The organism is Streptomyces sp. NPDC005866, from assembly GCF_040629895.1.
GTDB lineage: Bacteria > Actinomycetota > Actinomycetes > Streptomycetales > Streptomycetaceae > Streptomyces.
Map to the genome: position 1 here is coordinate 1 of NZ_JBEXWP010000006.1, position 57,671 is coordinate 57,671.

40 protein-coding genes, 1 other RNA gene and 5 pseudogenes (1 of these 46 running past the window's edge) are annotated in these 57,671 nt (G+C 71.0%); 16 read left to right on the forward strand and 30 right to left on the reverse strand.

Annotated elements, in window-relative coordinates:
* From ABZ396_RS10835 to ABZ396_RS10845, 3 genes and pseudogenes are all read left to right on the forward strand, one after another.
* Positions 1-898, forward strand: a pseudogene (locus ABZ396_RS10835) (GTP-binding protein); the annotation flags it as partial.
* 58 nt (positions 899-956) lie between these two features.
* On the forward strand, positions 957-1,193 hold the full coding sequence (rpsR, locus tag ABZ396_RS10840) for a 30S ribosomal protein S18 (protein ID WP_358916355.1): 237 nt from the start codon (positions 957-959) through the stop codon (positions 1,191-1,193).
* A 72-nt stretch (positions 1,194-1,265) separates the two neighbouring features.
* Positions 1,266-1,825 (forward strand): annotated as a pseudogene (locus ABZ396_RS10845) (GNAT family N-acetyltransferase).
* A gap of 64 nt (positions 1,826-1,889) precedes the next feature.
* Here ABZ396_RS10845 and ABZ396_RS10850 read toward each other — a convergent pair.
* The 14 genes from ABZ396_RS10850 to ABZ396_RS10915 all read right to left on the reverse strand — a co-directional run bounded on the left by ABZ396_RS10850 (position 1,890) and on the right by ABZ396_RS10915 (position 30,348).
* Positions 1,890-2,654 carry a class I SAM-dependent methyltransferase gene (locus ABZ396_RS10850; RefSeq protein WP_358916357.1) on the reverse strand — a complete coding sequence of 255 codons (765 nt, stop codon included), beginning with the start codon at positions 2,652-2,654 and terminating at the stop codon, positions 1,890-1,892.
* Positions 2,655-2,740: 86 nt separating this feature from the next.
* Positions 2,741-3,967: an aminotransferase class V-fold PLP-dependent enzyme gene (locus tag ABZ396_RS10855; protein ID WP_358916359.1), complete on the reverse strand. Its 1,227-nt coding sequence runs from the start codon at positions 3,965-3,967 to the stop codon at positions 2,741-2,743.
* Positions 3,964-5,301 (reverse strand): pyridoxal-phosphate dependent enzyme, encoded by a 1,338-nt coding sequence (locus tag ABZ396_RS10860; protein ID WP_358916361.1) that lies wholly within the window; start codon positions 5,299-5,301, stop codon positions 3,964-3,966. Before ABZ396_RS10860 ends, ABZ396_RS10855 begins: the two co-directional genes overlap by 4 nt.
* The gene (locus tag ABZ396_RS10865) at positions 5,298-6,797 is read right to left on the reverse strand and encodes a Y4yA family PLP-dependent enzyme (protein WP_358916362.1); all 1,500 of its coding nucleotides are present in this window, start codon (positions 6,795-6,797) and stop codon (positions 5,298-5,300) included. Before ABZ396_RS10865 ends, ABZ396_RS10860 begins: the two co-directional genes overlap by 4 nt.
* Before the next feature lie 173 nt (positions 6,798-6,970).
* Positions 6,971-8,365: a salicylate synthase gene (locus ABZ396_RS10870; RefSeq protein WP_358916364.1), complete on the reverse strand. Its 1,395-nt coding sequence runs from the start codon at positions 8,363-8,365 to the stop codon at positions 6,971-6,973.
* 61 nt (positions 8,366-8,426) lie between these two features.
* Entirely contained in the window at positions 8,427-10,193 is a 1,767-nt protein-coding gene (locus tag ABZ396_RS10875; protein WP_358916366.1) for an ABC transporter ATP-binding protein, read from the reverse strand.
* Positions 10,190-12,061 carry an ABC transporter ATP-binding protein gene (locus ABZ396_RS10880; protein ID WP_358916368.1) on the reverse strand — a complete coding sequence of 624 codons (1,872 nt, stop codon included), beginning with the start codon at positions 12,059-12,061 and terminating at the stop codon, positions 10,190-10,192. Before ABZ396_RS10880 ends, ABZ396_RS10875 begins: the two co-directional genes overlap by 4 nt.
* On the reverse strand, positions 12,058-12,786 hold the full coding sequence (locus ABZ396_RS10885) for a class I SAM-dependent methyltransferase (RefSeq protein ID WP_358916480.1): 729 nt from the start codon (positions 12,784-12,786) through the stop codon (positions 12,058-12,060). Before ABZ396_RS10885 ends, ABZ396_RS10880 begins: the two co-directional genes overlap by 4 nt.
* 79 nt (positions 12,787-12,865) lie before the next feature.
* A complete protein-coding gene (locus ABZ396_RS10890; RefSeq protein WP_358916370.1) occupies positions 12,866-13,717 on the reverse strand; it encodes an alpha/beta fold hydrolase in 852 nt (283 codons plus the stop codon).
* Positions 13,714-14,976 (reverse strand): cytochrome P450, encoded by a 1,263-nt coding sequence (locus ABZ396_RS10895; protein WP_358916372.1) that lies wholly within the window; start codon positions 14,974-14,976, stop codon positions 13,714-13,716. Before ABZ396_RS10895 ends, ABZ396_RS10890 begins: the two co-directional genes overlap by 4 nt.
* Before the next feature lie 9 nt (positions 14,977-14,985).
* Positions 14,986-16,944 (reverse strand): Gfo/Idh/MocA family oxidoreductase, encoded by a 1,959-nt coding sequence (locus tag ABZ396_RS10900; protein WP_358916374.1) that lies wholly within the window; start codon positions 16,942-16,944, stop codon positions 14,986-14,988.
* Positions 16,941-18,107, reverse strand: coding sequence for a saccharopine dehydrogenase NADP-binding domain-containing protein (locus tag ABZ396_RS10905; protein ID WP_358916376.1), 1,167 nt, complete (start codon positions 18,105-18,107; stop codon positions 16,941-16,943). Before ABZ396_RS10905 ends, ABZ396_RS10900 begins: the two co-directional genes overlap by 4 nt.
* Positions 18,104-23,629: an amino acid adenylation domain-containing protein gene (locus tag ABZ396_RS10910; protein ID WP_358916378.1), complete on the reverse strand. Its 5,526-nt coding sequence runs from the start codon at positions 23,627-23,629 to the stop codon at positions 18,104-18,106. Before ABZ396_RS10910 ends, ABZ396_RS10905 begins: the two co-directional genes overlap by 4 nt.
* Positions 23,626-30,348: an amino acid adenylation domain-containing protein gene (locus ABZ396_RS10915; protein ID WP_358916380.1), complete on the reverse strand. Its 6,723-nt coding sequence runs from the start codon at positions 30,346-30,348 to the stop codon at positions 23,626-23,628. The genes ABZ396_RS10910 and ABZ396_RS10915 overlap by 4 nt, the downstream gene beginning before the upstream one ends.
* A gap of 227 nt (positions 30,349-30,575) precedes the next feature.
* Between ABZ396_RS10915 and ABZ396_RS10920 the strand changes: the two genes are divergently transcribed.
* Positions 30,576-32,213 carry a (2,3-dihydroxybenzoyl)adenylate synthase gene (locus ABZ396_RS10920; RefSeq protein ID WP_358916381.1) on the forward strand — a complete coding sequence of 546 codons (1,638 nt, stop codon included), beginning with the start codon at positions 30,576-30,578 and terminating at the stop codon, positions 32,211-32,213.
* A gap of 84 nt (positions 32,214-32,297) precedes the next feature.
* Here ABZ396_RS10920 and ABZ396_RS10925 read toward each other — a convergent pair whose 3' ends face one another.
* The 5 genes from ABZ396_RS10925 to ABZ396_RS10945 form a co-directional block, all read right to left on the reverse strand.
* Positions 32,298-33,818, reverse strand: a complete 1,521-nt coding sequence (locus ABZ396_RS10925; protein WP_358916383.1) for an ATP-binding cassette domain-containing protein — start codon at positions 33,816-33,818, stop codon at positions 32,298-32,300.
* Between the two features lie 23 nt (positions 33,819-33,841).
* Entirely contained in the window at positions 33,842-34,696 is an 855-nt protein-coding gene (locus ABZ396_RS10930; protein ID WP_358916385.1) for an ABC transporter permease subunit, read from the reverse strand.
* Complete coding sequence (locus ABZ396_RS10935; protein ID WP_358916387.1) at positions 34,693-35,643, reverse strand: ABC transporter permease; 951 nt, start codon at positions 35,641-35,643, stop codon at positions 34,693-34,695. The genes ABZ396_RS10930 and ABZ396_RS10935 overlap by 4 nt, the downstream gene beginning before the upstream one ends.
* Positions 35,640-37,226, reverse strand: a complete 1,587-nt coding sequence (locus ABZ396_RS10940) for an ABC transporter substrate-binding protein (protein WP_358916389.1) — start codon at positions 37,224-37,226, stop codon at positions 35,640-35,642. The genes ABZ396_RS10935 and ABZ396_RS10940 overlap by 4 nt, the downstream gene beginning before the upstream one ends.
* 171 nt (positions 37,227-37,397) lie before the next feature.
* The gene (locus ABZ396_RS10945) at positions 37,398-37,625 is read right to left on the reverse strand and encodes a ferredoxin (RefSeq protein ID WP_358916481.1); all 228 of its coding nucleotides are present in this window, start codon (positions 37,623-37,625) and stop codon (positions 37,398-37,400) included.
* An 803-nt stretch (positions 37,626-38,428) separates the two neighbouring features.
* On the opposite strand from ABZ396_RS10945, the gene ABZ396_RS10950 reads away from it, so the two are divergent.
* The 8 genes from ABZ396_RS10950 to ABZ396_RS10985 all read left to right on the forward strand — a co-directional run bounded on the left by ABZ396_RS10950 (position 38,429) and on the right by ABZ396_RS10985 (position 44,965).
* On the forward strand, positions 38,429-38,731 hold the full coding sequence (locus ABZ396_RS10950) for a hypothetical protein (RefSeq protein WP_358916391.1): 303 nt from the start codon (positions 38,429-38,431) through the stop codon (positions 38,729-38,731).
* 63 nt (positions 38,732-38,794) lie between these two features.
* Complete coding sequence (locus ABZ396_RS10955; protein WP_358916392.1) at positions 38,795-39,109, forward strand: metalloregulator ArsR/SmtB family transcription factor; 315 nt, start codon at positions 38,795-38,797, stop codon at positions 39,107-39,109.
* Between the two features lie 921 nt (positions 39,110-40,030).
* A complete protein-coding gene (locus tag ABZ396_RS10960; RefSeq protein ID WP_358916394.1) occupies positions 40,031-40,990 on the forward strand; it encodes an adenylyl-sulfate kinase in 960 nt (319 codons plus the stop codon).
* Positions 40,991-41,073: 83 nt separating this feature from the next.
* The gene (locus ABZ396_RS10965) at positions 41,074-41,466 is read left to right on the forward strand and encodes an SCO5389 family protein (protein WP_358916396.1); all 393 of its coding nucleotides are present in this window, start codon (positions 41,074-41,076) and stop codon (positions 41,464-41,466) included.
* Between the two features lie 144 nt (positions 41,467-41,610).
* The gene (locus ABZ396_RS10970) at positions 41,611-42,075 is read left to right on the forward strand and encodes a transcriptional repressor (protein WP_358916398.1); all 465 of its coding nucleotides are present in this window, start codon (positions 41,611-41,613) and stop codon (positions 42,073-42,075) included.
* Positions 42,076-42,249: 174 nt separating this feature from the next.
* Complete coding sequence (locus ABZ396_RS10975; RefSeq protein ID WP_358916400.1) at positions 42,250-43,194, forward strand: zinc ABC transporter substrate-binding protein; 945 nt, start codon at positions 42,250-42,252, stop codon at positions 43,192-43,194.
* Positions 43,195-43,205: 11 nt separating this feature from the next.
* Complete coding sequence (locus ABZ396_RS10980) at positions 43,206-44,087, forward strand: ATP-binding cassette domain-containing protein (RefSeq protein WP_358916402.1); 882 nt, start codon at positions 43,206-43,208, stop codon at positions 44,085-44,087.
* Positions 44,084-44,965 (forward strand): metal ABC transporter permease, encoded by an 882-nt coding sequence (locus ABZ396_RS10985; protein WP_358916404.1) that lies wholly within the window; start codon positions 44,084-44,086, stop codon positions 44,963-44,965. Before ABZ396_RS10980 ends, ABZ396_RS10985 begins: the two co-directional genes overlap by 4 nt.
* 393 nt (positions 44,966-45,358) lie before the next feature.
* Here the strand turns inward: ABZ396_RS10985 and ABZ396_RS10990 are convergent.
* The 6 genes and pseudogenes from ABZ396_RS10990 to ABZ396_RS11015 form a co-directional block, all read right to left on the reverse strand.
* A pseudogene (locus ABZ396_RS10990) lies at positions 45,359-46,359 on the reverse strand (Dyp-type peroxidase); the annotation flags it as partial.
* Positions 46,360-46,849: 490 nt separating this feature from the next.
* Positions 46,850-47,252: RNase P RNA component class A (gene rnpB / locus ABZ396_RS10995), an RNA gene on the reverse strand.
* A gap of 115 nt (positions 47,253-47,367) precedes the next feature.
* Positions 47,368-48,150, reverse strand: a pseudogene (locus tag ABZ396_RS11000) (DMT family transporter); the annotation flags it as partial.
* Positions 48,151-48,169: 19 nt separating this feature from the next.
* The gene (locus ABZ396_RS11005; RefSeq protein ID WP_358916406.1) at positions 48,170-48,937 is read right to left on the reverse strand and encodes an AraC family transcriptional regulator; all 768 of its coding nucleotides are present in this window, start codon (positions 48,935-48,937) and stop codon (positions 48,170-48,172) included.
* A gap of 97 nt (positions 48,938-49,034) precedes the next feature.
* Complete coding sequence (locus ABZ396_RS11010) at positions 49,035-49,175, reverse strand: hypothetical protein (RefSeq protein ID WP_358916408.1); 141 nt, start codon at positions 49,173-49,175, stop codon at positions 49,035-49,037.
* A 57-nt stretch (positions 49,176-49,232) separates the two neighbouring features.
* Positions 49,233-50,669, reverse strand: coding sequence for an RNB domain-containing ribonuclease (locus ABZ396_RS11015; RefSeq protein WP_358916410.1), 1,437 nt, complete (start codon positions 50,667-50,669; stop codon positions 49,233-49,235).
* A gap of 89 nt (positions 50,670-50,758) precedes the next feature.
* Here ABZ396_RS11015 and yaaA point away from each other — a divergent pair, with 89 nt between their 5' ends.
* Both yaaA and ABZ396_RS11025 read left to right on the forward strand, forming a co-directional pair.
* On the forward strand, positions 50,759-51,547 hold the full coding sequence (gene yaaA, locus ABZ396_RS11020; RefSeq protein ID WP_358916412.1) for a peroxide stress protein YaaA: 789 nt from the start codon (positions 50,759-50,761) through the stop codon (positions 51,545-51,547).
* A 169-nt stretch (positions 51,548-51,716) separates the two neighbouring features.
* A complete protein-coding gene (locus ABZ396_RS11025; RefSeq protein WP_358916414.1) occupies positions 51,717-52,373 on the forward strand; it encodes a bifunctional 4-hydroxy-2-oxoglutarate aldolase/2-dehydro-3-deoxy-phosphogluconate aldolase in 657 nt (218 codons plus the stop codon).
* Here the strand turns inward: ABZ396_RS11025 and ABZ396_RS11030 are convergent.
* Genes ABZ396_RS11030 through ABZ396_RS11040 form a run of 3 tightly spaced genes read right to left on the reverse strand, consistent with a single transcriptional unit; the run spans position 52,345 to position 55,235 of the window.
* Positions 52,345-53,634 carry a bifunctional RNase H/acid phosphatase gene (locus ABZ396_RS11030; RefSeq protein WP_358916416.1) on the reverse strand — a complete coding sequence of 430 codons (1,290 nt, stop codon included), beginning with the start codon at positions 53,632-53,634 and terminating at the stop codon, positions 52,345-52,347. The two genes, ABZ396_RS11025 and ABZ396_RS11030, sit on opposite strands and share 29 nt — an antisense overlap.
* A gap of 12 nt (positions 53,635-53,646) precedes the next feature.
* Entirely contained in the window at positions 53,647-54,390 is a 744-nt protein-coding gene (locus ABZ396_RS11035; RefSeq protein ID WP_358916483.1) for a C4-type zinc ribbon domain-containing protein, read from the reverse strand.
* The gene (locus ABZ396_RS11040; RefSeq protein ID WP_358916418.1) at positions 54,387-55,235 is read right to left on the reverse strand and encodes a Nif3-like dinuclear metal center hexameric protein; all 849 of its coding nucleotides are present in this window, start codon (positions 55,233-55,235) and stop codon (positions 54,387-54,389) included. The genes ABZ396_RS11035 and ABZ396_RS11040 overlap by 4 nt, the downstream gene beginning before the upstream one ends.
* 187 nt (positions 55,236-55,422) lie before the next feature.
* On the opposite strand from ABZ396_RS11040, the gene ABZ396_RS11045 reads away from it, so the two are divergent.
* Both ABZ396_RS11045 and ABZ396_RS11050 read left to right on the forward strand, forming a co-directional pair.
* A complete protein-coding gene (locus ABZ396_RS11045) occupies positions 55,423-56,628 on the forward strand; it encodes a hypothetical protein (protein WP_358916420.1) in 1,206 nt (401 codons plus the stop codon).
* Positions 56,629-56,745: 117 nt separating this feature from the next.
* A complete protein-coding gene (locus tag ABZ396_RS11050; protein WP_358916422.1) occupies positions 56,746-56,898 on the forward strand; it encodes a hypothetical protein in 153 nt (50 codons plus the stop codon).
* A 58-nt stretch (positions 56,899-56,956) separates the two neighbouring features.
* Here the strand turns inward: ABZ396_RS11050 and ABZ396_RS11055 are convergent.
* Together ABZ396_RS11055 and ABZ396_RS11060 are read right to left on the reverse strand one after the other, a co-directional pair.
* Positions 56,957-57,157: pseudogene (locus ABZ396_RS11055) on the reverse strand (short chain dehydrogenase); the annotation flags it as partial.
* A gap of 144 nt (positions 57,158-57,301) precedes the next feature.
* Positions 57,302-57,671, reverse strand: partial view of a MaoC/PaaZ C-terminal domain-containing protein gene (locus ABZ396_RS11060; RefSeq protein WP_358916424.1) — the end only. 488 nt of this gene lie beyond the right edge of the window; only the last 370 of its 858 coding nucleotides appear in the window; its start codon lies beyond the right edge, outside the window — the gene reads right to left on this strand; it ends in the stop codon at positions 57,302-57,304.

Consider the following 57,671-nt stretch of genomic DNA (forward strand, 5'->3'; position numbering starts at 1 on the left):
GCGTGGGGCCGGCCTGGGTCTGACGGGGGTGGCGTTTGTGGTGGTGTGGGTCTCGGTCTAACCCATGCCCTTGGGGGTGGTCGTCGCCCCCCCCCGCGGCGACGACCTGATGCTCACCAACGTGATCACGGCGGTGGACCCGGCCCTGGTCCTGGCGTACCTCTCCCACGGAGACGACCTGGCCGAGGCGGGACTCGCGGCGGCAGCGACAGACCAGCGCACCGTCGGTGACACCTGGGCCCGGCAACTGGAGTACGCGCCCGTCCTCGCCCTCGTGGACAGCCAGGACGCGGACGAACAGGACCACGCCCTGCTGGCCCAGCTCAACCCCACCGCCCGCCACGTCGACGCGGCCTCGGGTGAACTCGCGCAACTGGCCTTCGCCGGATTCGATGTCGAAGCGGCGGCCACGGCCCAGCACCCGGCCTGTGCACTCCTGCCCCAGGACGCCGACGAAGCAGGCGTCGCGACATTGGTCTGGCACCGCACCCGGCCCTTCCACCCCGAACGCCTCTACCAGGCGCTGGAAGACCTCTGCTGTGCGGCGGCGCGCAGCAGGGGCCGGTTCTGGCTCGCCGACCGGTCCGACACCCTGCTCGCCTGGGACGCGGCCGGCGGCGCCCTGTGCGTCGAGAGCGCGGGCCCCTGGCTCGCCTCCCTGCCCGACGCGGCCTGGGAGTTGGTCCCCCCGGTACGGCGGGCGGCCGCCGCCCTGGACTGGCATCCGGAGCACGGCGACCGCTGCCAGCACCTCGTCTTCACCTCACCCGGCCTCGACCGCTCCGGCATCGAGCAGCTTCTCGACTCCTGCTTGCTCACCGACGCCGAGTACGCGGCCGGACCCAAAGGCTGGCAGCACCTGCCCGCGGCCTTCGACTCCCTGCTCGACGCCGCGTGACCCGCCGAGCCGACCCGCACGACAGCCACGCCACGCCCACTGAAACGGAGAAAGCCACATGGCCCGACGCATCGTCACGCGCAAGCCGGTGAAGTCCCGCTCCAACCCGCTCATCGCGGCCGGGATCACCTACATCGACTACAAGGACACCAACCTGCTGCGCAAGTTCATCTCCGACCGGGGCAAGATCCGCAGCCGTCGCGTCACCCACGTCACCGCTCAGCAGCAGCGCCAACTCGCCGCGGCCATCAAGAACGCCCGCGAGATGGCCCTCCTCCCCTACTCCAGCAAGTGACATGGCGCTGACGACGGCGATCGCCCGATGGACCAACCCGCCGACGCAGGACCGTCTGGCAGGCTGATCGCCATGACAGCGCACACGGCAGTGACGTCACTTGAGTTCGCACAGCTCACCCGGCCCCATGAACTGACCTCCGACCTGCGGCGGGAGCTGGTCGACTGTTGGGTGGCGGTGAGCAATGCCGGCGGAGCGGTCATCCCGCACGGGTTCTCATTGCCGCCGGTGAGTGAGCAGGAGGTCGGGCCGGTGCTCGACGAGATCGTCCAGGCACTCGATCGCAACGGAGCAGGCTGCTCGTGGCCACCGTGGCAGGCGTGCTGGCGGGATGGCTGCTCCTTCGCCGCGATCCGCACCCGCTCGTCGCGCACTGCGGCGTGGTCAACCACGTGCAGACGCACACCGGGTTCCGTGGCCTGGGGATCGGTGCCGCGTTGATGCGCCGCGTCCCAGGCGTCGCCCGTGACGAGATGGGCATGGAACGGCTGGGGCTCGCCGCGCGGTCCGGCCTGGGGCTGGAGGATTTCTACCGCAAGCTGGGCTGGGTGGAGGTCGGCCGATGGCCGGGGGCACTGCGGGTGGCCCCCGGTGACGACCGCGACGAGATCCTGATGGGTCTCGTCCTCTGACAGGCGTCCGCGACCGCCCGGGAGCCGTCCCGGTGGACTCGCAGGCGGTCGCAGCCGGTGCGGATCAGTCCTTGACCGCCACGAGGACTTGGCTGTCGCCGAACTGCCAGACGGACGTGACATGGCGAAAGCCCGCCGTCCGCAGCAGTTCGGCATGGCGGGCGGCGGTCAGGTGGCCCCCGCCGCTGCCGATTGCCGAAGCCCGTCGCTGCTCTCGCTCGGTGAACAGGTCGGCGAGTTCCGGGTCCTGGGCCGCCTCGGCCCACCAGGAGTGCCAGTCCTCGTTCGCGTGGGCGCGTGATCGCTCGGCCCTGCGGCGACCCACCTGCGTGGTGAGTTCCGAGAGGGGCGAGCCGTTCTGGGGGAAGTGGTCGCCGTTGATGAGGACGCCGCCGGGCCACAGGAGTCCCGCGAGACGGCGGTAGGTGTGCAGGAGGGCCGGCTCGGCCAGGTAGTGCAGGGCTGTTGTCGAGACGGCCGCGTCCAGAGGCCGGTCCAGACCGAGTGCGTCGGTCCAGTCGTCGTCGCCGATGACGGCGTCGACGTAGCGGGCGGCGTCCGGGTGGTGGGTGCGGCCGAGTTCCAGGAGGACGGGGTCCATGTCGACGGCGACGATCTCCGCGTTCGGCATGCGCCTGGCGAGCCGCGCCGCCAGCGAGCCCGGCCCGCAGCCCAGGTCGAGGAGGAGTGGCCGCCCGCGGTCGGCGGTCACGTGCTCGACCACGTCCGCGATCACGGTGAACCGCTCCTCACGGTCGACGGCGTAGTGCTGCTGCTGCCGTTCCCAGCGCTCCACCCACATCTTGGCCGTCGCCATGCTCACGCCCATCTGGTCGCGCCACCTCTTCCGTCTCTCACCTGTCGCGGTCACTGCCGAATCTACAGGTGGAAACGGTTTTCGGTTCCATTATCTCCTCAATCGAGTGACGCCAGCACGGCCAGCAGACGGTCGACCTCGTCCGCGGTGTTGTAGACGTGCAGGCTGACCCGTACCGAGCCGTCCTTCTTCTCGTCGGCGCCTGCCTGGCAGAGGCTGTCGGCCCGCACCATGAAGCCATGGCTGAAGAGGATGAAGCCGAGGTCGTCGGATGGAATGCCGCGATGGCGGAAGGTGACGATGCCATGGCGGCGCTGCTGGAGGGGCAGCGCGGAGTCGGCGGCCAGGCTGGACCGGCAGCCCAGGATCTCGTAGGAGGCGAGGTGCCGGAGTCCGTCGGTCAGCCGCATCGCCAGAGCGACCGTCCATCGCGCGATCCGCTCGACGCCCGCCGCCTCCAGCCAGTCGAGCGCCGCCTCCAGCGAGGCGATGCCCACCGTGTTGGGGGTGCCCTGCCAGCCGCCGGGCTCGAAGACCGGGCCGCGCGCGTTCTTTGCCCAGACCGCACCGGTGCCGGGCAGGGCCAGCGCCTTGTGGCCCGAGAAGACGACGAAGTCGACGTCGAGCGCGGGATCGGCCACGGAGACCGGGAGATGGCCGATGCTCTGGGCGGCGTCCAGGCAGATCGGCACGTCCGGACCGACGGCCGCGCGGATGCGGTGCACGTTCATGTCACCGCCGTAGACGTGATGGAGGTGCGTGGCGGCGACGAAACGGGTGCGCGGTCCGACGATTTGGTCCAGCGCCCGGTGGTCGTAGTCGCCCGACTCGGCCTGGTACGGCAGCGCCCGCACGCCGACCTTGATTCCCCGGTCGGCCAGCAGCCGTTGGGCCTCCAGCCAGGGGTCCAGATTGGCCCGGTGGTCGGCGAAGGGGACGAGGATCTCGTCGCCGTCGGAGAGAAACGAGGTGAGCCAGTCGCGTGCGATGGCGCGCAGTCCCTCGGTGGTGCCGCTGGTGAAGTGGACGGCGGACCGCTGTGGGGCCGGGTCGCCGAGGAACTCCTTGACCCGCCGTCGGGTGCGCTCCACCAGCCCCGTGGTCCGGTTGGCCCACGGGTAGGTGCCCCGCCCCGCGTTGGCGTTCGACGTCGTCAGGTACGACTGAACCGCTTCCAGTACCGCCCGGGGCTTCTGCGCGGTGGCCGCGCTGTCGAGGTAGGCCAGCTCGGGGTGAGCGGTGATGATGGGGAACTGCTCCCGCAACTCGCGCTGCCAAGCCACGACGGTCCGCTCCTCCCACGAGCCGGGGTGCACGCCGCTCATTCGCGTATCAGCGGCGCGCCCGCGTCCCGCCAGGCGATGATGCCGCCCGCTAGGCTGCGCACGTCGGGATGGCCCATCCGGGTCAGCAGCGCGGCGTACCGGGCCGACTTCTCGCCCACCGGGCAGGCCAGCAGCACCGGCTGCGCCTTGCTGAAGGGCAGCCCGTCGCGCACGAGTTCCTCGAAGAGCTCGTCGACGATGTTGATCGAACCCTCGATGTGCAGCGCGGCGTACGCGTGCGGACCCCGCAGGTCGACGACGAGCGGGCGCGGCTCCCCGCCGGCGATCCATCGCCGCGCGCCGTCGATGTCCACGACCCGCGCCCCGTCCCGGACCTCGGCCTCGGTGAGAGCGGCGGCAGAGTGGCCCCGGCGCGGCCGGCCGAGCAGCTCGGGGCGGCGCTGCCGTACATAGCTCAGATAGCTCTCGGCCCGGTCGCAGACGATGAAGACCGCCGTGCGGCGCTCGTCCGAGTCGGCCAACTCCGCTTCCACGGACCGAAGATGGCGTACGGCACCCAGGTAGGCGCCGCCGCCGGTCGGCCCGGTCAGCAGTCCGCAGCGGCGGATGAGGGTCAGCATGCCGTCGATGGCCTCCTCGGAGGTGACCGACTCGATGGTGTCGTACGTCGCCGGGTCGAACAGGCCGACCTGGTGGACCTCGTCGATGGTGCGGATGCCGGGGATGAAGTCCGACTTGTGGGCGACCAGGCCGAGGACGCGTACGTCCGGGTCGTGCTCGCGCAGCACCCGGGCCACGCCGGTCGACGAACCCGCCGTACCCACGCACCCGATGAACCAGTCCGGCGCACGTCCGTCCAGGTCCTTGATGATCTCCGGGCCGGTACCGGCCGCGTGGGCCTCGGTGTTGAGCGGGTTGAAGTACTGGTCGGTGTGCAGATACGTGCTTCCCGGCTCGATCAGGGCCTGGTGGAAGCGGGTCAGCGGGTCGTCCGTGTCGGTCGGGTCGAGACACTCGCTCTGCCCGGGCAACTCCTCGATCTCGGCGCCGAGCAGGAGGAGCAGCTCCTTGATCTCCGGCACCCGCATCCGGTTGGTGACGCTCTTGAAGCGCAGGCCGTGCATGCCGGCGAGGAGAGCGAGGGCTTTGGCAGTGTTGCCGCTGGAGAGTTCCACGACCGTCTCGCCCTGCTCGACGGCGGCTTCGAGCAGCGGGCGGGCCATGTTCCAGGCGGGCCGGTCCTTGACCGAGCCGAAGGGGTTGAGCATCTCCAGCTTCGCGTACAGGTCGATGTGGCGCAGGCCGTGCACGGCGGGGTCGATGCGCACCAAGGGTGTGTTGCCGATGGCTTCCGTGATGCTGTCGTACCTCATGACCAGGCTCCCTGGGGATGTGTGATCGGCCAGTACTCCTCGTCCAGGCACCAGCGCCAGGAGTCGCCTTCTCGTACGACGGCCACGGTGCGGGCGAGCGGCTGCCGTTGGGCGTGATGGGCGTGGAAGTCCATCGCGTAGCCCGCAGTGTTGGCGAAAGCCAACAGGTCACCGGGGCGCGGGAGCCGGGGAAGGAAGACCGTGCGGCGCGTGATCAGATCGGCCTCCAGACAGAGATTGCCGACGAGATACACCCCCACCGGACCCTCGTCGCTCTCCCCTTCCGCGCCGGCGCGCGGAAGCAGGACGGGGTCGACGAGTACGCCGTGTTCTTCCAGGCTCACGTCCCCGGCGTTCATGCCCAGACGGACCAGATACTCCCCGGTCCCCTCTCCCGTCCGCCGTACGTCCAGGACCTTCGCCAGCGAGAGTCCGCACTGGTCGACGAGAGCGCGGCCCGGTTCGGCGCACAGGTCGTACATGTGCTCCAGGAGCAGGGTGGCGGCCGGGCGGCCCAGGGAGGGCGCAGGCAGGGAGAGCAACTCGTTGAGGTAGTCGGGCCCGGCGGTGGGCCGGTACGCCGGATACAGGGCCGCTGCCCCGCGCACTGTGCCGCCCTCGTTGCGCAGCCCGTAGCCGTGGCCGCGCCAGGTCAGGGCGGGACGGGTCCCGAGAACGGCCTCGGTCAGCGCGGTGGTGTAGCGGTCCCACTCGGCGGCGTCGGCGACGTATCCGACTCCGAAGCCGCCGCCGATGTCGAGGACGCGCGGTGACAGGCCCCGGGCCCGGCACTCGTCCATGACCACCACACAGCGCTCCAGCGCGCGGACCTTCTCCGTGAGACCGGTCGTGTCCAGGTGGTACGCGATGCCGGTCAACTCGACCGCGTCGCGGTGCCGTTCGACCGCCGAGAGCAGTTCTGCCACCTCCCCCGCCGGTGAGCCGAAGCGGCTGCGCCGGGAGAGCATTCGCACACCGGGCTCCTCCGAGCCTCCCGCCGATTCGAATCCGGAGAGCCGCAGCAGGACATCGACCCGGGGAAGGGCGTACTTCCGCACCAGTTCGGCCAGTTGGTCGAGTTCACCCCGTGAGTCGAGGTTCACCGTCACCCCGACGCGAGCCGCCAGCCACAGGAACTCCGGGTCCTTGGGGCCGGTGGCCATGATCCGGTCTGGTGTGAAGCCGCACCCCAGGGCATGGCGCAGCTCCCCGAGTGAGGCGACATCGACGCCGACGGCAGCCGGGTCCTCCACGGCCAATCGCCGTACCAGGGAACTGGACTGGTTCGCCTTGTGCGCGAAGTACACGCGTCCGGCCAGGTGGTGCTCGCGGTAGACGGCATGGAACCGTTGTGCGTTCTCGGCCATCCGTTCCGGCAGCAGTACGTTGAGCGGTGAGCCGAGCGCATCGACAAGGGAATGGAGGAACGATCCGGCGTCCAGCAGTGAGCTGAGCGGGGGTTCGAGTCGTGGCCGCAGACGCAGGGGCTCACCCACGGCAGATCCTCCCCCTCGACACCGGTCGACCGCTATTCCGACAACCGTTCGGGCGTAATCATTTCCGCCTACAAGCGTCTTTAAGCCCTGGCGGACGACGAGGCGTCATTGCGCACGAGCGGGTCCGGACCGCCGGGTGGTCCGGGCCCGCTCGTGGCGCAGGCGAAGAGGCGTCAGCCATCGGCATACCTGAGATGGGGAGCGACGCTGCGAAGCTTCTCGCACGTCTCCTCGATCTCCCGCTCGGGGACGGACTGCCCGGTGACACCGGCTCCCGCACGGAGCCAGACCTCGTCTCCCTCCCCCAGCAGCGTGCGGAGGACGAGGGCCGCATCCAGTGAGCCGCCAGTACTGCCCCGGAACACGGCACCGCCGTAGAGGCCGCGGGCCCCCTCCTCGTAGCGGGCCAGCACGCCCAGAGCGGCTCGCTTCGACACGCCCGTGGCAGTGATCGCGGGGAACAGTGACGCGAACGCACCCCACGGGCCGGCCTCAGACCGCAGTCGGCCCGTGACGCGCGAGGCCAGGTGCTGTACCGACCCGCGCGGCTTCACCGTCATGAACTCCTCGACCACCACGGAGCCGGGGCGGCAGACCGCCTCCATCTCGTCGCAGGCAAGGCGTACGGAGACCGCGTGCTCGTGGATCTCCTTCGGGTCCGTGAGCAGTTCTGTCCGCCGGCGTTCGTTCTCCGCCGGGTCGGTGTCCAGGGCGCGGGTGCCCGCGAGCGGCTGGGTGCTGACGCGTCCGTCCTCCCGGACCTCCAGTACGGTCTCGGGGCTGAACCCGGCCGCTCTGCGCCCACCGAGGTCCAGCAGATAGGAGCGTGCCGGGGTGTTGGCGCGTCGGCCCGCGAGGTAGGAGGCGGCGAAGTCGGTACGCGGCTCGGCGGTCAGCGGCACCTTCCGGGACAGGACGGCCTTCTCCAGCAGTCCCGCCCGGATATCCGCGACGGTCCGGGCCACGGCTTGCCCATAGGCCGTGGTGCCCTCGGCGATGATGCGCTCGGCGTCGGTCGGCGTGACCTCGCCGACCGTGTCCTGCGGGGCGGGCGGCTCGGCGAGCAGGTCGCCGGCCTTCTGCGCCCATGCCTCGTCGACTGCTCGGATGACAGCCCGGTCGGGCGTCAGGGACACCTCTACGCACGGAACCAGGGCGTGCAGCAGAGGCCCGGTGCCGCCTGCCGCCGGGTCGCCGTGGAGGACGTGCGCGAGCTCGAAGGCGGCCCAGCCGTAGAAGTGACGCTCTGTGCCCCCCGCGTTCGCCAGTACGGCGAGGGCCTCGGCGAACACTTCCAGCGGCTGCGTGCCGGTCTCGGACGTCCAGGTCCTTCCGTCGGCCCTGGCAGTGAGACGGTCCGCGGTGGCGGTGAGGGTCACGGCCGAGCCGGCCGCGAAGTGCCAGACGCCTTCCCTCTCGTACACGGCGTACTGGTCGGCCAGTCCCGCCCTGGCGAGGTGGACGGCGGTGACCGCGGGGTCGTGGCGGGATTCCAGGGTGCTCGTGCACCGGAGCGGGGGAACCGCCCTCGCCCACTCGTCCCAGCCGGTCCGGGAACCGATGCTCATCGTCGTATGCCTTCCCTCTGCCGTTGGGCTCGTTCGCCGGTCACGCGCACCCGGTCCCGGGTCATGTGCGTGCCGCTTCCAGCCGCCAGCCCTGTGCGTGCGCTCGCTGCTCCCAGAAGGAGGCGTATGTCCCGCCCGCCGTGACCAGTTCGGCGTGCGTGCCGCGCTCGGTGATCCCGCCGTCCTCCAGGACGAGGATCTGGTCGGCGGACACGACGGTACTGAGCCGGTGCGCGATGACCAGCAGCGTCTTCCGGTCGGCGAGAGTGCGGACGGTCTCGGCGAGCAGGGCCTCGTTCTCCTGGTCCAGGGCGGCGGTGGCCTCGTCGAGGACGAGGATCGGAGTGTCCTTGAGGAGAGCACGGGCGATGGACACGCGTTGACGCTGGCCTCCGGAAAGCCTCGTGCCGCCTTCCCCGACCCTGGTGGCCCAGCCGTCGGGGAGCACCTCGATCACACGGTCAAGTCCGGAGAGTGCGGCAGCCCTGCGTAGTTCCTCGGGACCGGCGTCGGGGGCGCCGATGCGGACGTTCTCCTCGATCGTGCCCTCGAAGAGGTACACGTCCTGGAAGACCAGGGAGACGTGGGCGGCCAGCTCTTCGGGAGCGATGTCCCGTACGTCGACGCCTCCGATCCGGACGGTGCCGTCGGTGGCGTCCCAGAAGCGGGCGAGGAGCCTGGCGACCGTGGTCTTGCCGGCGCCGGAGGGGCCGACCAGGGCTGTCATGCTGCGCTCGGGCAGGCGGAAGGTCACATCGTTGAGTACCGGGGTCGTGGGTTCCGCGTCCGGCCGACCGGCTTCCCCCGTGTCGTAGCGGAAGCCGACACCGGTGAACTCCACGCTCGCGCCCTGAGGCACCTTGGGCTCGGCGGGCTGGGGGAACGGGGTCTCGTCCAGGACCGCGCCGAGCCGTTCCAGGCTGTTGCGGGCGATGCGCATGCCGGCGCCGACGTCGGCGGCTCCCGAGAGGCTGTCGATCAGCCGGACCAGCAGCACCAGGAGTGCCAGCAGGGTGGGGACGGTGAGCGAACCGTCCAGTTCCCAGGACACGCCCAGCGCCAGCAGCAGGGCGAACACCAGCCGGGTGGTGAAGGCGAAGGAGACCAGGCCCGGCAGTCCACGGACGATGAGCCGGCGGTCCGCGCGTGCCTCCGCGACCAGGGCGTCGTCCAACGCCCCGTAGCCTTCGACCGTGCGCCCGAAGGCCCGCAGGACCGGCTGGTTCTGCGCGAACTCCAGGACCCTGTCGGCGGCTTCCCCGATAGCTCCGTCCCGGCCCTGGTCGAGCCGGCGCATCACCGCGGTGCTCGCCAGGTGTACGGCGAACAGCACGGGAGCGCAGACCAGCAGTACGAGTGCGGTCCGCACGTCGAAGAAGAGCGTCGCGACCACGAGGGTGACGGGGGTCAGCAGTGAGCTGACGAACGGCCGCAGCAGGTGGGCCGGCATGTTCATCACCTGGATGACGTTCTGCCCGGCCAGCCGGCTGAATTCGGCCGCCCGTCCGGCCGTGAACCAGCCGAGCGGCAGGTCCAGTGCGCGGTCCGCCAGACGGCGGTGCAGTACCCGGGAGAGCTGCGAGCCGACGGTGAAGCCGCCGCTGAGGGCGGCAGCCTGCAGTACCGCGTAGCCGAGCGAGCAGCCGACGAGTGCGGTCAGCCAGGGCCACACGTGGCTCGGATGATCGCTGAGCAGCGCGCGTAGTACGGGCACCAGGAGGGCGAAGGCGACGCCCTGGAGGACGGCCGCGCCGGCCAGGAGGACCAGCAGGCGGTTCAACGGACGTGAACCGTCGGGGCCGAGGACGCGGTAGAGCTGGCGGATCATCGTGAGCTTCCCTCTCGGATGTCGTCCCGGGTCTCGCCCGCGACCGGACGGGCGGTGACCTGGCGGGGAACCCCGTCGGACGGGACCGGCAGTGCCTCCTGCTGCGCTTCCCACAGGCGGGCGTAAAGGCCGTCGGCGGCCAACAGGTCGTCGTGGCGGCCCTGTTCGGTGATGCGTCCGCCGTCGAGGGCCACGATCCGGTCGGCGGTGCGGATGGTCGCCAGCCGGTGCGCGATGACCAGCAGGGTGCGGTTGCTGGCGAGGGCGGACAGCGCGTCCTGGATCAGTGCCTCGGAGTTCGGGTCGGCGTACGCGGTGGCCTCGTCCAGGACGAGGACGGGGGCGTCGGCGAGCAACGCCCGTGCGATCGAGAGGCGCTGCGCCTCTCCCCCGGACAGGGTGACGCCCGTGCCGACCTCGGTCGCGTACCCGTCGGGCAGGGCCATGACGCGGTCGTGGATCCTGGCCGCGCGGGCACACCGCTCCACTTCCTCGTCGGTGGCCTCGGGGCGGCCCAGGCGGATGTTGTCGGCGACGCTCGCCCGCAGCAGCCGCACGTCCTGGAGGACGAAGCCGACGCGCCGATACAGCTCGGCCGCGGGGACGTCCCGGATGTCGACGCCGCCGACGGTCACCGTGCCGGTGGTGACGTCGTGGAAGCGGAGCAGCAACGACGCGAGCGTGGACTTGCCCGAGCCGGAAGGGCCGACGAGCGCCGTGACCGTACCGGGGGCCAGGTCGAGGTCGATGCCGCTGAGCGCGTCGGTGCGGCCGTCGTAGGAGAAGGACACACCGCGCAGGGAGACGTCGTGGCCCTCCGGCACGGCGGGTGTCGTGGACTCCGGCAGGACGGTTGTGTCCAGCAGCGCGGAGATACGGACGGCGGCCGCCTGGCCGGCCCGGATCTGCTGGATGCGGGGACCGACAACGCCCATGGGGGCGGCGACGGCAGGGCCGAGCAGCAGGAAGGGCACGAACTCCGCGCCGGTGATCCAGCCGTTGGTGACGAATACCGCGCCCACCACGGACAGGAGCAGCAGCACGACGGCCGGGGAGACCACCAGTACGGCAGCTGTGGAGGTGACCACGGTGGCGCGTACCCAGCGGGAGAAGAAGTCGGCGAATCCTTCGGTGGCGTTGAGGAACCGCTCGTGGGCCTTGCGCCCGCGTCCGAAGGTCTTCAGGACGGCGATTCCGCCCGCGAACTCCACGGCGGCGGAGGAGATACGGCCCAGTGCGGCTCCGAACTCGGCCATCTGCGCCGCCGCACCCGACATGGCCCTGCTGAACAGGAACACGCCCAGGGCCAGCGGCAGCACGCTGATCAGGGCCAGGCGCCAGTCGACGGTGAACAGGTAGACCAGTGCCAGCACCGGTGCGGTGAGCACGGCGACGACATCGAGCAGGGTGTGGGCGACCAGCGTGTGCAGCGCCCGTACGTCGTCCTGCACCGCCTGCTTGACCTCGCCGGACCCCTTGGTGGTGATCCAGCCGAGCGGCAGCCGCCCGATGTGCCGGGCGAGCCGGCGGCGGAGCGTGAGCTGAAGGTCGTTGTCGGCCAGGTGGCCGACGGCGCCGGCCGCCGTACCGCACACCAGCGCGAGCAGGCCCGCCGCGCAGGCGAGCGTGACCAGCGGCCACAGGTCGTCGCCGCCGGCGCGGGAGCCTGCGGTGAGGCGGTTCGCGATGCGGGAGACGGCGATGAACGGAACCACGCCGGCGAGAGCCGCGACGGCCTGGAGGCCCACGGCGAGCGCGAGTGGCCCGCGGACCGGCTCCAGCAGTCCGCGCAACGGTGGCGGGGGCGCTTCGGTCCGCGCGGTGGGGGAAGTCGAGTCCGGGTCCTGCCCGGGCGGCTGTGGCTTCACTTGACGAGGACTCCGATTTCGGGGATGGGGCGACCGCCCGCCTCGGTGACGCGGCGGCTGGTCATGCCCGCTTCTCGGGCGAGCTGAGCGACGTCGAAGGTGTGCCAGACATAGCTGTCGGCGACCTCACGCACGGTGCGGCCGTCCCGCAGGACCTTCCAGGTGGTGGTGAACCGCATGGCGTCGCCCTCGGTGGGTTCGCCGCCGATCCACCACTCGTACGTCTGGCGTCCGATGGTCTCTTTGAGAGACATCACCGGTGGGATGGTGCGTGGTGAGGAGACACCCATCAGTTCCACGACGATGGGCGCGCCGTCGGGCAGGCGGGCGGCGAGGCGTTTCCAGAGCGCCACGCGTTCGGTGACCGTGAGATGGCCCGCCACTCCGAAGATGACCACGGCCGAGAGCCGTCGGGGCAGCGGAAGGTCCTGTGCCGCGCCGTCGACCACGGTCACCCGGCGCCGCAGGTCGGGGTCGCGGGCGACCCTGGAGGTGAGCATGGCGCGCATCGTGGCCGAGGGTTCCGCGGCGATGATCTCGGCCTCGGGCAGGGCGGAGGCGATGACCTCGGTCACGCGTCCGGTACCCGCGCCGATCTCCAGCACGGGGCCGTGCGAGACGTCGACACCCTTGAGGACTTGGCTGAGCGGCGGTCCGCTGCTGGCGGTGTGCCGGGTGGCGACCAGCTCGTAGAACTCGGCCGAGGTCGAGTAGTAGTCGATCACAAGGATCTCCATGCGTACGCGGCAGGGCGTGCGGACTGCGTTCGTGCGGGCCGTGTTCGCGCGGCCGGCGGACGGCGGCTCACGGCGTGCTCGGCCAGGTGTGGCCGCCCGTGGTCAGCGAGGGGTCCATCCGACGCAGGACGGTGGCTACGACCTCGCGGCGTTGCGGGGTGAGGTAGAAGTGGTCGCCCGGGAAGGTCCGTACCTCGGTGCGGGCGGTCGTGAGGTCCGCCCAGCCGCCGGCCCGGTCACGGCTGCGCTCCTCGCCGAGTTCGGGGTCCGCGCTGCCGGTCAGCACGTGGATCGGGCAGTGCAACGGCGGCCGGTGGGCCGGCCGGTACGTTTCGATGAGCCGGTAGTCATTGCGTACGATCCCGAGGATCAGGGCACGCAGCCCGGGGTCGTCGAGCACCTCACGGCTGGTACCGCCCAGCCGTTGCAGTTCGGCGCAGAGCACGTCGTCGCCTTGGCGGTGCACGTCACCGACCACCGCCGTGCCGGGAGCCGCGCGGCCGGAGGCGAAGAGCCGCCGCGGACCGGGTGCCCCGCGGCGGTCCAGCTCATGGGCCAGTTCCCAGGCGATCGCGGACCCCATGCTGTGCCCGAACAGGGCGTACGGCCGGTCCAGCAGGGGCACGAGGCCCTCCGCGAGAGCCGTCACCAGCTCACCCATGCTGTCGATCATCGGCTCTTCGAAGCGGTCCTCGCGGCCCGGGTACTGGACGCCGAGCAACTCCACCTCAGGGGGCAGCAGCGCGGCCCAGGACCGGTAGAAGCTCGCGCTGCCCCCCGCGTGCGGAAGACAGATCAGCGTGAGCCGGGCGGCGGCCCCGTCGCTCCAACGCCTGATCCACGGGCTGTCGGTGCGCCGGGCACGGCGACCCTCGACACCGGTGCGGGAGGACGCGTTCGGCAGAGAGGCGCCGGTCACCAGGCCACCATCAGCTCTTCGAGGCCGAAGGTGGCCGAGTCGTGTTTGAACGCGACCTGCTCACGGTCCCCTACGAGCCGGAGCGTGGGCACGCGGCGGATGAGCGTCTCCAGGGCGACCTCCAGTTCGAGCCGCGCCAGGTGCTGCCCGACGCACTGGTGCACGCCGTAGCCGAACGCGACGTGGTGGTTGTCCGTCCGGTGGAAGTCGACCTGTTCCGGGTGGTCGAACTGCTCGGGGTCGTGGTTGGCCCCGGCGAGAAGGGCGATGACACCGTCGTCGGCGGGAACCACCCGGCCGGAGAGCTCGATGTCCTCCGTGGCGACCCGCAGGGGGATTGAGTCGGCGACGGACATGACGCGCAGAAGCTCGTCGACGGCGGCGGGCATGAGCGAGGGGTCGCCGCGCAGTTCCTCCATCAGGTCCGGCCGGTCCAGGAGGAGCAGGGTGCTCAGCGCGATCATGCTGGTGCTGGTCTCGCGGCCGGCGTTGATCGTGATGCCGATCGTGGAGAGCAGTTCGTTCAGTGCGATGTTGCCGGTGTTCAGGTGGTCCGCGACGAGCTTGGAGATCAGGTCGTCGCGGGGTTCCTCCTGCCGTTTGGTAACCAGGTCGGCTATGAGACCGAAGAGACCGCCGAGGGCTTCGGAGACCTGCTCGGCGGTGCTGTTGCGGGAGCCGGAGATCCGGGTGACGTCCCGGAAGAACTCCAGGTTCTCCCGGGGAATGCCGAGCAGTTCGCAGATCACCGAGGTGGACACGGCGTTCGCGTACACGGAGACGAAGTTGACCGGTCCCTGGGCGGCGAGCATGTCGTCCAGGATCTCGTCCACGCGTGCCTGTACGGCGGGCCGCATCGCGCGCGTCCGGCGCACCGTGAACTCCGGCAGCAGCATCCGTCGGTAGCGGGTGTGCTCGGGGGCGTCGGTGCGGATGAAGGGACGGAATTTGGCTCCGGCCTCCTGTTCCCCTTCGCCAAGCGCGGGGAAGTTCGGACGGCGGATGTCCGCGCTGACGCGCGGGTCCGACAGCAACTCCCGCACGTCGTCGTAGCGGGTCACCACCCAGGCTTCGCGCTTGGTCGGCAGTGTCACGCGCGCCACCGGGTCCTTAGCGCGCAGAGCGTCGTACTCCTCCGGCGCCGCGAAAGGACAGCCCCGCTGGATGGGGAACTCGCGGGGAGAGGTGGCGCCTTCCGGCGCGCTCCCGTCAGAGGTCACGTCGGGGATGTCGGAGCTTGCGGATTCGGGAGTGATCATCGGAGGTCCTCAGCGGTCGGTGGCGGGAGAGACAAGTGCGGAGACGGTGGTGGCCGGTGCCGGGTCGGGCTCGTTGGTGAGCACGGCCAGCGGCGGTGCGCCGGGCCGGGTGGGCAGGGGCCGTACGGACATGCCGGACTCGGCCGCCACGTCCTTCAGGCCGAAGGGGGCCCAGTGGTAGGAGTCGTGCACCTCGCGCACCACCGCGGTTTCACCGTCCCGGTAGACGCGCCAGGTGGAGTGCAGCCGCATCACGCCGTCCTTCGCCGCGTCCGGTGCTCCGGAGAACGTCCACTCGTAGCGCTGCCGCCCGGCGGCCGTGGTGGCGAGCCTGGTGGCGGGGATGGTCAACGGCTCTTCGAAGCCCATGAGTTCGACGACGACGAGTCCGCCCGGGGCCAGCCGTTGCCTCAGCCTTCTCCACAGTCGCGCGCGCTGCGAGGCGTCGAGATGGCCGAGGACTCCGCACAGCAGAACGGCACTGACACGGTCCGGGAGTTCCAGGTCCGGGGCGGCGTCCGCGGTGATCGTGACCCGGGAGCGCAGGTCCGGATCGCTGAAGACGCGGCTGGTGAGCACGGCGCGCATGCCGACCGCCGGTTCGCAGGCGAGGATCTCCACGTCCGGCCTGGCCCGGGCGACTGCTTCGGTCACCAGGCCGGTCCCGGCCCCGATGTCGACCACCGGCCCGGCACCGAGATCGGCGTCGGCGAGCAGTGCGGCGACGGCGGGTGCGCTCGCGGTCGCGGTGTGTTCGGCCGCGACGAGATCGAAGAACTCCGCCGACGGGGTGTAGGGCGTAGGGCCGCCGGAAGGGGCGGCGGACACGGCGACGGCCTCGCTTCGGACCGGTCCGGGGCCGGGCTGCGGGTCGGCCGGGGCCTGTCCGGGGCCGGGGAACAGTTCGCTGGCCGGGAGGGGGCGCGGGGCAGGCGGTCGTACGATCTCCGGTGGTCCGAGCCGCGCCGCCAGGTCGGACCAGATGCGGCACACGGCCAGGTCGTACTGTCCCGCGCGTAGAGCGTCGCCGCCCTGTTCGGCGGCCTCGCGCAGCCCGTCGAGCGCGCTTCCGATGGCTTGCGGCCACAGGTCGGTGAACACGGTCCGGAAGGTTCCGGTGGTTCCGACGACCGCGGTGGTGCCGAGCCCCAGATTTCCGGTGCCCGGTCCCTCCAGGACGAAGCGGCGGTCGGCGTCCCTTCCGATGTGCAGCCGCGGACTCCACAGGACCGGCCCGTGCGTGTCGGCCAGGGAAAGGACGCCGCCCTGTGTGCCGATGGAGATCCGGTGCCAGTGCAGGGCGTGGTTGTCCCGGTCGGACGGGTCGAGCTGGTGGTGCACCCGCAACGTCAGGGGTACGCCGCCGAACACACCCTGCAGCGAGCGGAACGGCTGCGGCGCGATGTCCGCGGGAATCGGTGCCGGGTCGGCGAAACGCCAGGGCCGCAGGCTGCCCAGCGCCCGTCCGAGGATGTCCACCAACGGATGCATGAGGTGGACGGGAGTGGCGGCATCCAGGAAGAGCGGTTCCTGCAGGGCGGTGAGTTTGCGGGCCGCTTCGGTGAAGGCCCGGACGGGAGCGACGTGCGGGTAGTGGGTGTTGACGCGGTACTGCACACCCCGGCGGCGTGCGTGCCTGAGGCAGTCCGTCAGCTCGGTGAGGTGAACCGGGTGTTCCTGAAGGACGTGGATGCCCCGGTCCATCAGTGCCTTGGCCAGCTCGGTGCCCTGTCCTCCGGATATGGAGGAGCTGACCGCCACGCACGCGGCGTCGATGTCGGCCGGGAGTTCGTCGACGTCCGTGTAGTGCGGGACGCCGAGGCTTTCGGCGTACGAACGGGAGGCGGCGGAGCCCCGGCTCAGGATTCCGGCCAGAGTGTAGCCGGGGCGTTGCCGCGCGGCCTCGGCGTAGAAACGGCCGAAGTTGGTCCCGCAGACCAGGACGCGGAAGGGCGCATCGGCGGTCACAGGACGCCCTCTTCCACGTGCTCGTCGTCCACCGCGGAAGCAGCCGCTCCGGTGAGCCGTATGTCGCCGGCGCCTCCCGCTCGGAGGTGGCTGACCACGGAGGCCGGGTCCAGTACGTCGCACGCGAAGTGCACACCGGGCGGCACGGCGGCCCGCAGTACGGCGTCCACCGCGAGCGCGCCGACGGCGGCCGTGAGCCGGTAACTGCTGGCCGCGCGCAGTGTCAGACCCGCCGTCGCGGGCTGTCCGGACGCGGTTCCCGACAGCTCGAAGTCCATGACGTAGTAGGGCTTGCGTCCGGCCAGGTCGAGATCGGCGGCGAGGATCAGGCGGTGTGCCAGGTCGTCCGGGTCGTCGCCCGCGGCGAGGCGGCCCGGCAAGAGGTTGAGCAGGGCGCGCACCTGGGGACCGGGGTGGACGTTGTACCAGTCGAGCCGGTCCAGGCCCAGTTCGGCGGCGAGGCGTTCGCTCTCCCCGCTGAGGTAGGGCTGTACGGCCACCCGGCCGGGGAACCCGGCGCGTTCGGTGTCCTCGGCGGTCCGCAGGGCCCGCGGGACGCGTCGGCCGCCCCGGACGGCGGCAAGCGCCTCGCCGTAGGCCGCGCCGTCCGCCCCACCGGAGGTGAGGGAGAGCATGAGGTCTCTGGCCACCGTGGGCGAGCAGGTCTCCAGACCGCCGCAGTAAGCAGTCAGTGCGGAGGCGCTGTCGAGGCCCTGCCGGGCCAGCCAGCGTGGCAGCAGGCTGGACAGGCCGGGCAGCGCGCCTGCCGACAGGACGACGGTGCGGCCGTCGCCGGCCGGGTCGCCCTCCTTGAGCAGGTCCTCGGCTGCCGGGTCGTCCCCGGCCACGTCGACGCAGTGCGCGCCCGCGGCGAGCGCCGCCGAGGCCACCGTCGCCCGGAGCCGGTAGGTGGGGCCAACGCAGTTGAGGACGATGTCGCAGCCCTCGGCGAAGGCGCGTAGACCATCCGGTGCGGTGGCGTCCGCCCAGACGGTCTCGTCGTGGCCGGCGGGGTCCTCCTCGGCGACCGCGCAGAGGGCCGACGTGGTCCGTCCGCCCAACCGCAGCCCGGTGTGGCCGAGTTCGCGCAGCTCGCGCACGGCAGCACGGCCGACCGCCCCGGAGGCTCCCAGGACACCGATGAGGGGCTTCTTCCGTGTCATCGGGTGATCGCCCCCTGGGTGAGCTCGCCGAGGGTCTTGAGGATGCCGGGGGCGTGCTCGACGGACAGACAGGTGTAGTGGTCGCCCCCGATGTCGACGATGTCCAGTTCGCCCAGGGTCAGTTCCTCCCAGTAGGCGGTGACGGCGTCCTTGCTGCCGGGGAAGGGGTACGCGCCGTCGTGCCGCAGGAAGGTGATGTCGCCCGCGTACGGCTCGGCGCTGTAACGGGTGATGGCGAAGACGCTCTGCCTAAAGGCGAGGAACAGCCGCGTCATGTGGTCGGGTTCGTAGCTGCCGGCCGAGGCGGGCACCGCCTCGCACATCCGGGCGATACGGGTGGCGCGGGGTACGTCGGCCAGCGCCCGGAAGCAGCCCGCGACATCCTCGAACTCGTCGGGAAGCGCGGCGAGTCCTCCGTCGGACAGGACGCCGGGGCTGCCGGACAGGACGGCGTCGGCCGCCTCGGCCACCCGGTACTGGTCGCCGGGGAAGCCCAGCGCGGCGGGGTCGATGCCCATCATGACGGCGAAGGAGTACTCGGCGAGCAGTTCGTCGTCCAGCCGGAAGCGGGGGCTGTGGCTGCTGATGACCGTGAGGCTCTCCACCTCGGCCCCGGATTCGGCCAGGTTGCGTGCCACTTCGGTGGCGATGAGGCCGCCCAGGCAGTAGCCCACGACGTGGAAGCGGCGCCGCCCGTCCGTGGTCAAAGCCCGCGCGTAGTCGGCCGCCAGCTGCTCGATGAGCCCCTCCGGCGGGGAGGCGAGGAATCCGTCCAGATCCGGGACCTCGACGCCGACGACCTCGGCAAGGCCCGGCGAGCGCCGCCTGATCTCGGTGATCAGCGCCCGGTACGGCATGATCGTGGCGGTCCCCGCGTGCACCAGCACGGTGGTGGGTTCGTCGGACGACCGGGCGCCGTGGAGATGGATCACCGGGTCGGTTCGTACGGCGGTGCCGGCGGTCGGTGCCTGGTCCGCGCCGGCCAGTCCGCGCAGGAATCCGGCCAGGCCCGCCACCGTCGGGCGGCGGAGCATGTGGCGCAGGACGACCTCCCATTCGAGGTCAGCGGCCTGCGGTATGCGCTCCCGCAGCCGGCCCACCATCCGGGCGACCAGCAGGGAGTCGCCGCCGAGGTCGAAGAAGTCGTCGTTGCGGGTGACGCACTCGACCGACAGCAGTTCCGCCCACAGCTCGGCCAGACTGCTCTCCAGGTCGTCCATCGGCCGGTCGTCGACCACGGGCTGTACGGCTTCCCGGGGCAGCCAGGCCCGCAACCGCGAGCGGTCGGTCTTGCCGTTGGCGGTACGGGGCAGCGTGTCGACGATCTGCCACACCGCGGGGAGCATGTAGTCGGGCAGCCGCGTGGCCGCACTGCGCGCCAGCTCCCCCACCGGCACGTGGTGCCGGTCGCCCTTCATCGTGGCGATGAACACCTCCTGCCCGGTCGACGCCAGGGGATCCTGCGGACCCGGCAGGGACGTGACCTCCGACGCGCCGTGCCGGTCGAGGAGTTCACTCCACTGGGCGTGGGTGAGGAAGGACTGACCGGTGTGCTCCCGTACATCGGTCCAGGTCCGTCCGGCGACCTCCAGGAACTCCATGGAGACCAGCAGCGGGAGGTTCTCGTCACGGGTGTTCTCCACGAACACCAACTGGCCGCCCGGTACGAGCAGTTCCCGGAGCCAGCCCACCGCCGCGTCCGCGTCGGCGGCTGCGTGCAGGGTGTTGGCACAGACCACAACATCGAAGGAGTTAGGGAGAAGGTTCTGGGAACGTGGGTCCTCGTCGACGTCGAAGCGCTGGTAGCGCACCCAGGCGTGGTCCGCGAAGCGTTCACGCGCCTCGTTGAGGAAGAAGGCCGAGGCGTCGGTGAACAGGTAGTCGACTCCGTACTCGGCGAGTACGGGCACGAGTTCGCCCGTGGTGCCGCCGACGCCGCCGCCCACCTCCAGCACGCGCAGCCGCTCCTCGCCGGTGTGGGCCGCGGCGATCTCGCCCAGGGCGACGACCACCGCCCGGTTGAGATGCCGGATGGCGAGATTGTCCCGGTAGGCGGCGTCGGCGGCCTCCAGGGCGGCGCCGGGGAAGAGCAGGTCCCGGATGCCCGTGTCCCCGTTGATCAGTTCGGGCAGCCGGTCGGCGCAGGTGCGCATGACGGTGAGCAGTTCGGAGCTCCACCCGACCTCGTGCTCCAGCTCGGTGGCCCGCTGCCAGCTCCGCTCCAGCTCGGACGCGGAGACAGGGGCGAGCTCGCCGTAGGTGTCGTCGGTGTCATGGTGTGCCAGCCGGCCGCGTGAGCTGAGAGCCCGCAGCCAGCGCCGCACGATGTGACGGTGGCGCGGGGTGGAGCGCAGCGCCGCGCTCACCTCGTCCGCCGTGCGCGCGGCGCCGTCCTCGAACACCCCGGCCGCCGCGAGGACCCGTGTCATCTCGGCGAGCGCCACCTCGTCGAGCGCGGTGAGGAACTCCGTCAGTCGTGCCGCGTCGACCGCGGCAGAGGCTTCCCGTACGGCTTCGGCGGCTGCCGTACGCGCGTCCTCGCGGCCCGGCGCGGGCGGCTCCTCGCCGTCCCGGCGCGCCGTCTCGACGAAGGCTGCCAGGCGCCGGCCGCCGGAAGCGGAGTCGTCGACGATGACCGCTCCCGCGGCCACGGCCGGGTGCGCCTGCACGGCGGCTTCGACCTCGGCCAGTTCGACCCGGTAGCCGCGGATCTTCACCTGGGCGTCCTCACGGCCGAGGAACTCGATGGTCCCGTCGGGGAGGTAGCGCCCGAGGTCACCGGTGCGGTAGATCCGCGCGCCGCTGACAGGGTCGGTGAGGAACCGTTCCGCGGTACGGGCCTCGTCGCCGAGGTAGCCCATGGCGACTCCGGCGCCGCCGATGTACAGCTCGCCCGGCACCCATTCGGGCCGGGGTCGCAACTGTTTGTCGAGTACGGCGAACGTCTGGTTGGTCAGGGGCTTGCCGTAGGGAATGCTGGGGCGTGTGGTGTCCACCTCGACGATCGGGTGGGCGATGGACCAGATGGAGCCCTCGGTGGCACCGCCGAGGGAGATGACCTCCAGGCCCGGCAAAAGCGTACGGGCCTCGTCGGGCAGGGTCACCGGTATCCAGTCGCCGGAGATCAGCGCGAGCCGGAGCGTCCCGTCCTCGGCGGGGGGTTCCGAGCGCAGCCAGTCGCACAGCATGTGCAGCTGGCCGGGCACCGAGTTCCACACCGTGACGCCGAAGTCCCGGATCAGTTCGGCCCAGTGGGAGGGGTCGCCTCGCCGTTCGGCACGGGGAAGGACGAGGGTAGCGCCCAGCGCAAGCGGTCCGAACAGGTCGTAGACGGACAGGTCGAAGCCCAGTCCGGCGATCCCGAGGACGCGGTCCCTCGCGGTGACGGAGTAGCGCCGGTTGACGTCCTCGATCGTGTTGAGGGCCGCCCGGTGACTGATCATCACGCCCTTGGGCGTGCCGGTGGAACCCGACGTGTAGATGACGTAGGCGAGTTCGTCCGGGTGGCGCCGAGAGCCGGCAAGGGTGGACGTAACGCTGTCCGGGATCAAGTCGACGGCGATGGCCGACACGCTCGCCGGGAGATCGTCGATCTCGGCGAGCCAGGACTGCGTGAGGACCGTGCGTACCCCGGCGTCCGCGATGATCGTGTCCCGGCGGGCCGGTGGCTGCGCCGTGTCGACCGGAAGGTACGCCCCACCCGCCATGAGGATGCCGAAGACGGCGACCACCTGCTCCCAGCCCTTGTCCATCCAGATGGCCACCGGCTCGCCGGGCCGCAGCCCGGACTCCGCCAGCACCTCGGCGAGGCCGCTCGCGCGGGCGACGAGCTGGCGGTACGAGAGGGCCAACTCAGGCGTCCGGACCGCGATCGCGTCCGGTGTGGCCAGTGCCTGAGCGAGCACGGGTTCGTGGAGCAGGACGTCCGGCAGGGACCCCTCAGTCGCGTTGACCGCGATTCTGCGGGCCGCCTGTGCGTCGGGCAGCGGGATGCGGGCCGGTTCCTCCCAGGCGGCCTCGCCCGCCTCGCCTTCGGCGGACAGCAGACGCACGAGTGCCGTGTAGGCGGCGAACATGTCGTCCGCCACGCCTTCGCTGAGCGCACCCTCCCGTATGTCCCAGGACAGGCTCAGCGCGTCTCCGCGCCGCATGACCTGGCAGTCGAGCCACACCTGCGGCGTCTGGGTCACGGCATAGGTCACTTCGGGGGGCACGCCCTCGGCGGTGACGCCGGTGCCCAGGGCACTGGTGAAGACGACCGGCATCAGGACCGGCGCTCCGGACCTGCGGGAGAGTTCGGCGAGTACCTCCGAGCCGGTGAACAGCGGGTGTGCCAGGTCTTCGAGGAGCTGCTCGCCGATGGCTCTGACCCGGTCGGCGAAGGACGCCGGAGCGTCGAGGTCGACGGCGAGCAGTTCGAGGGAGGTGAAGTCCCCGACGAGCCGGCCGATGTCCTCGTGCAACTGAGGGCGGTCCACCGTCGGCACGTTGAGTGTGAACCGGCTGGTCCGCGACCAGCGGCCGACTGTCTCGGCGTAGGCGGCGAGCAACGCTGTCGACACGGTCAGCCCGCGCCGCGTGGCCCGCTCGGCGAAGCGCTCGCGGTCGGACGCGGGAAGCAGATGCTCCAGTCGGCGAAAGACGACGGTGTCGCCGTGCCGGACATTGCTCTCCCGTGACCGCGCTACCGGTTCCCAGCTTTCCGCGGTGGGAAGTTCCGGGGCGGGAGGCAGCGCGTCGAGCCGCTCCGACCAGTACGCCCGGTCCTGGGAGTATTCGGCGCTGTCCGCGAGGGCGCGGCGGCCCAGCACGTAGTCACGGAAGGAGATCCGGGGCGGCTCTGACAGGACGGAGCCCCCGTAGCGGTTCTGGAACTCGGCGAGCAGGATCCGCAGGCTGGCATGGTCGACGACGAGCATGTCGAAGGAGAGGTGGAGGACGGCGCACTTGCCGGTCCTGCTCACGTGGACGTCGAAGAGCGGCCAGCGGTCGGTGGGGGCTCGTCGTACGGACATGCGGGCGCGGGTGCGCTCCACCGCTGCCTCGGCGTCCGCCGCTGCCGGGAGCGTGGTGAGGTCGCTGACGGTGACCTCCAGTTCGGGGACTTCGAGCAGCACGCGCTGATAGCCGTCGTTGTGGATGACGGCACGCAACATGTCGTGCCGCTGGACGAGTTCGCGCCACACGGCGGTGACCCGGTTCACGTCGAGCTCGGGGTACTCCAGCTCGACGTACGCGTGGCAGCCGATGCCCCCGTAGGCGTACGCGTCGGTGCGTCCGATGAGATAGGCGGCCTGGATGTCCGTCAGCGGGAAGGGTTCGTGGCGCCCGGCCGGGTCGCTCCGCAGGACGGGCTCGCCGGCTTCGAGGTGGCGCAGGATCCCCTCCTTGTGCGTCCGCAGCTCGGCTCGGCGGTCGTCGGTGAGTCGGCCCTGCGGGGCCCGGAAGCGCAGTTGTCCTTCCTGAGCCCACAGGACCACGCCCTCGTCGGCGCAGCGGGCCAGCAGTTCAGCGATGTTCACAGCTCTCCGGTTTCGTAGGCGGTCGCGTGGGCCGCGAGCGTTCGGGTGACGTCCGCGCCGAGCGCGGCGATGGTCGGTGTGGCGAAGAGACGCCGGACGGGGACGGCGACCCCCAGGCGGCGCTCGATCGCCGCCAGCAGGCGCAGCGCGGAGAGGCTGTCGCCGCCGATCGTGAAGAAGTTGGCGTTCCGGTCCCGCACCGGGCCCGGCACATGGTCCTGCCACAATTCGGCGAGGGTCGTCTCGATCTCGCCCCGCGGTGGCTCGGCATCGGCGGACACCGCCTCTTGCCCCGCCGCGCCGACCAGGGCGTTGCGGTCGACCTTCCCGTTCGTGGTCAGCGGCAGGACGGGCAGCAGCAGCACGCGGGACGGGACGGCATAGGGGGCCAGCCGGTCCGCGAGCCAGCCGAAGAGGCTCTCGGTGAGGTCCGACGGCTCGGGCGACCGGTCGGCCTTCCCGGTTTCGGCGGCTGTCCCGCCGCTGCCGGTCGTGTCCGCGTACGCAGGCAGCGTGGTCGATGTGTCCCGTGGCACGGCGAACGCGACGAGCCGTTTCGCGGTGCGCTCCCCCACCGCGACGACGGCGGCCCGCGCCACCTCGGGATGTGCTTCGAGGGCCGCTTCGATCTCGCCCGCCTCGATGCGATGACCGGCGATCTTCAGCTGGCTGTCGAGGCGGCCCAGGAACTCCAGCAGCCCATCGCACCGGTAGCGCCCCAGGTCGCCCGTGCGGTACCAGCGCCGCCCGTCCCGTACGACGAACTTCTCGGCCGTGCGGGCCGGGTCCGACAGATAGCCGCGGGCCAGTCCCCGGCCGCCGATCCACAGCTCGCCGGGCGTCCAGTCGGGGCAGTCGCGGCCGGTCTGGTCGACCACTCGGTAGTGCTGCCCGGTCAGCGGCCGCCCGTAGGGGATGGACGCCCATCGGGGGTCCACCTCGTCGACGGTCAGGGTGTTGGACCAGATGGCGGCCTCTGTCGCTCCGCCCATGGCGACGAATGTGCAGGGCCGGGCCGTCCGGGCCTTCAGGCGAGCGGGGAGGTCCAGGCCGATCCAGTCGCCGGAGACCAGGGCGGTGCGCAGACCTCGGATGCCGCCCGACTCGTGGCCGCCCTGTTCGTCGGCGTCGAGCAGCAGGTCGAGCAAGGCCGGAACGGTGTTCCACACCGTCACGCCGTGCCGGCCCACGAGGCTTGGCCAACGCGCCGGTTCGCGCCGCAGGTCCTCCGTGGGCAACAGGAGGGAGCCGCCTGCGGACAGCAGGCCGAAGATGTCGTACACGGACAGGTCGAAGTCCAGTGCCGACAGGGCGAACACACGGTCGTCCTCGGTGATGCCGTGGCGTGCGTTGATGTCCGCGACGGTGTTCCAGGCGGCGGCGTGGGTGATCTCGACGCCCTTGGGCTCACCTGTCGAACCGGACGTGAAGATGACGTAGGCGAGCGCGTCGGGAGACATCTCGTGCGGCGCCGGTAGCGGAGGGACTTGCTGCGTGTCCCGGAACGGGATGGCGCGGGGCGCTGTCCCCTGCGCCTCGCCGTCCGGATCGGGTACGGCGGGCCAGTCGCCGATCACCACTCGGAAGCCGGCCGTGGCGTGTACCCGCTCCAGTCGCGCGGCGGGCTGTTCGCGGCCGAGGGGAACGTAGGCGGCGCCGGCCGCGAGCACGCCGAGCACCGCGGCGATCTGCTCCGGGCCCTTGGGAAGCGTGATGGCGACCAGGTCGCCCGGACGCACGCCGGCGGTCCCGAGTGATGCCGCGGTCCGCAGTGCCTGTCGGACGAGCGTTCCGTAGCTGACCTCCGTTCCCTGCGCGGTGACCATGGCGGTGCGGCCGGGTTGATCGGCGGCGCGTGCGAAGAACCTCTCGTGCAGGAGCCCGGCGGGTACCTCCTCCAGACTCGCCTCCAGGGCCTCGGCGGCGCGCCTCTCACGCTGGCACGCGGGCACCAGGTCGGGCAGGGGGGATGCCCAGTCCTTCGTCACCAGGTGACGCAACAGCAGGGTGTGAGCGGCGAACATGGCGTCGAGAACGCCCTCGCTGAACAGCTCCTCCACGGCGTCCCAGGTGACGACCAGCTCCCCGGACTCCTCGGTGACCTGGTTGTCCAGGCAGACCTGCGGGGACTGCGAGATGCCCCAGACCTTGGCCGGAAAGCCCGTGCCGGGATCGGCCAGAGCCGCGTCGCCCACGCCGATGGCGCTGGTGAACACCACGGGTGCCGCGGCGTCCACCGTGCCTGTGCGACGCCCGAACTCCCGCAGCAGCCAGTCGATCGGTACGTCACTGTGGTCGAGGTCCTCGGCCTGACGTCGCTGCAGCGCGACGGCCGCGGCCAGCCAGCCGTCCTCCGCACGGCGGTAGCCCGCCAGGGACAGGGAGGTGAAGTCACCCAGCACACGGTGGATGTGGGGGTGGACATCACGCCGGTTGAAGAGAGTGAGGGTGACCGTCAGGGCGTCGGTCCCACTCCAGGCCGCCAGCACTTCGCAGTACAGGGCCAGCAGCACGGTGGAGGGGGTGAGACCGTAACGCGCAGCACCCTGCTTGACAGCCTTCCAGTCCGCCGCGGCCAGGCGGAACCGGCGCCGGGTGAAGGCCGGCGCGCCGAGCGTCGCCGGGTCGCGGTCGAACGGCAGCGCGGGAGGTGACGGCAGTTCGGCCAATCTGCTCTGCCAGTGCTCGCGTGCGCGTGCGGTCGCGGCCGGATCGGCGGGCAGCTGCGTCAGGTAGTCCCGGAACGAGACCTCGATCGGCGCGAGTTGCCGGTCCGGGTCGGCGTAGAGGGCGTTGAGCTCTGCGTAGAGGGTGGTGATGGACAGGGCGTCGAGGACGAGGTAGTCCAGCCCGACGCCGATCCGCGTCCTGGGGGTGCCGGCGTCGTCGGGATAGCGCACCGCCTCGACGGCGAACAGCGGCCACTGGGAGGGGTCGCGTACCTGGTGGGACATCCGCTCACGCAGCCGGGCCAGGGCCTCCGGTGCCCCGTCGGAGCCCGCCTCCTCCACCGGTATGCGAAAGGCCGGGACATCGGGGAGGACCCGCTGGGTGCCGTCTTCGACGACGGCGCGCAGCATGCCGTGCCGGTCCACGAGGGTGCGCCAGGCCCGCTCCATCCGGTCCAGGTCGACGTGCGCGCCGTCGAACTCGGTGTAGTGCCAGGTGCCGACACCGCCGAGGGTGAAGCCCGGGTCCCGGCCGGTGTGATAGGCGGCCTGGACGTCCGTCAGGGGGAACGGGTCGTGGGCGTGGCCGGGATCGGGCACCGGAGCGGGCCGCGCCGGCTCGTCCTCGTCGCTTCCCGTCGTGGGGTGCAGGGTCTCGCAGAAGTGCTGGAGCACGGGGTGCGTGAACAGTGCGGCCACTCGGGCGGCGGTGAATCCGGCGGCGCGCAGCCGGCCGATCATGCGCGTGGCGATGAGCGAGTCACCGCCCAGCAGGAAGAAGCTGCTTTCCCTTCCGATGTCGTCCACGCCGAGCAGGGCGGCCCATTCGGCCGCGACCGCGGTCTCCACCGGTCCGACGGGCGCCGACGTACGGGGGCCGCTCTCTTCGCCTGCGGCATCGGTCAGAGCCTGGCGTACGGCCGCCCGGTCGAGTTTGCCGTTGGCGGTCAGCGGCAGGTGGGGAAGGACCAGGATCCGCTCGGGAACCATGTAGGTCGGCAGGCGTTCGGCCACCCGGGCGCGCACCGCGTCCGGGTGGGGTGCCTCCCCGCGGGCCGATACGGCCGCGGCCAGTCGACGCACCGGCGATTCGAGGACCGTGGCGACCGCGTGCTGGACGGTGGGGTCGTCCTCCAGGGCGGACTCGACCTCACCCAGTTCGATGCGGTAGCCGCCGATCTTGACCTGGTGGTCGGCACGCCCGAGGAACTCCAGGATGCCGTCGGGCCGGTAGCGGGCCAGGTCGCCACTGCGGTACCAGCGTTCACCGTCGTACTCGACGAAACGCTCGGCCGTGCGCTCGGGGTCCGACCGGTAGCTGGTCGCCACGCCGCGGCCGCCGATCCACAGCTCTCCGGGGACGAGGTCCGGACAGTCCCGGCCGCGTCCGTCGACCACACGCGCCCGCATGTTGCGCAGCGGCACGCCGTACGGCACGGACTTCCACGCGGGATCGGGCTCCTCCACCTCGAAGACGGTCGAGTGCACCGCCGCTTCCGTCATGCCTCCGAGTGCCACGAAGCGGCAGCCGGGTACGAGGGCGCGCAGTCGGCCGGGCTGGTCAAGGCCAACCCAGTCGCCCCCGAGCACGACCATGCGCAGGGAGTCCCCCAGGCCCTCGTCCTCGCCCGCCGCCATGAGCAGGTTCAGCAAAGCCGGTACGCACTGCACCAGCGTCACCCCGTGCGTGCGCACCAGACGGGCCCAGTGGTGGGCGTCCCTTCGCTGCTCCTGCCCGACGGCGACCACCTGACCGCCGAGGGACAGCGGGGTGAAGATGTCCCAGGTGGCCAGGTCGAAGTCCAGGACGGAGATCGCGAGGGTGCGGTCGTCGGGACCGAGTCCGAGCTGGTCCTCCATCGCCTCGATGGTGTTGACCACGGCACGGTGCGGGACCTCCACGCCCTTGGGCAGTCCCGTCGAGCCGGAGGTGAACAGCACGTAGGCGGGCAAGGCGGTGTCCGGCTGGGCGACCGGGCCCGGCGCCTGCGTCGGCGCGTCTTCCAGGAGCAGCACCGGAGCGGACGGGACGTCCGCGCACAGGTGGGCGTGCTCCCGGTCGGTGAGTACGGCGGACGCCTCGGCGACGGCGTGGATACGTGCGCGTCGTGCGGCGGGCTGCTCGACTCCGACGGGTGCGTAGGCGGCGCCGGCGGCCAGGACGCCGAGCACGGCGGTGATCTGGTCGGCGCCCTTGGGGAGGGTCACCGTCACGGTGTCGCCCTCCCGCACGCCGTGCCCGCGCAACAGAGAGGCTATCTGCCGTGCCTGGTGGCCGAGTTGGCCGTAGGTGAGGGTGTCGCCGTTCTCACGGATGACGGCGGTACGTCCGGGCTCGGCCTCGGCCAACCGGAAGAAGCGGGTGTGCAGGGCACGGTCCGGAAGAGGCGTGGGCGGCAGGGCCGCGACCGCACGCCGGGGCAGGACTCCGGGGTCGAGCAGCGGGCCCACCGGGCGGGTCCAGGCGGAGGGGTCCGTGACCAGGTCGGTGATCAGCCTGCGGTACGCCTCGAAGGCCGCGTCGGGGACGCCGCGCTCGAACACTCCGTCGCGCACGTCCCAGTTGAGGAGGAAGCCACCGTCGAGTTCGGTGACCTGTGCGTCCAGGAAGACCTGCGGGCCCTGCGAGATGATCCAGACGGGACGGCCGAAGGACTTCTGGACGTCTTGCTCGAAGATCTCGCCCAGCCCGATCGCGCTGGTGTAGACGACGGGAGCGAGTACCGGAGCGCCCTCGATGCGTGCCAGGTCGCGCAGCACCTCCACCCCGCCGTACGCGCCATGGGCGATACCGTCCTGGAGCCTCCCCTGCAGTTGCCGGGCCTGCCGGACGAAGGGCAGGGGTGCGCTCAGGTCCGCGTCGAGCAGGACGGAGCTGCTGAAGTCGCCTACCAGCTGCGCCACTTCGGGGGTGTACATCTCCCGGTCGAACAGCGGGAGGTTGAGGAGGAACCGCTGGCTGCCGCTCCAGGCCGCGATGACCTCGGCGAAGGCGGTGGCGAGAGCGGCCGCGGGGGTGAGGCCGTGCCGGCGGGCGGCGCTGATCAGGGCGGCCTTGGCCTCCGGGTCGAGCCAGTGGTGCAGCCGACGGGAGTGGGTGAGCGCCGTGTCCTCCGCCCGGACCGGGGTGAGCGGGTCGACGGTCCTCGGCAGTCGCGGCGCGCGCGGCAGTTCGGTCAGCCGTTGTTGCCACCATGCGGCGTGCTGTTCGCGCTCAGCGCTTCGCCGGTGTGCGTGTTCAGTGAGGTATTGACGGTAGTCGAGGCCGAGTTCGGCAGGTCTGTCGTCCGGACACTCGTAGAAGCGCCGGAGGTCGGACAGGAGGACACGCAGGCTCAACGCGTCCCCGGCCATCATGTCGAGGTCGAGCTGCAGACGCGTCCTGCCGCCCGGGAGGAGACACAGGCCCAGCCAGAAGACCTGACCGGCGGTGACGTCCGGGCGTGCGTGGGTGTTGCGCTCCCGGAGTCGCCCCAGTTCCGACTCCGCCTCGTCGGCGGTGAGTTGGCGCAGATCATGGACGGTGAGTTCGGCGTGCGCGGCTCCGAAGTCCTGGCGGCCCTCGTCGTCGAAGACGGCCCGCAGCATCCCGTGCCGCCGCACGAGTGCCTTCAGGGCGGTGTCGAGCCGTGCGGGGTCGACGTCATGGCCGTCCAGCTCGATGTAGAAGTGCGCGGCGACGCCGCCGAGGGGCTGGCCCTCCTGGCGGCCGATCCAGTAGGCGTGTTGCATCGTCGCCAGCGGGAACGGTCCCCCTCCTGCCGTCTGCCCGGCGCCGAGGGGCACAGGCCGGCCGACGGGCGGTGCGTCGACCCGGCCCTTCTCGTTGAGCAGTGTCGTCCAGGCGCTCAGGGTGGGCTTCCGGGTGAGGTCCTGGAACGTGACGGTGCTGCCGTCGCGGCGCCACGCACCGACGAGGCCCATCAACGTCAGGGAGTCGAGGCCGAGTTCGAAGAGGTCGCGGTCGCCGTCCAACTCCTGCGCGGCCACGTTCAGCGCGCGTGCCACCGCCTCACGCACCTCCGCCGGGGCATGGACGTCACGTTTCACGGGGGCGCTGTTCGAGGTATGCGTCTTGACGGCCGGTTCATCGCTCACTGACGAGATGCCTTCCAGTCGGGGGTGGTGCGGAGGCCGTCGGCGATCGCTGACGGGCGTTGCGCTCAGTGCCGGGCCATCTAAATAGAAATGATTATCATTTCGAAGTGCTCGTATCGTAGCCACGTGACAGCTCAGAGCGCCAGTGCCCAACCCCACAGCGACGAGAGGCAGAGCCCGTGAACGAGACCCAATCCCGTTGGCCTGAAGCCGAATCGGCGCGTTACCGCGCTGCTGGACACTGGCAGGGCGTGACGTTCGGCACCTACCTGCGCCGCTGGGCGGCGGACCACCGCGAACGCGTCGCCCTGGTCGACGGTGACCGGCGCTGGACGTACGCGGACCTGGACACCGAGGCCGACCGGGTCGCACGCGGACTGGGGGGACTGGGAGTGGGCCGAGGCGACCGGGTGGTGGTACAGCTCCCCAACTGCGCGGAGTTCGTGCTGCTCTGGTTCGGTCTGCAGCGGCTCGGCGCGGTGCCCGTCCACGCCATGCCGGGCCATCGGCGCCGGGAGATCGGCCATCTCGTGCGCACCTCTGGGGCAGTGGCCTGCGTCGTTCCCGACCGGCACGCGAGGTTCGACCACCGTGAACTCGTGCGGGGGATACTCGCGGAGCAGGAGCCCGGGGGGCCGCTGCGCCACGTGATCGTGGTCGGCGATCCCGGTCCGCATGGCGACTTCATCCCGTTCGAAGAGCTGCGGAAGACCGGCGACTTCGAGCAAGACCTCGTCGGTGACGGCGGCGGGGTCGATTCAGGTGACCTCGCCCTGCTGTTGCTGTCCGGCGGTACGACGGGACTGCCCAAACTCATCCCCCGGACGCACGACGACTACAGCTACAACGCGCGTGCCAGTGCGGATGTCTGCGTCCTCGACGCGCAGAGCGTGTATCTGGCGGTCCTGCCGATCGCCTTCAACTTCACGCTGTCCTGTCCCGGCGTGCTCGGCACCCTCTCCAGAGGCGGAACCGTCGTGGTCTCGCCCGATCCCAGCCCGCAGACCGCGTTCGCCCTCATCGAGCGCGAAGGCGTGACCATCACTTCCCTGAGCCCTCCGCTTGTTCCGTACTGGATGGACGAAGCCGCCTCCGGCGCCTGGGACATCAGCAGCCTCTCGGTGGTCCAGGTCGGCGGGGCACGGCTGCCCGACGACCTCGCGCGCAGGCTGGGGCCGGCACTGGGCGCGACGGTGCAGCAGGTCTTCGGTATGGCGGAGGGCCTGATCAACCTCACGCGCCTGGACGATCCGGAAGACCTCATCTGCACCACCCAGGGGTGCCCCATATCGCCGGACGACGAGATTCTCGTGGTGGATGCCGAGGGCAGGGCGCTGCCGGACGGCAGACCGGGCGAGCTGCTGACCCGGGGCCCGTACACGCTGCGCGGCTACTACCGGGCCGAAGAGCACAACCGGACGGCGTTCACCGCCGACGGCTACTACCGGACGGGAGATGTCGTACGGCGGCTGCCGTCCGGGCATCTCGTCGTCGTGGGCCGGATCAAGGACCAGATCAACCGCGGTGGCGAGAAGATCGCCGCGACCGAGGTGGAGGAGCAGTTGCTGACGCATCCCTCCATCGCCTCCGCCGCTCTGGTCGGCGTGCCCGACGAGCGGTGGGGCGAGCGCTCGGTCGCCTTCGTCGTGTGCTCCGGCATCGTACCCGGCGCCCAGGAACTCGCCGTTTTCCTGAAGGACCGTGGGCTTGCGGACTACAAGGCTCCGGACGAGGTCGTCGAGGTCTCGCAGATGCCGCTGACAGCCGTGGGGAAGGTCGACAAGGCGGCGCTGGCACGGCAGTTGGCGCGGGCCTGAGCCGCCGGAGGGGGAGCACCACTGGTGGCTCCCCCTCCCGCCCCGCTCACCGTCTCGTCCCGCGCGTGCCCTCGGCCATGGCGCTTACTGCTGTTCCAGCACCGGGCGCGCGGCCCTGTCCGAGGGGAGATGGAGATGGTCGGCGCACGCGAGCAGTTCGCGGGTCACGGCATGCTCCGGATGAGCCAGGACCCGGTGAGCGGGCCCGGCCTCCACCACCTGTCCGGCGTCGAGGACGACCACCTGCTCCGCGCAGCGAGCTGCCGCCGCCAAGTCGTGTGTCACCAGCACGACGGTCAGTCCCAACGTCCGCCGCAGGGAGGTCAGCAGGTCCAGGACCCCCTCTCCTGTCTCCGGGTCGAGGGCCGAGGTGATCTCGTCGCACACCAGGAGCCGCGGGTCGGCGGCCAACGCCCTTGCCAGGTTGACTCGTTGGCGCTGGCCACCGGAGAGCTCACCCGGTCTGCGTCGGAGCAACTCCGGTGGCAGTCCGACCAGTCCGAGCAGCCGGCCCGCCTCCGCCGCGGCCTTCTGAGCCGGTTGCCGCCGTATCCCCGTCAGGGGGCGCATCAGCGCGGTGCGCACCGATTCACGCGGGTTGAGAGCGCCGCGCGCGTCCTGGGCGACCAACTGCGCCGCCACGCGGCCGTCTGATCCCGAGGAATCCTCCTGCCAGGCGACACTGCCCTGGGTAGGCCGATGCAGCCCCACGAGGCAGCGGGCGAGGGTGGTCTTCCCCGAACCCGAGGGGCCCACCACGGCGGTGCAGCTGCCGTCGGCGACGGTGAGAGAGACGTCGTGCAGCACTGGCTCACGTCCGTGGACAGCCACCAGCTCTTTCACGTCCAGCCGTCCACCGGCCGCCGGAGCGTCGGTCGTTCGAGCGCGGACCGTCGCGGGGACCGACGGCAACGGTGGAACGCGCGCTTCGACGATCCTGCCGTCCTCCAGACGAATCACGTCGTCCGCGGCGGAGGAGACCCAGGCGGGATCGTGGCTGACCAGCAGCGCGGAACGGTCCCCCGCTCTCAGCACATCGACCAGCAGCCGCCGCATCCGGGCCGCCAGAGCCGTGTCCAGGCTGCTGGTCGGCTCGTCCAGGACCAGCAGCCGCGGAGATCCGGCCAGCGCGATGGCGAGAGCCACCCGTTGGGCCTGCCCACCCGACAGCTGATGGGGCAGCCGCCGCTGGAACGCCCGGTCGGCGGGCAGCCCCACGGAATGGAGCAGCGCCTCGACCTGCGCACCGACATCCCCCGCACGCGGCGCGGACGACCGCAGCCGCACCGCCTCGGCGACCTGCTTGCCGATCCGCAGCGCGGGGTTGAGCGACGAGGCGGGGTCCTGTCCCAGGAACGACACCACACGCCCCCGAAGGCGACGGGCGCCCGTCCGGCCGAACGGGTCGAGACCGGCCACCCGGACCGTGCCGCAGCGCCGTTCCAGACCGGGCCGGACATGGCCGAGCAGACCGAACGCAAGGCTGCTCTTCCCGGAACCGGACCTCCCCACCACACCGAGCACCTGCCCGCGCGCCAGGGACAGATGGGCGTCGTCCAGGACGGGCGGGCCCCCGCCCGTCGGACCGATCGTCAGTCCGCTCACTTCCACGAGCGAGCCAGAACCACTCACCCCGCGCCCCTTCCCACCACATCGGCCAGACGTCCTGCGAACAGACCGACCCACACGGACAGCAGCACGAGCAGCAGGGCCGGAACCAGGAACGGGGCGACGGCCAGAGACGCCCCTGGAGCGTTCTCGCTCACCATGCGCCCCCAGTTGGGCGCCGCCCCGCCCCTGCCCAGGCCGAGGAACCCCGCGGTGGCGGTGAGATGCAGCGAGGCGACCAGCCGCAGGGCCGTGTCCATGAGCGCAGGCCCGGCGAGGTTGGGCAGCACGTCGTGGCGCAGTACGGCCCACCTACTGTCACCGCGGGCGACGGAGACCTCCACGTATCCACTGCTCAGGACGGTCTTCGCCGCGGCGCGCAGGACTCTGGTGGAGAAGGGCGTGGTGGCCAGGGCGACCGCCACCACGACTGCCGTGTCGCTCCCGGGGAAACCCGCGGCAAGCACGAGGACAAGAAGGAGGGCCGGCAGCACGGCCAGCGCGTCGACGACCCGGACCACGAAGTCGCCGAGCCGACGGGACACCATGGCTGCCAGCACACCGGCGAGCACCCCGAAGACACCGGCGACAGTGGTCGCGGCCGTCGCGATGAGCACGATCGCCCGGCCCCCGCCCAGCACCCGGCTCGCCACGTCCCTGCCCAGCACGTCGGTGCCCAGGAGGAAATCCCCGCCCGGCTGCTGGAAGGGCGCTCCCAACTGCGCGGTCGGGCTGTGCGGCGCGGCCAGCGGGCCCAACAGCGCGAGCAGGACGATGAGCAGCGCCCCCGCCCCGGTGACAACAGGCGGCCGGTGCCGCGCCGCACCGGGGCCGGCCGGGCGCGGCCGCGGCCCTCGCGTCATGACGGTCGTCATCCGTCGTACCTTCCTCGCACATCGAGCAGACGCGCGCAGATGTCGCCCAGCAGGAGGACCACCAGCATCACGGCCACCAGAGCTGTGGCGATCCCCTGCACCATCGGAACATCCCTCGCGGCCACGGCCAGTTGCAGTTCCCGGCCGATCCCCGGGTAGTCGAAGACGCTCTCCACGACCACGGCGGAGCCGACCAGCGCCCCGGTGGTGAGGGTGAGCGCCTGCACGGCCGGCCCCGCGGCGTTGGGAAGGATGTGGCGCACCGCCAGCCGCACTCCCCGTACACCGTTCAGCCGGGCCGATTCGCAGTACGGCGTGGCCGCCACATCGGCGACGGAGACGCGAAGAAGCCTGGTGGCCACGGCCAGACCGACGGCACTGAGCGTCAGGACCGGAAGGACCAGTGCGCGTGGCGCGTCGAGCGGCGTACCGCCCAGCGGGATGAGGGAGACCGGCGGCAGGAGGTGGAGCCAGACCGCCAGTACCGCGATCAGCAGCGACGCGAGTACGAACTCGGGTGTCCCTGCGATAATTTGCGCCGACGCCGAGACCCAGCGGTCGGCGGCGCCGCCGCGCAGCCCGGTCCACAGCCCCAGCACCGCGGCGAGCGGCGCGGTGACCGCGAGGGTCAGTCCCGCCAGCAGCAGGCTGTTGGGCAGCCGCGTGGCGAGAACGTCCGTGACCGGCCGATGTCCGACGAAGCCCGTCCCCAGGTCCCCCCTGACGGCCCTGGCCGCCCATGCGCCGTAGCGCTCGGCGGCGGGCCGGTCCAGACCGAGTTCGGCATGGACCTGAGCGCGTTGGGCCTCAGAGGCGTCCACACCGGCGACCGCGCTGACGGCGTCTCCCGGCAGTACCGCCGTGGCCGCGAAGATCGCGGCCGACAACAGCACCAGCAGGACGGCCGCGCCGGCGAGGCGTCGGCAGACGAAGACGAGCCAGCTCACGCCAAGGACGCCCGGGAGAAGCCCGGGAACTGTTCGAAGAGGTCGTCCCGAATTCCGCTGACCCCCTTGGCCTGGGCATTCAGGTTCGGCTTGAAGACGGGCAGCACCTGGTTCCCCTCCTCCCAGCGCCTGCGCTGTGCCTGCCCGCCCAGTTCCCTGGCCTTCGCCTCGTCGCTCTGGGCACGAGCCTTCGCCACGAGAGCATCCACCTCGGGCTGCTTCCAGCCGAAGGCGGACGGCGAGCCGCCCGCCGTGCCCATCTGATAGGTCGACAGCGCGGGAATCGGCATCTGGTACGAGGCAGCCAGCGGCAAACCGCTGTACGTGGCGAAGTCGGCGAAGAGCTGTCCAGCGGGCAGCTCACGGATCGACGCCTGGACACCCACCTTCTTCAGGTCCTCGACGAAGAGGGTTGCCGTCTCCACCATCCCCGGCGTCTCAGGGCCTGTGGTCAACACGATCTTCATCCCGTCGGCACCCGCCGCCTTGAGCAGCTTCCGGGCCTTGGCCGGGTCGTAGGCACGCTGGGGCAGGCTCTTCGCGTAGTCGGGGAAGCCGATGGAGGGCAGGTCGTTGCCGACCTCGGCGTCTCCGTAGAACACCGTCTTCACCATCGCCTCACGATTGGCCGCGAGCTTGAACGCCTCACGCACCCGGGGGTCGTCGAACGGCTTGGCGCCCATGTTCATCTGGAAGGACAGCCCCACCAGGTACGGACTCTTCGTGGGGACGAGCTGGATCTTCGCGTTTTCCGCGAGGGTGCGTGCGGTGACGAGTGAGAGGTCGTGGGCGAAGTCGATCTCGCCGCTCGTGAGCGCCCCGGCGCGGGCCGTCGAGTCCGCGATCGAGCGCAGCTCCAGGCCGTCGAGGTAAGGCACGTGGTCGTAGTGCTCGTCGTAGCGCGTGAACACCGAACCCTGACCGGGCGTGAACTCACTGAGCCTGAAGGGACCGCAGCTGGGCATGCCCTTGCTGAAGGTCTTGGTGCCGTCCTTGACGACCAGGAAGTTGCCCTGACACAGGATCATGCGGCCGTCCGCGATCGGCCGGAGCGTGGGCAGCACGACCTTGAGGTCGCCGTCCGCCCTGGCGCGGGAAAGATCGAAGTTCGCGGCGGCGAGCCGGTACACGGGCAGCATGCTCTTGCTCGCGAGGGCGGAGAGCGAATGCAGGATGTCAGCGGAGGTCAGCTTCGAGCCGTCGGTGAAGCGGACACCGGGCCGGACGCGCAGGGTGTACGTCGACAGGTCCTTGGATATGTCGATGCCCTTGAGTACGCCGTAGCTCACCCCGTCGGGTTGGCTGGGGTCGAGGTTTCCGAGGGTGCCGTGCCACGCCCGGGCGCGCACCAGGTCAAGCGCCGAGGGGCCATTGAAGAAGTCGAGCGTCTCGGAGGCGCCGCCTCCGACGAACGCAGCCCGGAGCGTTCCTCCCGTGCGGGGGGAGGAGTTGGACGTCGCCTTCGGGCCGGCGGCGCGATCGTCGGTCGAGCACGCCGCCAGCAGGCCGGGCCCCACCGCCAAGGCCAGGGCTCCTGTGGCGCCGCGGCGGAGGAAGGCGCGGCGATCGAACTGTCTGGACATGCTTCTCCTTGACGATCTGCTGATCTACGAATTGAGCACGAGCAAGGTGGTGGACACCCCTCGCACGCGGGGCAGAGGGTCGGCACGGCGCACGGATGAGACGGACCGGTCGAGCCGTAAGGCGAACTCAGGTTGCTTGGCGGTCCGGCTCTCGCCTGAGGCCCTACCAGGTCAACTCACCGCACCCGCGCGCAGCGTGATGGCACCGGAAGGGCACGCCCACACGGCGTCGCGTACCGCAGGGAGCTCCGAGTCGGGCGGCGTCTCATCCAGAACAAGCACCAGACCGTCCTCGACACCCTGGTCGAAGACGGCCGGCGCGGCGAGCACACACTGCCCGGCCCCCACACAGAGATGCCGCTCCACGATGACCCGCTCGGCCCCGAACGCCTGACTCATCCCGCTCACTCAGACCACTCCCCCTGCCGCCTCCGGTGGCGGCTACGTCGCGGCAACATTAATTGGTAATGATAGTCATATTCAATACCTTGACCTGGATCTCACCGCGACGGGAGGGCAGGCTGCTGCGCAGGAAGGAGCGTCGACTCCAACTCCATGCACCTTCGTCCCAAGCGGGTGGCGTTCCTCCTGGCCGTCGATGACGAGAGGGCCGTGGACCGGTCTCCACCACCACGCTCCACGCCGAGCCAAGCCCAAAGCGTGCCGGATATCGCATTCGCACCGACCACAGGGCCGATATGGGGTCACGGTGAGCGGCTGACCGGTCGCACTCCCGGACAGGAAGAAGGGCCGCTCGGAGCAGACATCAGCCGGCCGCGAGAACGTCGACCGCGCTACCCTCAGCCCGTTGACCGTCTGAGCCTCACGCGACTGCTACCCACGGGTGACCAGGCGAGGACATGGGGACCGGTTCACCATGTGGGCGAAGCACACCCGCTTGGCGAGGTGGCGCTCGCGACAGACGGGACGGACGGGAGTTCCAGTCGCGGTTGCAGGAGCAAGGGTCCGCCCGCAACAGACACCGCCCCCTTGCATGGCCGCCCGAACGCGGCTCCGACAACCGTTCGGCGTAATCACTTCCGACCACGACGACCATCAAGCACCGATGCGTGGGTACATCGCAGCCGGGCACGACGGCCGACGTGACACACATGCATGCATTGCTATATATTGATGGCGTCACGCGTCACAGGGGGGTACCCACCCCTCAACCGACCCAAGAACATGACTAGGAGCGCGAGATGAGCACCGCCACCGAGCACCGCACACACGAGGACCACACGCACACCCACGGCGAGGGCTGCGGACACGTCGCCGTCCCGCACGGCGACCACACCGACTTCGCGCACGACGGCCACCTCCACCGCGCCCACGGGGACCACGTCGACGAGTGCGTGAACGCCGACCACTCCGCCCACGAGGGGCACGACCACCAGCACGGCGAGGGCTGCGGGCACGTGGCCGTGCCGCACGAGGACCACGTCGACTACGTGCACGACGGCCACCGTCACGCGGCACACGAGGAGCACTGGGACGACCACTGAGCCCGCCTCGCCCAGTCGCCCGAGCATGGAGCGACAATCATTGCCACATGCTAACGTCCGCATATGGCAATGATTCCCCCGGCGGCCCCTGCGGACGAGCCGATACGCGCCCTGCAGGCGGCCAGTGACCTGCTGAAGGCACTGGCCTCCCCAGTGCGCCTCGGCATCGTGCGCGAACTGGCCGAGGGCGAGAAGTACGTCCACGAACTGGTCGCCACCCTCGGAGTGAGCCAACCGCTGGTCTCCCAGCACCTCCGGGTCCTGCGCACCTCTCGCATCGTGACCGCACACCGGCAGGCCCGGGAGATCCGGTACGGCCTCACCGACGACCACGTCGCCCACATCGTGCTGGACGCCATCCGGCACGCACAGGAGTAGCCCGGCAGCGTCGGGCCCTCTTGTCGGGGTCCATTTTCCTCCAGAGACCCTTCCCATTCCGCTGCAGGACCGGGCAGCGGAGAACCGTGAGAAGGACGCGAACCCCCAGCAACCCCGGGCAAGGAGATCGTCGCGTCGAGCGACCACGACTTCGCTCGCTTCGACAACGGTCCTGCGAAGTCTGCCCGAGAAGGGGTTGCGGACTGCCTTGTTCGACCGCTGGGTCACGGACTCCCCCGTGGCACCCCACCGGTACCGTGCCGGGAGATCGGCACGACATCAACACACGCGGTTCGAGTGCGTCAGCAAGAGCCGGACCGCTGGTCCAACCTCGACCTGTCCGACGTCATCAAACTGCATCGGACCTTCTTCACCGACACCGCACACCGCACACCGCACACCGCGACGATCGCGCGCGCAGCCGGTCGGGCCAGTGTGCCGTCATCCGGCATCCCGGCCCGCAGCCAGGCGCCGACCACCGCGACGTCGACCTCGGTGACGAGCGGTCCGAGCCACAGACGCCCCCCGACAGGCCCGCGGGCCACCGCACACAGCCGCACAACGTGCGCCGCACTCCACGGTCGCGGGGCAACGCGGAACCCTCCCCGGGCAACCGGTGGAGACCATGACCCCGTGGCCACAGTCCCGAACGGCACGACGCAGGCCGTCCATAGCCTGATCGGCCGTAGGAGTACACGACGAGTGGGCGACCAGCAGGAAGGGTCCGCCCCGGCGCCCGCCTGCAACGCCACCCATACCCAGGTGCCGACGCCGCGACCGGACGCCGCCTGGTGCGGCGACCCGTGGAGCGACCCAACTGGCGCTTTCACCCGGCCAGTTGGCCATGCGGCAATTTGACAGCCTGTCGTCCGCACACCAGCCTGTGCTCATGACATCCATTTCCAACAGGGGCGAATAGCGATGCGCGTTGCCTTCGTCGGCAAGGGCGGCAGCGGCAAGACGACGCTGGCCTCCCTCTTCTCCCGCCACCTGGCGCACTCGGGCGCGCCGGTCGTCGCCATCGACGGTGACATCAACCAGCACCTGGCCTACGCCCTCGGCCTCGACGAGGACGAGGTGTTCGCCGCGCCCCCGCTCAGCGTGCGGACCGGTGAGATCAAGGACTACCTGCGGGGTACGAACCCGCGGATCGCGTCCCGCGACGCCATGGTGAAGACGACCCCGCCCGGACGCGGCTCCCAGCTGCTGCGCCTGCTGGGCGACGACGAGATCCACGCCCGTCACGTCCAGGAGGTCGCTGGGGTACGGCTGATGGTCACGGGCTCGTTCGACGAGCGTGATCTCGGAGTGGCCTGCTACCACTCGAAGCTGGGGGCGGTGGAGCTCTACCTCAACCACCTGGTGGACGGTCCTGGCGAGTACGTCGTCGTCGACATGACCGCGGGCGCCGACGCCTTCGCCTCCGGCCTGTTCACCCGCTTCGACATGACGTTCCTGGTCGTCGAACCGACCCGCAAGAGCGTCTCCGTCTACCGCCAGTACCGCGACCACGCCGCCGAGTTCGGCATTCCGGTCGCCGTGGTCGGCAACAAGGTCACCGGCGAGGACGACCTGCTCTTCCTCAAGGAGCACGTCGGCGACGACCTGCTCGCCCACTGCGAGCAGTCCCCCTACGTGCGCGCCCAGGAGCAGGGCCGCGGCCACGGCGACCTGGAGCCGCACAACACCCGCACCCTGGACCGGCTGCGCGCGGCCGTGGACGCCCGCACCAAGGACTGGACGGCGTTCCAGCAGCACGCCGTCGACTTCCACCTGCGCAACGCCACAGCCTGGGCCAACCAGGCCACGGGCCAGGACCTGGCCGCCCAGGTCGACCCCGGCTTCCGGCACGGCCCCGCGGCACTGGCGGCCCTCGCCTGACCGCCGGCGGCACTGCTGGAAGTACTGCTCGAAGATTGAAGAAGCACCTCAACCGCCAGAACCACAGAACAGGACAGCCCCTCATGTCGCTCGACGTCTCCCCGCAGTTGCTCGCCGAAGCCGAGAACGGCGAAGTGCGGGAGGAGGACTTCGTGGAAACGGTCCGCACGTCCCTGCCGTACGCCTACGACCTCATCGCCGGCCTGGCAGGCGAACTCCGTTCCGGAACGGCCGAGTTCGCGGACAACCAGACCCCGCCGCCGTCCGAGAGGGAACGCGGCCAGCTGCTGCGCGCACTGTCCAGCGACGCCATCCGCGGGAGCCTGGAACGGCACTTCGGGGTGGCCCTGGCGTTCCAGAACTGCCACCGGGTGGCCGCCTTCCAACCCGAGGCCCGTGGCGGAGAGACGTACGCCCGTTTCACCTCCTTGCGCGCCCAGATCCTCAACCAGTCACCGGAGTTCCGCGACTGCTGAGCCGGGCACGTCACGAACGGGGCGTCGCCGCCGCCTCCGCTCACCGGGCGGCGGCGCCGACCCCGCACCCCTACATAGCCATGGAAACCATGTTCAATTAGCCTGGACGGCGGATCGTTTCCAGTGTCCCGGGAGGCAAGCGTCATGCAGGACTCATGGGCCGTGGAGTCGCTGCCGGCCTGGCGCTCGACCTGGCAGCGGAGCGCCGTACTGCGCGCCCTGCATGGCCGCCCCGACTTCACCTCCGCGCGAGAGTTGCATGCGGCGCTGGCGGCGGACGACACCGCGGTCGGGCTGACCACGGTCTACCGGACCCTGCGGACCCTGGAGCGGACGGGCCTCGTCGACGTCGTACGGGACAAGTCCGGAGAACGGCTCTACCGCCCCCGCCCCACCGACGGACACCGTCACTACCTCGTGTGTCGTCGCTGCGGCCTGAGCCGGGCCGTGGAGGCCGACGCCGTCGAACGCTGGGCGGACGCCGTTGCCGCCGTCACCGGATTCGCCGAGGTCGAGCACACCGTGGAGCTCACGGGGGTCTGCGACCGCTGCCAGCCAGAACCGGACCGGGAGGCGTCACACCCGGAACCGAACAGGTCACATACGTAGCGGGTCATGTCGCATCCGTAGCGAGCACGTCAAGCCTTGGCAACGATTTTCATATCGATCAGATTAAGCCATGGTCGTGACATTCATTTCCATCTAGCGTAGGAATGGCTGGCTTCGACCGGCTGACCCACACGCTTGCGAAGACTCCCGCTCCAACCCCGTCGTGGAGGACCCATGCCCTCGTCCCCGTCTCGCCGCTACCTGGCGCTGATCACCGGCGCCTCCCTGGCCCTGCTGGCAGGCTGCGGCAGCTCGTCGGACTCCAAAAGCGAAGGGAGCTCCGCGTCGGACTCGGCCTCTTCCGCCAAGTCCAAGATCGCGGTGGTCGCGTCTACGAACGTCTGGGGCGATGTCGTCGAGCAGATAGGCGGCGACCACGTCGACGTCACCTCGATCATCAGCGACCCCGCCCAGGACCCGCACTCCTACGAGGCCGACACCCAGAACCAGTTGACCCTGTCCAAGGCGAAGGTCGTCATCGAGAACGGCGGCGGCTACGACGACTTCATCGACCGCATGCTGAAGAGCAGCAACTCCTCCGCCGAAGTGATCAACGCCGTCAAGGTCTCCGGCAGGACCGCTCCCAAGGGCGGCGACCTCAACGAGCACGTCTGGTACGACTTCCCCACCGTCGCCAAGATCGCCGACAGCATCTCCACCGCCCTGGGCAAGGCCGATCCCAACGACGCCGCCGTCTTCACCAAGAACGCCGAGACCTTCAAGTCGAAGCTCACTCCGCTGGAGTCGAAGGAAGCGCAGATCAAGAAGGAGCACAGCGGCGCGGGCATCGGCATCACCGAGCCGGTACCGCTGTACATGACCGAGGCGAGCGGTCTGGTCAACAAGACACCCGAGGAGTTCAGCAAGGCCATCGAGGAAGGCAGCGACGTCTCCCCGAAGGCCCTGCAGGAGACCCTGGCCCTGTACAGCGGCAAGCAGGTCAAGGCGCTGGTCTACAACGCGCAGACCTCCGGCCCGCAGACGGTGAAGGTCGAGAGCGCGGCCAAGGCGGCCGGTGTTCCCACCGTCCCCGTGACCGAGACCCTGCCCAAGGGCAAGGACTACCTCGGCTGGATGACGTCGAACGTCGACGCGCTCGCGAGCGCGCTGGCCAAGTGAGGCGAGCGGCCATGGCCCCGATACCCCAGGCCCGTCGAAACGAGATCGAGACGAGCGACAGCGGTACCGCGCCGGTGCTCAGCCTGCGCTCGGCCGCCGTGTCCTACGGCGAGCGTGTGGTGTGGCAGGGCCTCGATCTCGACGTACGGCCCGGGGAGTTCCTGGCCGTGCTCGGCCCGAACGGGTCGGGCAAGACCAGCCTCGTCCGGGCCCTGCTGGGCCGGCAGCCACTGTCCGCCGGAACGCTGACGGTCCTCGGCCGCTCCGCGCACAAGGGCGGCCGGCACATCGGGTACGTCCCGCAGCAGGCGGCCCTGTCCGCGTACGCGATGCTGCGCGCCCGCGACCTCGTGCGGTTCGGGATCGACGGGCACCGTTTCGGGCCGAGGCTGCGCACGGGCGCGGTCCGCCGCCGGGTGGACGAGATCCTGGAGGCGGTCGGGGCCTCGGCGTACGCCGACGTCCCGCTCGGCCTGCTGTCCGGCGGCGAACGGCAGCGCGTACGGATCGGACAGGCCCTGGCGACCGATCCGCGCATCCTGCTGTGCGACGAGCCGCTGCTCTCCCTCGACCTGAACCACCAGCGGGCCGTCACCGAACTGGTGGACGCCAGGCGCCGTTCCCACGGCACGGCGGTGGTCTTCGTCACCCACGAGATCAACCCGATCCTCGCTCTGGTGGACCGGGTGCTGTACCTGGCGCGGGGCGGCTACCGGATCGGGACACCGGAGGAGGTGCTGACCTCCGAGTCGCTGTCGCAGCTGTACGGCACCCAGGTCGACGTCGTCCGCGTGCACGGCCGGGTCGTGGTCGTCGGAGCACCCGACGAGGTCGCCGCACCGCCTCACCACCCCGCTCACGAAGCACACGAGTCCGACGGAGTCCGCTCATGACACTCGCCGACTCGATCTGGCACCAGATCTTCGCCTTCGACAACTACGGCGAACTCCTCGCCCTGGTCCGCAACTCCCTCATCGCCGGCGCCGCGCTCGGCCTGGTCGGCGGCCTGGCCGGGGTCTTCGTCATCATGCGCGACCTGCCCTTCGCGGTGCACGGCATCAGCGAACTGTCCTTCGCGGGCGCCTCCGCGGCGCTGCTGATGGAGGTCAACATCGTCGCGGGCTCGATCGTCGGCTCGCTCGTCGCGGCCGGCGCGATCGGCGTCCTCGGAGCGCGCGCCCGGGACCGCAACTCGGCCATCGGCATCCTCATGCCGTTCGGCCTGGGACTCGGCGTGCTCTTCCTCGCCCTCTACAAGGGCCGGGCGGCCAACAAGTTCGGCCTGCTCACCGGGCAGATCGTCGCCGTCGACACCCCCCAGATGACCTGGCTGCTCGGCACCTCCGCCCTCGTCCTGGTCGTCCTGACGCTCATCTGGCGCCCGCTGGCCTTCGCCAGCGCCGACCCGGACGTCGCCGAGGCCCGCGGGGTGCCGGTGCGGTCACTGTCCTTCGCCTTCATGCTCGTGCTCGGCCTCACGGTCGCCCTGTCGGTACAGGTCGTCGGCGCCCTGCTGGTCCTCACCCTCGTCGTCACGCCCGCCGCGGCCGCCGCCCGCGTCACCGCGTCGCCGATCCTGCTCCCCCTGCTCAGCGTGGCCTTCGCCGTGGTCTCGATCGAGGGCGGCATCCTGCTCGCCCTGGGCAGCAGCATCCCCATCAGCCCCTACGTCACCACCATCTCGTTCACCATCTACGTCATCTGCCGACTGGCAGGCAGCTATCGCACCCGACGGTGGGGGGTCAGGAGGCCAACACCACAACCGGCATGAACCTTCACCTCGCCGCCCGCTCAGGCCCTCAACCAGTCACCCGAGTTCGCGGCTGGTGGCACCGTGAGGCGTCTTGGTCTGGGCACTGGCGCGATCGTAACTCTGGCCTTCCTGCCGGGCGGGGCCCGGCGGCTGCACAGCTGATCAACGAGCCCCTCGTCGACTACATCCCGCCCACCGGCGGCGGCTACTTCTTTGCCCTACCCGGCGTGCACGACGGCAAGGACCGGTTCGGCCGCGGACTGTTCACCATGTGAGCGGCCCGCCGCTGCATGCCAGGTGCCCGCGCATCTTCGATGCCCCGGGCTCGGACCAAGATCTTTCGCTGGGACGCGACCCAATCAGCCCTCTCCGGCGCGGCCGAAGAGCGGCATGTGCTGCATGCCGTGCATGTCATGCCTCCAGCAGGGACTGGCCGACGTATTCGCCCGGTGCGTCGCCGCCGGAGACGGCGAAGACGGCGCTGGACTCGTGGCGGATGAAGCGGGTGAGGTGATCGGCTCCGTCGAGTTTCGTCTGCACCTTGACGAAGCCGGCGGGGTCGGCCTGCCAGGCGATGAACAGCAGTCCCGCATCCCGGCTGCCCGTCGGGGCCGTAGCCGTCGTCGTACGAGAAGCCGCGGCGCAGCATGGCGGCCTGGTCGTTGGACTCGGGTGCGGCAACGCGGATCTGGGCGTCGGCGGGGATGGCGAGAGAGCCGTGGGAGGTGAACTTGTTCAGGTCCATGGGGTCGTCTCCGGCACGTCCGCGGGGGCCGACAAGGGGGCTCCGGTGTCCTTGCGGCGGCCGATGATTCGGCGCGGGTGAGGTCGGCCCAGTGGTCGAGGCGCATGCGGATGCGGCGTACGACGGCGTAGGAACCGCCGTTCATCCGCGCCTGGCCGCTGTGGCCGTCCGGGACGAAGACCTTGGCGGCGAAGTCCTTGTCGGTGGGCTGGGGGTTGCCGGTGCCGTCGAGCTGGCCCATCAGGTTGCGGACGGTCCTCGAGTGGGCGGTGGCGCCCTGACTGCGGTTGAAGCCGCTCATCTGCCAGCGGACCGCGGCTGCCCCGGCCGCCTCCCGCTGCAGGACGTGCAGGGCGTGGAAGGCGACGAGGGGGTCGTCGGCGCCGACCCGGATCCACAGGTCGCCGTCGCTGCACTTCGGGTCAATCGCGTTGGACGGGAAGCCGGGGACGGGCACCAGCGCGGCCGGGGCCCGGTGGGCGAGGCCCGTCCTGGTGAAGAAGGCGGGTCCGAAGCCGAAGGTGACGGTCAGCCCGCAGGGGCCGGCGTCCAGGGCGATCTGGTCGTCGTGGGTGGCGGGCGGGCGACCCTGGGTCATCGCCTCGGCCGCCGCCGACCAGCGGCGCAGCAGCGCGGCTGCCTCCTTGCGGCCGGGACCGTTGGCGACACCTTGCAGCCGCGGTTACGGCGAGCCCCTCCGCCGTGACACGGCACGTACGCTAGCGGTTGTCATCGGCCGGGGAATCCCGCGACTGCGACGAGATCGGCGCCGACGGCCACCGCCGCACAGGGGTTCAGTCCGGCGCGTCCCGCGACACCCGACAGGGCGCCATTGGCAGCTGCCTCGACACGCCGCGAGCAATGTCACCGATCCCGGAACAGGTGCGGCTCGCTGGACGACGAGCCATCGGTGCTCAGGTTCAGCCAGAGGGGGCCGCCAGAAGGACACCTCGTACATGTACTTCCGAGTGCATCAGCATCCGAGATGTCTGCTACAGGGCGGCACTGGACCACTTTTGACACCCGGAATGCCCGAATATGCAGCATGGGCGGCAGACAGAAACGACGATACCTGTAGCGCAGATTCGACCCGGATTCGACCCCAAGGGTTTGTTCAGTCATTAAACATGGCTCTGACCTGCGGAAATACAGAGCGGCAGACGAGTCAGGCTGTACGCCGGGTTCTGTTCCCCGGTCCCTCGCGGGAGCCGGGGCGACGGCCATCCATCTAGGGCCGGTGTTGCCACCGGCCTCGTGCGGTCTACCCGTGGACTCGGGCGGGCAGCCCTCGAACGTCCACGCAGGGCGCCTTTTAAGCGCCCCTCTTGACCTTGCTCCGGGTGGGGTTTACCTAGCTGCCCAGGTCGCCCTGGGCACTGGTGGTCTCTTACACCACCGTTTCACCCTTACCCGGCGCCGAAGCGCCGGGCGGTTTGCTTTCTGTGGCACTGTCCCGCGGGTCACCCCGGGTGGCCGTTAGCCACCACCCTGCCGTGTGGAGCCCGGACGTTCCTCGGGAAGCCCCCTAGGGGGACTCCACGCGGCCGTCCGCCCGGCTCGTCTGCCGTGTCTTCCATGTTACCGGGCGTGCCGACCTCTTCGGTGCCGAGGCCGTCGCCAGCACCGACCCCGCCAGGATCAGCCCGAAGGACACCGCGATGCCGAGCGTGAAGCGCTCGTCCAGGAACAGTGCTCCCGCCGCCACCGCCACCGCCGGATTGACGTATGTGATCACCGTCGAGCGCGTCGGGCCTATCTCCTTGATCAGTTCCAGGAAGGCCACGAACGCCACCGCCGTGCACAGGACCCCCAGGGCCAGGAGGCAGAGCAGGACATTTGTCGAGGGCATCGAGGTGGGCCAGGTGGCCGCCGCCGCGGGGGCGTAGACCAGGGCCGTCAGCGTCAGGCACGGGGCTATCAACTGCAGCGTCGGGACGTCCCGCAGGCGGCGGGCCGCTATCAGGGGCGCCGTCGCATAGCCGATCACCGTCAGCAGGACCTCGCCGAGGGAGCGGGCGTCGCCGCCGGTCAGGTGGGGGACCGTGAGGACGCCCACGCCGGCCAGGCCGATCAGGAGGCCCGCCACCCGTCGCACCCCCAGGCGCTCCAGCTCCCCGCCGAAGTACCTCGCCGCCACCACGCCCACGATCGGTACGCCCGCTATCAGCAAGCCCGCCGTCGAGCTGGACAGGTGGCGTTCCGCGTCGGTCAGGGTGAACCACGGGCCCATGATCTCTATGCACGCGAAGGCCAGCATCAGGCGCCAGTGGGTGCGGAGCACCCCCAACAGGTGACCCTGGCGGATCGCCAGCGGTAGCAGCAGTAGCGCGCCCACGCCGCAGCGGGCGAAGACCACCGTCGACGGGGACACCTCGTCCACCGCCACCTTGATCATCAGATAGGGGATGCCCCAGATCACTCCCATGAGGGAGAACAGGAACCAGCCGCGTGCAGTCATGCACGGAGCATCCGCCGCATCACCGTGCCGCGTCTTGAACGCTGTTGCGGTACGCCGCCGGCGTCACCCCCAGCACCCTGCGGAACCAGCGGGTGAGGTGCGCCTGGTCCGCGAAGCCCACCAGCGTCGCCACCTCCGCCGGGCGCAGGCCCGAGTCCAGGAGGGCGCGGGCCTGGGTCACCCGGTACTGGGCCAGCCAGGCGTACGGCGGGACACCCATCGTCGTACGGAAGGCCCTGAGGAGCTGGTAGCGGGAGAGGCCCAGGTCGGCCGCCAGAGCGGAGAGTGAGGGTGGAGCGGTGAGTTCGTCGGCCAGTCGGTCTCGGACCAGGAGGGATATTCCGTGTGCCCCGGGGACGTGGTCCGTCGCCGGGCGGGCGGTCGAGTGGCGGCGGGACAGGGCCGTCAGCAGCCAGGGGAGGCGGGACTCGGCTTCCAGGGGGTCCGGGCACGTAGCCAGGTCGGTGTGGGTCTGACGGAAGGCCGCGGCCAGCTCCGGGTCGTCCACTACCGGGTCGCGGAAGTGCGGTGTGCCGCCGGTCAGGGTGCCGTCGGCCAGCAGGGACGGGTCGGCGTACAGGGCGCGGTAGGCGTAGCCGTCGGTGGCCGTGGCCGGGCCGCCCGTATGCATCTCGCCGGGGGCCAGGACGACGATGGAACCGGGGCCGGTGCGGATGTGGCCGCCCCGGTAGGCGATCACCTCGGAGCCGCCCACGCACACCCCGATCGTGAACTCGGCGTGCGCGTGTGGCGCGTACACATGCTTGTCGAACCGAGCCGTCAGCATGTCGAGCGACGGGCCGCAGCGGCCCAGTCTCGCCCTTGTCCACCGTGCTTGTTCTGCCACCTTCGGCACCCCCCTGTGCGCTAAGGGTGCAACGCCTTCAGGCGCCGGTTCCATGCCCCATCCGCTCCAGCGCGTCGAACGCCGCCCCCATCCGCTCCCGATGGTCCTCGACGATCTCCGCGAACGGGTCGCCCACGAGTTGGCGCCGCACGGAGGTGACAGCGGGAGGTGCCCCCATCCGGGACTACACCCTCCGGCACGCCGTCGTCCTCGCCCGGATCCGGCGGCTGACCGCTCAAGCGGGCGCGAACCGCACTTTCGCCGTCCCCGGATCGGCCTGGGTCAGCCGCACCCGCAGCCGCTCGCCCAGCGGAAGACGCTCGCCGTCCTCGATCCGGCCTATGACGGCGGGCTGCTGCAACTGCACCCGCCCCACGGTCGGTTGACGCTCCTCGACCTCCACCACGTACCCGTCGAAGACCTCCCCGACCCGGTCCTTGAGCAGGGCCGCCTCCACGATGTCGACGCACTCCCGCTCCACCGTGCCCGCGCGCCGCGAGCCCTCGGCCATCGTCCTGGGGAGCGTGTCCAGCGCCTTCAGTACCCAGTCGGGCGGGTTCTCGCCGGCCGCCGCCGCCAGGCAGAGTTCCGAGGCGTAGCGGTCGGCCAGGCGGCGCAGGGGCGCGGTGCAGTGGGCGTAGGGGGCGGCCACGGCCGCGTGGGTGGTGATCGCGGGCAGCTCGCCGTCCCGGAAGACGGTGTAGCCGGCGCCGCGCAGGAGCGTGGTGCACTCCTGGAGGAAGGCCGCGTGCCGGGGGCGGCGGGGGTTCAGGGAACGGATCAGCTCCGCGTACGAGACATGGTGCGGCCAGTCGATGTGCAGGGCGGTGGCGGTACGGCGCAGCCGCGCGACCGCGCCGTCGGGGGCGACCGGGAGGGTACGCAGCACGCCGGTGCCGTGGGCCAGCATCAGATCGGCGGCGGCCATGCCGGTGAGCAGGGAGATCTGGGCGTTCCAGGCCTCGGCGGGCAGCGGGGCGCGGTAGCTGAGCTGGTAGGTGTGGTCGTTCTCGACGATCTCCTGCTCCGGCACGTTGAGGGAGATACCGCCGCGCTCCACCTCCAGCCGCTCGCGTGCCTCGCCGATCTCCTTGAGCAGCGCCACCGGTTCCTCGGCGGTCCCGTCGTCGATGCGCTGCTGCACGCCCGCGTAGTCCAGCTTGGCCCGGCTGCGGACGAGGGCCCGGCGGACGTCGGCGGTCAGCATCCGGCCGTCTTCGTCCAGGTCGATGGTCCACAGGACGGCCGGGCAGGTCTGGCCGGGGAGCAGGCTGGCCGCGCCCTCGCTCAGCACGGCGGGGTGCAGCGGGACCCGCTCGTCCGGGAAGTAGAGCGTCGTCACGCGGTGGTGTGCCTCGGAGTCCAGGTCGCCGCCGGGCACGACGAAGGCGGCGACGTCGGCGATGGCGTACCGGACGCGGTGGCCGCCGTCGCGCCGGGAGAGGTGCATCGCCTGGTCGAGGTCGTTGGCGGTGGGCGGGTCGACCGTGAAGAAGGGGATGTCGGTCGCGTCGTGAGCGGGCACGGCCGGGTACCTGGCGGCACCCTCGGCCTCCGCGAGCACCTCGGGCCGGAAGCTCTCCGGGACGCCGAGATCGGCCCGGAGCGCGGCGAGCGCGGCCCGCAGGGGGGCCTCAGGGGCGCCCTTGACGCGGATGTGGCGGCTGGGCATACGACGAGCGTAGTCACATCGCGCTGGTCCGGCGCTTTACGCTGGCGCGAAGCGTTGATGACGAAGGTTGATGTCGAACAGGAGTACGTGTGCTGGTCCTGCTGCCGCCCTCGGAAGGCAAGGCGTCCTCGGGCCGCGCTGCCCCGCTGAAGCCGGAGTCGCTGTCCTTGCCGGGGCTCGCGGACGCGCGCGAGGCCGTGCTCGCCGAGCTGGTCGACCTGTGCGCCGGCGATGAGGAGAAGGCGAGCGAGGTCCTCGGGCTGAGCGAGGGGCTGCGCGGCGAGGTCGCCAAGAACGCGGCACTGCGGACGGCGGGCGCACGACCGGCTGGGGAGATCTACACGGGGGTGCTGTACGACGCCCTCGGTCTGGCCACCCTGGACGCTGCCGCGAAGAGGCGGGCCGCGCGGTCGCTGCTGGTCTTCTCGGGACTGTGGGGCGCGGTCCGGGTGACGGACCGGATCCCGTCGTACCGCTGCTCGATGGGGGTGAGGCTGCCGGGGCTCGGGGCGCTGGGGACGCACTGGCGGAAGCCGATGGCGGAGGTGCTGCCGGAGGCGGCCGGGGCGGGGCTGGTGCTGGATCTCCGGTCGGCGGCGTACGCGGCCGCGTGGAAGCCGAAGGGGGATGTGGCCTCGCGGACGGCGACCGTGCGGGTGCTGCATGCGCCGACGCGGAAGGTGGTGAGCCACTTCAACAAGGCGACGAAGGGGCGGATCGTACGGAGTCTTCTCACCGCCGGGATCGCGCCGGGCACGCCGGGTGAGCTGGTGGAGGCGTTGCGGGACCTGGGGTACGAGGTGGAGGCCACGGCGCCGGGGAAGGCGGGGCAGGGGTGGGCGCTGGATGTGTTGGTTACGGAGGTTCACCAGGGTTAGAGGGTCTGACGCCGGGTCTAGCGTCCGGGATCTAGCCTCGGGGTCTCGCGTCGGGGCGTAACGCTGGTTCGGGTCACTTACCGCAGTTGGCCCCTCTCACCGTCGCCACACCCTCTCGCATTGCAACATGCGCAACGCCCTTTGCGCAGCATGCATCACCCCCGGCAGGATGTCGGCCATGCCCACCTCCGTGCTGGACCTCGCCCCCGTCGTCCCCGTCGTCGTGATCGAGGACGCCGGCGATGCCGTGCCGCTCGCGCGTGCGCTGGTGGCCGGGGGGCTGCCCGCGATCGAGGTGACCCTGCGGACCCCGGCCGCGCTCGACGCGATCAGGACGATCGCCGATGCGGTGCCGGACGCGGTGGTCGGAGCGGGGACCGTGCTCACACCCGGGCAGGTCACGGAGTGCGTGGCGGCCGGGGCGCGGTTTCTGGTGAGTCCGGGGTGGACGGAGGGGCTGCTGGGGGCGATGGTCGCGTCCGGGGTGCCGTTCCTGCCGGGCGTGTCGACCGCCTCGGAGGTGGTGGCGCTGCTCGAACGCGGGGTGCGGGAGATGAAGTTCTTCCCGGCGCAGGCCGCCGGGGGCACGGCGTATCTGAAGTCGCTCGCCGGTCCCCTCCCCCAGGCCCGCTTCTGCCCGACGGGAGGGATCGGCGCGGACAACGCCCCGGAGTACCTCGCCCTGCCCAACGTAAGCTGCGTGGGCGGTACTTGGATGCTCCCGGCGGACGCCGTGGCCGCCCGGGACTGGGCCCGCGTCGAGTCGCTGGCGCGGGCCGCGGCCGGGCTCGGGGGCCTCAGGGACGCAAGTGGGACGTGTCGTTGAAGAGCCGTACGCTCGCGTTGCCGTCCGCGTAGTACGCCACCGCCGACAGGGAGGCCGCCGACAGTTCCATGCGGAACAGGGACTCCGCGGGGGCGCCCAGGGCGAGCCGCACGAACGTCTTGATGGGCGTGACGTGGGTGACCAGGAGGACCGTGCGGCCCGCGTAGGCCGCGACCAGCTCGTCCCGGGTGGCCGCGATGCGCGTCGCGGTCTCGGCGAAGCTCTCGCCGCCGCCGGTGGGGTGGGCCTCCGGGTCGGCGAGCCAGGCGTTCAGGTCGTCCGGGTAGCGCTCGCGGACCTCGCCGAAGGTGAGACCCTCCCAGGCGCCGAAGTCCGTCTCCTTGAGCCCCTCCTCGATCGTGACGTCGAGGCCGAGGGGGGCAGCCACGGCCGCCGCCGTCTGCCGGGTGCGGGTGAGCGGGGAGGCGAGGATCACGTCGATCGTGCCGCGCCGGGCGAGGGCCTCGGCGGCACGCCGCGCCTGCCCCTGGCCGATGTCGGAGAGGGCGGGGTCGGTGCCTCCGCTGCCGGAGAAGCGCTTCTGGGGGGTCAGGGGGGTCTCGCCGTGGCGGAGCAGGACGAAGGTGGCCGGAGTGCCCATGTCGGGGGCCGAGCTCCAGCCGGGGCTCGACACGGTGTGCGCGGCGCGGACGTCTGCGCCCGCTGCCTCGGTAGTGGTCACAGTGCCGGCCGGTGGGGGCTCATCCCGCCCACGCGGCGGAGCCGCGTATGTCTCAGCCCCGGGCCCCTTACGGGGCGCTCTGGCCGCTGTCGGTGGCTTCGCCGCACCCGGCCGCTCAGCCCGCGCATCCAGCTCCGCCGTGGACGCCGAAGCCGACCATCGCTCGCCGCGGGCGCCCGCGTCCATCGCCTCGTTCGCCAGGCGGTCGGCGTGCTTGTTCTGCTCCCGCGGGATCCACTCGTACGTCACCCGCTCCGCCGGAAACAGCCGTGCCGCCTCCATCGCCAGCGGCTTGATGTCGGGGTGCTTGATCTTCCAGCGGCCGGACATCTGCTCGATGACCAGCTTGGAGTCCATGCGGACGTGGACGACGGCGTCCGGGTCCAGGTCGTGCGCCGCGCGCAGGCCCGCGAGGAGGCCGCGGTACTCGGCGACGTTGTTGGAGGCGACGCCGAGGTACTCGGCCACCTCCGTCAGCGTCTCGCCCGTCGCCGCGTCGATGACCACCGCGCCGTAGCCGGCGGGGCCCGGGTTGCCCCGGGAGCCGCCGTCCGCCTCGACGATGAACTCCCTTGCCACGTAAGCCCCTTACTACAGGCCGGACTCGGACGTGCGCACCAGGATGCGGCGGCAGTTCTCGCAGCGCACGACCGTGTCGGGCGCTGCCGCACGGATCTCGCTCAGCTCGGTGATGGCGAGCTCCTGGCGGCAGCCCTGGCAGCTGCGGGCGTACAGCTTGGCCGCGCCGATGCCGCCCTGCTGCTCGCGCAGCTTGTCGTAGAGCTTCAGCAGGTCCGCCGGTACGGAGCCCGCGATGACCTCGCGCTCCTTGGTGACCGTGGCCGCCTCGGCGTTGATCTCCTCGGACGCGGCGTCCCGGCGGCCGGTGGCCTCGTCGATCCGGCCCTGGACGGCGCCGACCCGCTCGGTCAGTTCGGCGATCCGCTCCTGGGCGGACTCGCGGCGTTCCATGACCTCCAGGACCACGTCCTCCAGGTCGCCCTGGCGCTTGGCGAGGGAGGCGATCTCCTTCTGCAGGTTCTCCAGGTCCTTCGGGGAGGTGACCGCGCCGGAGTCCAGGCGCTGCTGGTCGCGGGCGGCGCGCTGACGCACCTGGTCCACGTCCTGCTCTGCCTTGGTCTGCTCGCGGGCGGTGTCGCTCTCCTCGGTCTGCGCGGCCACGAGCAGGTCGCGCAGCTGGGTGAGGTCCTTCGTAAGCGACTCGATCTCGGCGTGCTCGGGCAGCGACTTCCGCTTGTGCGCCAGCTGCTGAAGGCGGACGTCCAGGGCCTGGACGTCGAGGAGTCGGATCTGGTCGGCGGGCGCGGCGTTCAGTTGGGGGCTCCAAGGGACGGTGTGTGGCTGGTCCAGGGGTCGGTGACCGTCTTGGAGACGTGCACACGAAGGTCCCAGCCGTGGCGGTCGGAGATCTCGTCGAGCTGGGCTGCGGCCAGCTCGCACCAGGGCCACTCGGTGGCCCAGTGCGCCGCGTCGAGCAGCGCGAGGGGACTGTGGGCGACAGCCGCCGTGAATTCTGCCGCCGGGTGGTGGCGCAGGTCCGCCGTGAGGAAGGCGTCCACCCCGGCGGCGCGGACGACGTCGAGGAGGCTGTCGCCGCTGCCGCCGCTGACGGCGACCGTACGGACGAGGGTGTCGGGGTCGCCGGCGACGCGGATGCCCTGCGCGGTGGCGGGCAGCCGGGCGGCGGCCCGTTCCGCCAGCTCCCGGACGGTCACCGGGTGGTCCAGTTCGCAGACGCGGCCCAGGCCCCGGCGGCCCTCCGGATCGGTGGGGTCAGGGACGAGGGGCCGTACCACCCTCAGGTCCAGGGCCCCCGCGAGCGCGTCGGAGACGCCCGGGTCGGCGGTGTCGGCGTTGGTGTGGGCGACGTGCAGCGCGATGTCGTTCTTGATGAGGGTGTGGACCACCCGGCCCTTGAAGTGGGTCGCCGCGACCGTCGTCGTGCCGCGCAGATAGAGGGGGTGGTGGGTGACCAGCAGGTCGGCGCCCAGCTTCACCGCCTCGTCGACGATGTCCCGCACCGGGTCCACGGCGAACAGGACGCGGGTGACCTCCTGCTCGGGGTCGCCCACGACGGTGCCGACCGCGTCCCAGGACTCGGCCCGCTCGGCGGGCCACAGGTTCTCCAGCGCGGCGATGACTTCTGACAGACGGGGCACGGGGAAAAGGCTACCTGCCTGTTCCGCGCGGCCGTACCTGCTCGCCCACGGGAGCAACGCGCAGCACACCCGTCCCCGTTTCCTCAGGCGAATCGCCGAGTGTGCACCCGTATGTGTGAAGTCGTCGGCCGCCGCTCTCCCGTCTGTGCGTGCGAAAACTAGCTTCGTTGCCGGAGGTGACCGAGCGATGACGGCCTGTGCGATCGAACCGTCGGCTGCGGGCGAGGACGACAGCGCGCCGAGGGCGGGCTGCGCCATCACGGTGGACGGCGCGTACGCGGCCCGGCTGGCCCAGCAGGAAGGTTCCTGGTTCCCGGAGCGGTGGACGCTGGACGGCCACGAGCCGTACGCCGTGCCGCTGCCCGGCAACCAGCCCGAGGAGCCGGGTACGGAGGTGCAGCCGATGGGCGACGGGCGGGTGCTGATCCGCCGGCTGGTGGACGGGCGGCACCACTTCGCCCTGCTGTATCCGACCGGGCCTGGGACCGGTGAGCTGCCGCTGGGGGCGGTGGAGTGCCCGGATCCGGGTGCTTCGCTACGGCTGCTGCCGCCCGCGCCGGGAGGCAGAACCGCCTATGCGCTCGCCGTGGGGCCGCGTTCCTCCACCGTGTGGCTGGTGGTGGGCGGGGCCTTCGGACCCGAGCCACTCGCGGCGGTTCCGGGGCACTGTTCGGGCGGGATCTGGCTGGACCGGCGCCGGCGGCTGCTGGCCTTGGACCGGGAGCTGGGCGGGCGGACCAAGGCGGTCGTGGTCGACCTGGACCGGGGCGGCGAGGTGTCGCCACTGCTGCAGATCGCGGCGCACAGCGACGACCGGCTGCTGCTCGCCGACCCGGACAGCGGGCTGATCCTGGTCGGCTCGGACGCGCCCTCCCCCGGGCAGGAACGGTTGGGCTGGGGTGTCCTCGGCAGCACACTGCCGGTGCGCTTCCCGGAGTGCCTGGGGGTGGCGGAGTGCGCGGTGAGGCCGTTCGCGATCCAGCCGGGGCAGGTGCTGATGCCGGAGAACTGCGGGGTGGCGCTGCGGATCGACGGGCCGATGGGCAGCTGGGTCGGTGCCTGGCGGCCCAGAGAACGTTGGCTGCGTCATCTCGCGGCGCCTGAAGGATGGTTGGCGGGCAGCGGGTTGTGGACGGAGGACGGGGTGCTGCGGCTGCCGTACGCCACGGGGGAGGTCCCGTGCGGCGTGGCGGCGTTCGCGGTTCCCTGGGGGGAGACACGGGAGTACGGGGGACCGGGGGACGCGGGCCGGGGGGATCCGGTTCGGGACGGCACGGCTGCCGGGGCGTCGAGGACGCCCGGCGAGCAGGCGGAACCGGACCCTCCGGAACCTGTTGCGGCCCGGCCGGTGCCCTTGCAGCAGGCCCCGCTGGGGCGGCTTGTAACGAAGTAGAGGTGGCTTGTAACGAACTAGCAGCGGTCGGCGTGGCCGCCTGGAATCGCCCCGTGGTGGGCCGGTTAAACTCGCCGCGCTGTAAGAAAGATCATGTTGACGGGGTGAATTCTTCCGATGAACGACGCCAGCACGTACGAGCAGCTGTCCGCCGGCCTTCAGGAGACGGATGGCCACGGCAAACACCGTGGTGAGGTCTCGGCCCAGGAGAGCGAATCGGCCCCTAGCGGCCGGCACCGCAAGCCGGAGCCGGTCGAGAGGGCGGCCTGACGATACGTACGACAGCGGCTCCGCCCTTCTGGGGGTGGGGCCGCTGTCGTCTCTCGTCCTACTGCCGTTTCAGCCCCCGCACCTCCGCCGCCGCGAAGGTCTCCCCCGGCGGCCGGTCGGCGTAGTGCGGGGTGAGCAGGGCGTCGAGTTCGTCGTAGCTGAAGGTGTCCTGCTTGCTGTCGAACTTGGCCTGGACACGCGGCCGTTCGACGATCGCGACCATACCGCCGTGGACGACCAGCAGCTGGCCGTTGATCCGCTCGGCGGGCCGCTCCAACCCGGCGCGTCGTCGAGGACCTCCAGCTTCTCCTGGCCGATCTCGTGCAGTACGGCTGCGCGCATGGTGCGGCTCTCCCCTCAACTGCGTACTGGACCAAGCCGGCTCGAGCTTGATCAAACTTGATCAAGAGTGTTCGACGGTCGTGTCGGCGAGGACGGGCGCGTCGTCCCGCTCGACTGCGCTGACGGCGACCCGGGTGGACTCCGGTGTGTGCCACATGCGGATCCGGAGCGTCTCCCCCGGGTACACCACGCCCGCGAACCGGGTGGTGTACGACCGCACCCTGCTCACGTCCCCGCCGAGCAGGGTGTCCACGACCGCCTTGAGCGTCATGCCGTAGGTGCACAGCCCGTGCAGGATGGGCCGGTCGAAGCCGGCGAGCTTGGCGAACTCCGGATCGGCGTGCAACGGGTTGTAGTCGCCGGAGAGGCGGTAGAGCAGGGCCTGGTCCTCTCGGATCGGGCGCTCGACGGTCCGGTCGGGCTCGCCGGCG

What these genes read in the sequence shown, in the direction of transcription:
- rpsR (WP_358916355.1), top strand. Translation starts at nt 957, where the DNA reads ATGGCCCGACGCATCGTCACGCGCAAGCCGGTGAAGTCCCGCTCCAAC.
- ABZ396_RS10850 (WP_358916357.1), bottom strand. Translation starts at nt 2,654, where the DNA reads ATGGGCGTGAGCATGGCGACGGCCAAGATGTGGGTGGAGCGCTGGGAA.
- ABZ396_RS10855 (WP_358916359.1), bottom strand. Translation starts at nt 3,967, where the DNA reads ATGAGCGGCGTGCACCCCGGCTCGTGGGAGGAGCGGACCGTCGTGGCT.
- ABZ396_RS10860 (WP_358916361.1), bottom strand. Translation starts at nt 5,301, where the DNA reads ATGAGGTACGACAGCATCACGGAAGCCATCGGCAACACACCCTTGGTG.
- ABZ396_RS10870 (WP_358916364.1), bottom strand. Translation starts at nt 8,365, where the DNA reads ATGAGCATCGGTTCCCGGACCGGCTGGGACGAGTGGGCGAGGGCGGTT.
- ABZ396_RS10875 (WP_358916366.1), bottom strand. Translation starts at nt 10,193, where the DNA reads ATGATCCGCCAGCTCTACCGCGTCCTCGGCCCCGACGGTTCACGTCCG.
- ABZ396_RS10895 (WP_358916372.1), bottom strand. Translation starts at nt 14,976, where the DNA reads ATGATCACTCCCGAATCCGCAAGCTCCGACATCCCCGACGTGACCTCT.
- ABZ396_RS10905 (WP_358916376.1), bottom strand. Translation starts at nt 18,107, where the DNA reads ATGACACGGAAGAAGCCCCTCATCGGTGTCCTGGGAGCCTCCGGGGCG.
- ABZ396_RS10930 (WP_358916385.1), bottom strand. Translation starts at nt 34,696, where the DNA reads ATGACGACCGTCATGACGCGAGGGCCGCGGCCGCGCCCGGCCGGCCCC.
- ABZ396_RS10940 (WP_358916389.1), bottom strand. Translation starts at nt 37,226, where the DNA reads ATGTCCAGACAGTTCGATCGCCGCGCCTTCCTCCGCCGCGGCGCCACA.
- ABZ396_RS10945 (WP_358916481.1), bottom strand. Translation starts at nt 37,625, where the DNA reads ATGAGTCAGGCGTTCGGGGCCGAGCGGGTCATCGTGGAGCGGCATCTC.
- ABZ396_RS10950 (WP_358916391.1), top strand. Translation starts at nt 38,429, where the DNA reads ATGAGCACCGCCACCGAGCACCGCACACACGAGGACCACACGCACACC.
- ABZ396_RS10955 (WP_358916392.1), top strand. Translation starts at nt 38,795, where the DNA reads ATGGCAATGATTCCCCCGGCGGCCCCTGCGGACGAGCCGATACGCGCC.
- ABZ396_RS10960 (WP_358916394.1), top strand. Translation starts at nt 40,031, where the DNA reads ATGCGCGTTGCCTTCGTCGGCAAGGGCGGCAGCGGCAAGACGACGCTG.
- ABZ396_RS10965 (WP_358916396.1), top strand. Translation starts at nt 41,074, where the DNA reads ATGTCGCTCGACGTCTCCCCGCAGTTGCTCGCCGAAGCCGAGAACGGC.
- ABZ396_RS10970 (WP_358916398.1), top strand. Translation starts at nt 41,611, where the DNA reads ATGCAGGACTCATGGGCCGTGGAGTCGCTGCCGGCCTGGCGCTCGACC.
- ABZ396_RS10975 (WP_358916400.1), top strand. Translation starts at nt 42,250, where the DNA reads ATGCCCTCGTCCCCGTCTCGCCGCTACCTGGCGCTGATCACCGGCGCC.
- ABZ396_RS10980 (WP_358916402.1), top strand. Translation starts at nt 43,206, where the DNA reads ATGGCCCCGATACCCCAGGCCCGTCGAAACGAGATCGAGACGAGCGAC.
- ABZ396_RS10985 (WP_358916404.1), top strand. Translation starts at nt 44,084, where the DNA reads ATGACACTCGCCGACTCGATCTGGCACCAGATCTTCGCCTTCGACAAC.
- ABZ396_RS11005 (WP_358916406.1), bottom strand. Translation starts at nt 48,937, where the DNA reads ATGCTGACGGCTCGGTTCGACAAGCATGTGTACGCGCCACACGCGCAC.
- ABZ396_RS11010 (WP_358916408.1), bottom strand. Translation starts at nt 49,175, where the DNA reads ATGGGGGCACCTCCCGCTGTCACCTCCGTGCGGCGCCAACTCGTGGGC.
- ABZ396_RS11015 (WP_358916410.1), bottom strand. Translation starts at nt 50,669, where the DNA reads ATGCCCAGCCGCCACATCCGCGTCAAGGGCGCCCCTGAGGCCCCCCTG.
- ABZ396_RS11025 (WP_358916414.1), top strand. Translation starts at nt 51,717, where the DNA reads ATGTCGGCCATGCCCACCTCCGTGCTGGACCTCGCCCCCGTCGTCCCC.
- ABZ396_RS11045 (WP_358916420.1), top strand. Translation starts at nt 55,423, where the DNA reads ATGACGGCCTGTGCGATCGAACCGTCGGCTGCGGGCGAGGACGACAGC.
- ABZ396_RS11050 (WP_358916422.1), top strand. Translation starts at nt 56,746, where the DNA reads ATGAACGACGCCAGCACGTACGAGCAGCTGTCCGCCGGCCTTCAGGAG.